This window comes from Flavobacterium sp. DW-iso2 (assembly GCF_058725285.1).
The window spans coordinates 288,357-330,867 of the sequence record NZ_JBZXDY010000001.1 but is presented as its reverse complement, the minus strand read 5'-3'; the positions used below and the strand labels follow the sequence as shown (position 1 = coordinate 330,867).

Sequence of the window (42,511 nt, the reverse complement as noted above, 5' to 3'; positions counted from 1 at the left end):
TGCTAAGAATCAAAAATAAAATAATAGTTCTATAATAACTTTAAAAAATTACTACAATTTTATTCTAAATTTAGCTACATTTGATTTTCATTAAATATGAATTATTACGTTCATTAAATTCAAGTTAATTAGCTGATAATTTTGCCCTTTATCCATGAAATTAATTAATTTTGTTCTTATGGCAATATCGTGGCACATCGCGTTACAAATTTAGACAAATGCAGCATAGATAAGGGTTCAGCCGACTAGGTTAGAATCCTACCATCCACACAAAACGCTGCAAGCAATTGCAGCGTTTTTTTTTATCCAATTATTACTATAGTTCAATACTAAATTTGCAAAATAAAAAAAGCTCCGCTTCTTAATAAAAAGAACGGAGCCATATCAAATCTGTAGTAACTAATTTTATTCTAATATAAAACTCACGCTTACATTTGCGGTTATCGTGATTTCTCCTTCAGCCAGCGTTTCTCTTGGCACTGTACTATCTTCCATAGCCATTGATTTCATTCTTGCATAAACGGGCTGTGGCTGATAAATTTGTGAGTTATCTGAGATAGTCATCGCTTTACCTACTTTTTGCCCTAAAACAGACACATAGTCTTCTGCTTTGAGTTTAGCATCCTTCATCGCTAATTTTCTTGCCTCTGATTGGTATTGCGCTAGTTTTGAAGACTGGAAAATCACATTATCAATTCTATTGATTCCCTGATTCACTAGTCCTTCCATTAACTCATCATATTGCGATAAATCTCTCAAAAGAATCTCAACGGTTTGGCTAGCATTATAGCTTGTCTTCTTTTTTTCATAATCATAAACCGGATTTAATGAAACACGCTGCGTTCTATAATCAGCCGGTGCCAGATTCATTTTTTTGATGATCTTCAAAACCGCTTCCATTTGTTGGTCATTTTGCTTTTTAACCTCCTTAGCATCATTCCCTTTTGTCTCCACTGTCGCAGTAATAGTGGCCTGATCTGGCACTACTTTAACTTTTCCTTCTCCTGCAACATTGATTTGCGGAATTTGTTTGATTTCTTGAGCATATGACAGGGTCATAAACATCATGGACAGTACCACTAGTGCTTTTTTCATTTTGATTTGTATTAATTAATATATGAACTATAAATCTTTCAAAAATTATGCCATTATAATTTTCCCATTTTTGCCATTACAAAAAGAATAATTATTGGAATAGTAAGTAATACCACCATAAAAGTATGATCAACCACTAAATGCGGATTAGAAATCAAAGTAATCAAATACCCCCCAATAGCGCCTCCAAAATGCGCTGTATGCCCTATATTATCGTTCTTAGCTCTCATTCCATAAATAGAATACAACAAATAAAGAATCCCAAAAAGATAAGCTGGCATTGGAATTATAAAAAAGATCCCTAACATCATATCTGGTTGCAATAATATCGCCGAATACAGAACACCCGTAACGGCTCCAGAAGCGCCTATTGCTCTATAATTATAATCGTCTTTATGGAACATGATGGTCAATAAACTTCCAAAAATTAAACTTCCAAAGTAAACAATCAAAAACGACAAACTACCCAAATGACCAATCACCACAGGAGCAAAAAAGTAAAGTGTAATCATATTGAATGCCAAATGCGCGATGTCTGCATGAAGAAAACCGGAGGATATCAGTCTGATTTGTTCCCCAGCGCGAACACTTCCCATATGGAATTCGTATTTTCTAAAAAAAGCTTGATCATCAAAACCTTTGAAACTAATAAGTACAGTTACAACAATTATTGCTATTAAAATGATATTCATAAAGTCTATTTATTGTGAATTACAAAGGTACTAATTCTGACAGACCCTATTAGTACCTCATCAAAATATATCTGGATATTCATTTTTGACTTATCTTTGCAAGAAAAAATACTGCATGCAATTCCTCGTTTTTATTATAGCTTACCCTTTTCTTTGGATGATTTCCATTCTTCCCTTTCAAATTTTTTATTGGTTGTCAGATGGAGTCTATTTTTTAGTGTATTACATTATCGGTTATCGCAAGAAAGTGGTTAGAGCAAACATTGCTTTGGCTCTGCCTCATCTTACCGATAAAGAAAGACTGTTAATCGAGAAAAAATCATACCATCACTTATGTGATATGTTTATGGAAATGATAAAAACCATGACCATATCGTCAGAAGAAATGAACAAAAGATTTGTAATTACAAATCTTGAGCTGATGACAGAATACGAACAAAAAGGAAAAAGCATTATGCTGATAGCTTCCCATTATGCCAGTTGGGAGTGGTTAATTACACTTAATCAAAAAATAAGCTATCATGGTGTAGGTGTCTATAAAAAATTAAGCAATAAATATTTTGATAAACTCATCAGAGACATTCGATCAAAATACAATACTGAACTAGTTACTACTAGCAGAACAATTCCATGTATCGCACACAATCAAAAAGAAAATATTCTTTCTGTATATGGCTTAGCTAGCGATCAATCGCCAAAAGCAGATCGTATCTTTCATTGGAAATCATTCATGGGAGTAGAAGTTCCTGTTCATACAGGCCCAGAAATGCTGGCAAAGAGATATGATCTTAATGTCATTTTTGCAAAAGTAAAAAAAGTTGGAAGAGGCTATTATGAATGCACACTGATTCCTATTAGTGACAATCCAAAGTCGGTTCCTGATTTTGAAATTACCGATGCTTTTATTCAGGAAGTTGAAAAACAAATCCATGAAGCTCCAGAATATTATTTCTGGACTCATAAAAGATGGAAACACAGACGATAAGAAGGCCGCTGTAATTTTAGTTTTAATTAACTGTCGGTGCAAAAATATTTGACTAATTTTGAGGCTAATGCAAAATAAAATGAAGTTAAAAATCAACAATAGATTTAGCACAGAATTACCCGCAGATCCTGACGAAACTAATGTTACGCGTCAGGTTAAAAATGCTTGTTTTTCTTTTGTGACACCCCAAATACCCTCGAATCCTAAATTAATCCATTTTTCAGAAGAAGCGGCAGCACTGCTTGGCATTTCTAATGAAGACGCGCAATCTTCTGAATTCACAAACGTATTTTCAGGGAAAGAACTGCTACCAGGTTCACGTCCGTATTCGATGAGCTACGCCGGACATCAGTTTGGTAATTGGGCTGGGCAATTAGGAGATGGTAGAGCCATTATTCTTGCTGAAGTAGAAAACAAGGAACAAGTTTATACCTTACAATTAAAAGGAGCCGGCATGACTCCTTACTCCCGTAGAGCAGATGGTCTAGCCGTATTGCGCTCTTCCATACGAGAGCATTTGTGTAGCGAAGCCATGTTTCACCTTGGTGTACCCACTACCCGATCGTTATCCTTGATGCTTACTGGAGACCAGGTATTGCGTGACGTCATGTATGACGGAAACCCCGCTTATGAAAAAGGCGCAGTGGTTTGCAGAGTAGCGCCTTCTTTTATTCGTTTTGGAAATTTCGAACTGTTCTCTTCTCAAAAAGATCTGAAAACATTAAAAGCAATCACTGATTTTACGATTAAATATCATTTTCCCGAAATCAAAGGAAATACGGCAGCCAATTATGTTCAACTTCTACAAGCCGTTGCAGACAAGACTCGCAAGATGATTATACACTGGCAGCGTGTCGGTTTTGTACACGGCGTGATGAACACAGATAATATGTCCATTTTAGGACTTACTATAGATTACGGCCCCTACGGATGGTTAGAGGATTACAACCCCAACTGGACCCCAAATACAACGGATCGTGAAAATCGTAGGTATCGTTTTGGCAATCAAGCCGAAATAGCACTATGGAATTTATATCAGTTGGCCAATGCTTTGTACCCCCTGATTCAGGAAGCAGCGCCCTTAGAATCGATATTAGAAGCCTTTCAATCGCAATATGAGAAAGAATATTTAAGTATGATGCGAAATAAATTAGGACTGTCCACTACAGAAGAAGAGGACAACCAACTTATTCATATCCTTACCGAAAATCTTCAACTCACGGAAACAGACATGACAATTTTCTTTAGAAAATTAAGCCACATTAAAAAAGAAGATTCCGTTGAAAATGCTTTCGAATTGATTAAGGAATCCTTCTACAAGATAGAAGAACTTGTAGACAAAACGTACGATGCTTGGATGTATTGGTTTACCCAATATTTAAATAGACTGCAACAGGAATCGATATCAGATGCAGACCGTAAAGTAGCAATGGATCAAGTAAATCCTAAATATGTATTGCGAAATTATATGTCGCAATTAGCTATTGAAGCGGCAGAAAAAGAGGATTACTCGCTAATTGAAGAACTACACCTTTTATTAAAAAATCCATATCAAGAACAAGACGAATACCAAAAATGGTTTGCTAAAAGACCGGATTGGGCCAGAGAAAAAATTGGAAGCTCGATGCTATCTTGCAGTTCTTAAAATGAATTAATGCCAACTAAAAAGCCCTTTAAGTATCTCTTAAAGGGCTTTTTTATATAAAAATAGATTTCTATTGGTTATAGTGAAAACCAGCTTTTAACCAATTCATCTTCTAACGGCTGTGCGTCCTTGTGGACAAACTCATTTGTATCTCTATTGTAGGTATAATCCATAGCCCATGTTTTATGGTTTTCGGCCAAAGCCTTAATGCTGTTACAAACAAATTCAATCTCGGCATTTGTTGTTGTAGGATGAATAGACATTCTAATCCAACCCGGTTTTCTAATTAAATCACCTAAGGTAATTTCGTCAATCAATTTATGAGACGTTTCCTGATCTACGTGCAATAAAAAATGTCCGTAGGTTCCAGCGCAACTACATCCTCCACGAGTTTGTATTCCGAATTTATCATTCAGTAATTTCACACCCAAATTAAAATGTAAATCATCAACATAAAATGAGATTACACCCAATCGATCTTGATGCTGTGCCGCCAAAATTTTAATATTCGAAACAGTTCCTAATTCAGAGAAGATATAATCTACAATTTCATGTTCTCTTTTCAGGATATTATCAATTCCCATCTGCTCTTTCAGTTGAATAACAAGCGCAGTCTTAATAACTTGTAGAAAACCAGGTGTTCCCCCGTCTTCCCTATCTTCAATATTATCGATATACTTATGTCCGCCCCAAGGATTAGTCCAAGAAACCGTCCCTCCTCCTGGATTATCAGGAACTAAGTTTTGATATAATTTTTTATTAAATACTAAAACACCACAGGTTCCAGGTCCTCCAAGAAATTTATGAGGTGAAAAGAAAATGGCGTCCAAAAAGCTTTCTGAATCTTTAGGATGCATGTCGATTTCTACATAAGGTCCCGAACAAGCAAAATCAACAAAACAAAGTCCGTTATGTTGATGCATTATTTTTGCCACCTCATGATAAGGTGTTCGTATCCCCGTTACATTAGAGCAGGAAGTAATTGACGCAATTTTAAAACTTCGGTCTTTGTATTTATCTAATAGTATTTCTAAATTTTCTACGCTAAATAATCCATCCTCCGTAGAAGGAATAACCTCAACTTCAGCAATAGTTTCTAACCAAGAAGTCTGATTTGAATGATGCTCCATGTGCGAAATAAAGACAACAGGTTTCTTATCAGCAGGTACATTTATAAAATCTTTCAGGTTCTCCGGTACTTTCAATCCCAGAATACGTTGAAATTTGTTGACTACCCCCGTCATACCCGTTCCGTCGGTAATTAGAACATCATCACTATTTGCATTAACATGCTTTTTGATAATGCTGCGAGAATGGTGGTAAGCTTTAGTCATCGCTGTACCAGACACCGTAGTCTCCGTATGCGTATTTGCAACAAAAGGCCCAAATTCATTCATCAATTTTTCCTCAATCGGACGGTATAAACGACCACTGGCGGTCCAATCCGTATAGATAATTTGTTGTTGCCCGTACGGAGAACGGAAGTCTTGATCGATTCCTATAATATTCTTGCGAAATTGTTGGAAATACTGTTCTAATTGGGTTGGATTCTCTTTGGTAGTCATTCTAATCATTATTTGGTCGTAAAGATAATTGAATTTTAGGGAATCTGCAATTGAGATCGACTGTCATTCGTACGAATGAAATCTACACTTTAGAATCAGAAAGAACTGTTTCCAATACATCACTCATTCGAAACAAAAACAAAACCCTTTCAAAGTACTACTCTGAAAGGGTTTATCATATTATAAAAATGTCATGACTTACAAATCAAATCCAACTGAAAATTGCCAAACTCGGTTCTGTGCTTTTCCTTCATCATACAAATCTCCAAGGCCTCGGTGGTAACGCACACCTAAACTGATTCCGGAATTAGTTTTAAAACCTGCTCCAAAGTTCATTCCCCAGTCAAAGTTATTAGGATCATATTCCTGAGAACTACTAAACAAACCATCGTATTCTTCCTTATGAGAAATAGCTAATCCTATTTGTGGTCCTGCCTCTAAGAAGAAATTTTTAGACGGATAGGCTTTTAGCATTAGCGGTAAATTGATATAATTCAGTTTTTGAGTAAAAGTACCATTAGCATCTTTGATTTCGTAGCCTTGTTGAGAATACATCAATTCCGGTTGGATAGAAAAGCTTTCGCTGATAAAGGATTCTCCATAAACCCCTATGTGAAACCCGTGGCGTTGTCCCGTTTCTCCGTCACCGTCAAAACTTACGGCAGCTAAATTATACCCTCCTTTTATTCCCGCATTTGACTGATGCGTTGCTGTATTCTGCGCGTTTACAGATGTCACTATTCCTACTAATAAAACTAGTGTCCTATATATATTTTTCATGTTTTCTTATTTATACTTATTTTTATTTCCCGCCGTTCGCTTTAAGATCTGCTAAACATTGGGCATCCAGTTTCGGGGCTGAACCTCCTGAAACCATATTGGCAACTCCACTTCCTGATTCTGCAGACCAATACATTAAACAACTTTCGACATTACAATGTTTTTCGTGTGCCGCATCTTCATGATTGCTTTGCAAGGGCGTGCCTAAATTAGTCAGTCCAAGAATATGCCCAAACTCATGCGTTATTACTGTTGTTTCAAATAAAGCCCTGTTAGGTTCAAAAGGACTATCGCTCAAACTTTGAACCGTCTTTTCATAGATGACAAAGGATGTATTTCTATAAGCAGTTCCTAAAACATAGCTATTTCCTGAGTCAGAAGCAGAAGCTCCATCTATAAAAAGAGCCCAAACTGCAATCTGATTTGCCGTGTTGTACTTCGTTCTATTGGCATCTTCGATAGCGACAATTTCTTGATTTGTAAAAGTGGCTTTCGCCGGTGACGCAATTGCTCTCTTTACAACTGTTATTCCCCCTGACTTATTAGTTCTGGCATTCAAAAAAGAAGTGAAATTACTAATTGCTGTCGCTGATGGTTCGTATCCTTGGACATAAACCAATTCGATTACCATACTTTTATAAGTATCACCAGATAATAAATCATGGGACGAACTTCCTGTTGCTTTCTTATTATTAGTGATTGAAAATCCGTCTACAGAGGCAGTATCTGTACTATCCTCTTTAGAACAGGAAACTAATAAGGCAAAGGCCATCGTTACTAATGCAATTCTTTTTTTCATATTATTCTTTTTTTTGAATCCCGTTTTAAAAAACAGCAACCATTTCCAGTTGCTGTCTAAAACTAATCCGATATTTTTAAACTAATAGCTCGAGTTATATTTGTGTCAACACTAAGCTTACGGCAGCATTTGTTGTACTTTGTAACGTTATTGTCGATGTAGTAAAACTTGCTACTTTCCATGTATTATTCAATAAGCTAAAAGAAGTACTTCCAGTGAAATTTAATTTCAGAAAAACATCTAACTCTGAACTTACGGCATAAGTCCCTGTAGCAGTCGTTGTCAAAGCAGTAACCGCTTTTACTTTCCAGTCGTTTGCAAAATCTACAGTAGTATCTTTATAATTGTTTGCTGAATCTACTCCAGCAGTTATAAACGATTGTACTTTAAACGGACCATTAACTAAAATCGTTTCTAGTTTTTTCGAATTCTGCTCTGCTTGCGTTATTGTTGCTTGCGTTGTAACAGAAGCATTAATATTTGATTGCAATTCAGCATCGCTATTAACTGTTGATTGTGTACCATCAATAAGTTTAACCGTTATTGGATACTTAACTGCAAACAATTCAGTACTGCTTACATTACTCATATACGCAAACAATTCCTTTTCGGATGTGATAACTACACTTCCTGTTTGTTGTAAACTCACATTATAAGTTAAAATTGTAATAGGAAAGTTAATATTTAATGAAGTAATGGCAGCTTGACCTGAACTTTCGGCTGAACTACATGCATTCAAAATTGCATTGTACTCCGTTTGATTGTTCACAGTAACCTCTGTATAGTTACTTGTTCTAACACGCAATGGAAATTGGAGTTCCACTGAATCCTGATCATTATTAAACTGCCCTAAAATAGAAATGACTTGTTGGTAATCCAATTGGCTTAAAATAGAAACCTGAATCCCGTTTACTTTTGCGGTAGCGGGCAATAAAATAGACGAACAAGAAGCTCCATCTATAAAATCATCAAATGAACCATCATACATAGAAGTACGTTTCAGGTTGTTTGCAGTTGTTGAACTAGCAGCATTTGTATTTGGATTCTCTCCTTGCACTTCATTTACTTCACTTTGGCATGATGTTAAACCAAATATAGCCATCAATGCAATTCCGGTAATACTTTTTAATCTTTTCATAATTTACAAATTTAATGTTTTTCTAATGTTATAGAGCGATGATTGATTCGCCTTTCTGTTAGTAAGACAATCAACATTATTTTTACCCTACCCCCTTTTTTAATTAAAAAATAAACAAATATCTAAATCGCTTTAAATCAATATTTTACAATCCTAAAAAAGACAAAAAAAAATTTCAGTTTAATCCTCTTGTCCCGTTGTTTAAAAAATAATTTACATTTACAACCCATACAACCAACCTACTATATATGAATAACGGAGATAAAAACCTTTGTGAGGAGCAACATTTTAGCGACTTTTATATAAAGAATGTACAATCAGCAACTAACTTTGCGTACTATAAATGTGGCGACAGTGATGCTGCCTTGGATCTTGTTCAAGATGCTTTTGCCAAAATTTGGGAGAATTGTTCCCAGATTGATTTTAGTAAAGTCAAAACCTATTTACTTACTACAGTAAATAATTTATTTCTGAATACTATTAAACACAATAAGGTAGTTATGGCTTTCGCCAAAGAGACGCCTAATTTAGACACTACAAATCAAAGTCCGGAATATTTATTCGAAGAAGAAGAGTTCAAAGTAAAACTGCAGAATGCAATTACCTCTTTAAGTGAAGCACAGCGCGAAGTCTTTCTAATGAATCGCATTGACGGAAAAAAATACCGCGAAATCGCAGAATTGCTTGATATTTCGCAGAAAGCCGTTGAAAAAAGAATGTCGGCGGCACTTAAAATTTTGAAAACACAAATAGAAAACATATAATTATTTGATTTATAGTAGGGTAAATCGAATTGAAGTTGTCTTATACATATAGAGTTGAAAATGAAAAACGAAAACGAAATAATAAAATGGCTTAACGGCGAACTTTCAAGTCAAGAAATTGAGGATTTAAAACAATCTGAAGGTTTTGACACGCTTGAAAAAATAGCACATTATGCTTCACATTTGGAAACCCCAAAGGTAGATGCGCAAGCGGCTTTGGCAGCTTTCAAAACCAGATCCCTTTCGAAAAAAGAAACAAAAATACGAACGCTAAAATTTACAACCTTCTTTAAGGTGGCGGCCGCTTTATTGGTACTGCTTACTTCCTCTTATTTCCTGTTTTTTAACAATACCCAATCCTATGAAACCGGAATCGCACAAACAAAAACATTCCGATTACCAGATAACTCCGAAGTTTTATTGAATGCCGCTTCAAAAATCACATTCAATGAAAAAAAATGGGAAAACAACCGTGATTTAACCCTTGATGGAGAAGCTTATTTTCAGGTGCAAAAAGGAGAAACCTTCAGCGTACAAACTACAGATGGTGTTGTAAAAGTACTGGGAACACATTTTAATGTAAAACAACGCAACAATTATTATGAAGTAAGTTGCTACGAAGGACTAGTAAGTGTAACCTATAATAATGAAACCGTTAAGTTACCTCCTGGTAAAACGTTTAGAGTTGTCAATAAGCAAATTGAAGCCGTCGATGATTCTACTGCTGAAAACCCATCGTGGATGCAAAAAGAATCCAGTTTTACTCGAATTCCTCTGAATCAAGTAATAGCAGAATTAGAGCGTCAGTACGATATTAAAATTAAAGTGGATGGTGTTGATACAACTAAGCTATTTACAGGAAGTTTTACCCATACCAATCAAAAAATCGCGCTGGAAGCTGTGACTATTCCCTTAAAATTGAGTTACAAAATAGATGGCAAAACTATCGTATTCTATAACTATGAATAAATGGATTCTTTATTTATTGTTGTGCATAACCACCATTGGTCGGGGACAAACAGCTGCCAACAAAACTCCTTTAACAACGATTATAGGTACTATTGAGCAGCAATTCAATGTGAAGTTCTCCTATGCGGTTGAAGATGTGGCCAATATAGCTCTTGAAAAACCAGCTCTTGAACTAACCCTTGAGCAAACTATAGCGTACCTCAACTCAAAAGTACTTTTGAACTTTAAAGCGCTAGACAATCGCTATGTAACAGTTTCTGTACTAAACAAAACATTCCCAGTTTGTGGCATCGTAATCGCTCAGGATTCAAAGACTTCTTTACCGGGAGCATCTATACGGATTGATAATAGCTCAAATGGAACCATTACTGCAAAAAACGGCACTTTTATCTTAGAAAAGGTAGCACTTGACGCCAAAATCACCATTTCGTACATAGGCTACGAATCCAAACAATTTACTGCAAATGAATTATTTTCTACGGAAGGTAATTGCAAGAAAATATTCTTGAACCCTTCCAAGGAAGAACTCAATCAAGTATTGATAAATGTTTACCTAACACCTGGATTACAGAAATACATTGACGGAAGCACGGTTTTAAACACTAAAAAATTTGGAATTCTTCCCGGACTAGTCGATCCTGATGTATTACAGTCCATACAAGCTTTGCCAGGAGTGGAAAGCACGAATGAAAGTATTGCTAATATCAATGTACGTGGTGGTACAAATGACCAGAATTTAATGCTTTGGGACAATATAAAGATGTACCATTCTGGGCACTTTTTTGGTTTGATTTCAGCTTACAATCCTAATGTAACTAATAAAGTCATCGTAAGTAAAAACGGAACTAGCGCTGCCTATAGTGATGGGGTTTCGAGTACCATCAACATGAGTACAAATGATAAGATAGGAACTACGATTTCAGGAGGCGGCGGTGTCAATTTAATCAGTGCCGATGCGTTTGTAGAAATTCCGTTGGCAAAAAATCTCGAGTTGGATATCTCTGCACGTCGCTCCGTAACTGATGTAATTACCACACCCACTTTTTCCAACTATTACCAGAGAAGTTTTCAAGACACAGAGATTAATGCTGACAATACGGATAAAAGCACTAAATCCGATTTCTATTTTTATGACTTTACTGCTAAATTACTATTCGACTTAAACGACAAACATAGCTTTAGAGCCAATATAATAGGGATCAATAACGCATTGAATTATGCTGAATATTCTAATGAAAATCAAAGCACATCTAAAATTAGCCAGCTTTCGCAAAAGAATATGGGATACGGAGGAAGTTGGAAAGGCCAATGGACGGATGCCTTTAGTACTGAGGTAGTCACTTATTTTTCTAGATACAATATTGATGCAACCGATTATCGCGTACCAACAGACCAGCTTCTGACCGAATCCAATGAAGTACTTGAAACAGGAACCAAGCTGAATGCACATTACAAAGCAAACTCTAACCTTAGTTTATTATTAGGGTATCAGGTGAACGAAACCGGAATGCTCAACCAAACTACCGTGAGTGCTCCCTCCTATTCTAGCACTAAAAAAGACGTATTACTCAATCATGCCGTCTTTGCGGAAGCAGAGTACAATAAAAACAACACCTATTTAAGACTGGGAGCACGCTTGAATTATTTTCAAAAATTTGACAAATTACTCGTAGAACCTCGTATCAATATCCGCCAACAAGTATCGAAGCAGTTTGCGTTAAAACTAGAAGGGGAATTTAAAAATCAAACTGCAACGCAAATCATCGATTTTGAAGATGATTTCCTCGGTGTTGAAAAAAGACGCTGGGTACTGGTCAACAATGCGGACATTCCTATCGCAACCAGCAAACAAAGTTCTTTTGGAATAGAATTCAAAAAAAATAAATTGAATATTGAACTGACTGGGTTTTACAAAATTGTAGATGGGATTACGGCTTCTAACCAAGGGTTTTATAATAACTTTCAATATAAAAATGCGCATGGAAGTTATACGGCAAAAGGAATCGAATTTTTGGCCAATAAAACGGCGAGACGATTCAGTACTTGGATTAGTTACACGTATAGCACTAATGACTATGAGTTTGATTCCTTTACTCCTTCTACCTTTCCAAATAATGTAGACATTCGGCATTCTGCTTCACTCGGGTTTAATTATGATATTCTGGATAATCTAAAAGTTTCAGTGGGAGGAATTTGGCGAAATGGACAACCGTACACCAGCCCGATTGCAGGCAATGAAACTGTAAAAAGCGGTAATAATACTATGGTGAATTATGGCGCTCCTAACAGCGAGAATCTAGATGATTTTATGCGTTTGGATGCTTCTTTTAGTTACGGTTTCAATTTCAGTTCTGCCATTAAAGCTACACTACGTGGCGGGGTAATCAATATCACTGATGAAGACAATGTCATAAACCGCTATTACAAAGTAGATCCAAACGACGACAGTAAAACTGTTACCGTAAACAACAAATCTCTAGGTATGACTCCTAATGTAAGTTTTAGAGTTAATTTTTAACCTCGGATAAATCATCACCAATTTAGAAAAAAATCCCTTTCAAATTTCACTTTGAAAGGGATTTTTACATTGGACTATACGTAAATGCTATTATAAAAATATAACAGTCATTTATTTAGAAAGTATAACGTTATTTAGAACCAGAAATTCTCTATTTCTTTTTCTACTATTTATCAACACAATCCACAGCAGTGAATTTATATTTTACACGCTCAAAATCGATAGGCTCCCCTTTAACAAAATGAGAGGCTCCCAACGTAATTTGTATTTTCCCATCACCTAAAATCAGTTCGTCCCCACGCTTTAGAAATGCCATCGGATTTTTATATGTTTTCTCCGTATATCCACCCTGGGTAAACGTATAACTAGCAAATAGGGTATCACCATGAAATTCTCCTGCAATTTCACCAACTTTTTTCGGCATATTAGCAATCGCCATCTCCATATTACCCTTTATTTCCCCATTTTTGAAAGTATTAATTTTCAAATCAAGCGTATCTTCTTCATAAAGTGCTTTATAACACTGTACGCTTACGATCTCTACAGCTTCCTTAGCTTTAATGATTTTTTCACTTTTATTATTTTTACAACTTTGGAGTCCAATGCAAGTAAACAGCAAACATAAAAGGCCTAGATTTTTCATAATAGTATCTATTAGTTAATAATATTGGCAATAGCCATTGCTAATTTACAAATAAATAGCGTGAAATAATATAGATTTTATATAAAATTTGAAGAGAAATATCTTAATAAAATAGAAGCCTTACCGCTCCACTATACTGAAATACCATATATTTAAAAGAGCTGTCCCTAACATATATTACGGTTGTAATGCAATTACATTGTTTACAAAAAAGTTTAAAGACCCTCAGTGTACAGGATATTGAGTAGCAACGAAAGCTAGACCAAATGAGATTCGAACTTAAATAAAATAATCTATTTTTATTTTTTACCGTATTTAAAATTTACACTGTCAGGAAATAAGTTTTTAGACGTCTAATAAATTAAATACCTTTATAAAAAAACCACCATGCGCCTCTATATCTATTTTATGAGTTTCTTTTTTTCAATAATGTTATCTGCACAGAATAACATTCCGCAAGTATTGAAAAAACTGAATAAAGAAACGGTTCCCTATATCAAAGTGAATGAACTGAAAGAGAAAAAAAACTTAGTTTTTCTGGATGCCAGAGAACCTAAAGAATACAAAGTAAGTCACATTCAAGGGGCCCTTCCCGTAGGCTTCGATCATTTTAAGTCTAACAATGTTACCGCTAACATTACAGATAAGAATGCCACTATAATAGTCTATTGCTCTATTGGAGTTCGTAGCGAGCAGATAGGCGAAAAATTACAAAAATTGGGCTACAAAAATGTTTACAATTTGTACGGAGGTATTTTTGAATATAAAAACACAGGCGGAAAAGTGGTGAACAATCAAAATAAAGTAACAGACAGTGTACACGCTTACAATAAGGCATGGAGTGTTTATTTAACCAAAGGAATCAAGGTGTATGAAGACTGATGCTTTATTAATTTTTACTCGTAATGCCGAATTAGGCAAAGTAAAAACCAGACTCGCAAAAACTATCGGTAATGAAAAAGCATTAGTTGTGTACAAAGATTTACTTTTACATACCATGACTGAAACCCATTCAATCGACTGTGATAAATTTGTGTTTTATGATAGCGGCATTGTCGAGGATGACATTTGGTCTAGAGAATTTTATCAAAAAAAGTTACAAGTTAATGGTGATTTAGGACAACGGATGCACGATGCATTTGAAATTCTTTTTGAAATGGGATACCAAAATTGTATTATTGTAGGCAGTGACTTATTTGACTTAAAAGCAATCATTATTGAAACTGCTTTTAAAAAGCTTATGAACCATGATGTGGCAATCGGGCCTGCAGAAGATGGCGGTTATTATTTATTGGGACTAAAAAAAGGCCATCCAGCAATTTTCCAAAATAAAGACTGGGGAAAAGACTCTGTTTTTAAAGCTACAATGAAGGATTTAAAAGGCCAGAAAGTTTGTCTTTTGGATACTTTAAATGATATTGATACCTTTGCAGATTTAGAACAAAGCTCTTATGACATTGCTGTCTTAAATCTAACTTCAATAACTAAAAGAGATTAAAAAAAGCTGCTTAAACCTTAAAATACGAATTGCAAACAAATGGAAAAATACATTGACATACTACTGAATTCCTACAGCGGTTATTTTAACTACCTGAAGAACGAAATTCTATATTGGAATTGGGACAACTATTTTTATGGGTTGATTGCCATTTCCTTGGTAGTCTGGTTGCTTGAAATTGCGTTTCCTTGGCGAAAAGAACAAGCTATTTTTCGCAAAGATTTCTGGCTGGATCTATTTTATCTTTTTTTCAATTTTTTCTTACTCAATCTAATTCTTCTTATTGCATTATCTAATGTAGTGGAACAATTTATTAATGATATACTCCATTTTTTTGGGCTCGAATTAATGTCTATTCAGCTCTTTTCTATATCTGAGTTCCCTAAACCATTAGCTTTATTCGTGTTCTTCCTCATTAGTGATTTCATCCAATGGAATGTACATCGTTTATTACACATGATTCCTTTCTTATGGAAAATTCACAAAACCCACCACAGCGTAAAGGAAATGGGGTTTGCAGCCCATTTTAGATACAATTGGATGGAACCTCTTGTTTATAAATCTATACTTTATATCCCTATTATTCTTATTGGGGGTGTAAACCTTGAAGATGTTTTTATTGTACATTTCATCTCGATTGCCATAGGCCATTTGAACCATGCTAATGTGGGTTGGGACTACGGTTTTTTAAAATACATATTTAACAATCCTAAAATGCATATCTGGCATCACAGTAAAAAAATACCAAACAAATATGGTGTCAACTTTGGAATTTCACTAAGTTTATGGGATTACATATTTAAAACTAATTATATACCTGAAGACGGAAGAGATATCGAACTTGGGTTTGACGATGAGAATGAGTTTCCAAATGATTTTATTAAGCAAGAAATATATCCTTTAAAATAATCATTGATTTTTTCTGTCAGGACTGACTGATATGATTGTCTATACTTGTATAATTTTAAAAAAAACCAATGAAAAAATATTTCTTAACACTACTTCTATTACCACTGCTTTCTTGCGGTAAAAATAAAAATAATCTTGAAATTCCAACTAAAGCATACCAAACAACTACCACAGCAGATGCTGAGAGTATGAATCATGCTAGATGGAATGTACTATTGAAAAAAAATGTTTCTAAAAATGGAAATGTAAACTATAAAGGTTTTAAAAAAGACAGCAACCAATTACAAACGTATCTAAATGAGTTATCGGAAAATGTGCCTACAAAATCATGGTCTAGAAACGCTACACTTGCTTATTGGATCAATGCGTACAACGCCAATACAGTACAATTAATTTTAGACAATTATCCAACTAAAAGCATCAAGAACATTAATGATCCCTGGGGTAAAAAATTCTTTTCTTTAGGAAACAAAAAATACAGTTTAGAAGAAATCGAACATGAAATACTTCGCAAAATGGATGAACCAAGAATACATTTCGCCATCAATTGCGCTTCTTTTTCTTGTCCTAATTTACTTAATGAAGCCTATACTGCAGCCAAATTAGACCAGCAATTAGCTGCTGGTGCAAAGAGCTTCATTAATGATAAAACTAAGAATACCATAACAACAAACAAAATTGAAATCTCAAAAATATTTGATTGGTTCGCTGGTGATTTTAAGAAAAAAGGTTCCGTTATTGATTTTTTAAACCAATACAGTACTACTAAAATCAGTAGCAAGGCAAAAGTAAATTACAAAGACTACAACTGGAGTTTGAATGAATAAAATTTCAATAATAATTCCCGTTTTTAATGAGTTAAAAAGCATTACAAAGCTATTATTACATCTTGAAAATAAAGTGTTCCAGAAAGAAGCAATTGAAATAATAGTTGTTGATGGAGGAAGTACCGATGGTTCTCCTGATATATTGAAGGCTAATTCAAACGTAAAATTAATTCAAACAGAAAAAGGGAGAGCGATACAAATGAATCTGGGAGCCAAAAAGGCCACAGGAACCGTTCTTTATTTTTTACACTGTGATAGTTTTCCTCCAACCAATTTTGACCGCATTATTTATAATACTGTTCAAAAAGGAAAGCAGGCCGGCTGTTTCAGAATGAAATTTGATTATAAACATCCCGTTTTGATAGTTTCGCAGTGGTTCACTCGATTCAATCATATTTCCTGCCGCGGCGGCGATCAATCTTTATTTATAACTAAAAAATTATTCGAAGAAATAAACGGTTTTGATGAGCAATTTATCATCTATGAGGATAATGAAATCATTTCAAGGCTGTATGCCAAGAAACAGTTTGTCGTGCTTCCTGATTATATAATTACATCGGCCAGAAGGTACCGACAAAATGGGGTTTGGCGTTTGCAATACCATTTTAGTATCATTCATCTTAAACGTAGGTTAGGCCACTCTACTGAAAGTATGCTGGAGTATTATAAAAAAAACATCCTGTGAACTAATATTATCCTGCAAAAACAAACTACAATCTATTTAAAGAATTAAAAAAAATTAAAAAATTTTTTTTGTTTTTTTTATGACGCTAACTATATCAAAATCAGCATTATTTAAAATTTTTTCCTTTTTTTTCCTTTTTTTTAAAACCAACTATATTCATTTTACGTAAATCAGTCACGAACGTAAAACAATAAACCATTATGATTAAAAAACAATTACTATTTATTTTAGCAGTAACAACACTAGGATGTGTTAATACTGCTTTTTCGCAGAGTCCAATAAGTGGGTTTATGCAAGGAAAAGGAAAAGGAAATGTATCAATTTCTTACAGCTATGAAAAATATGACAAAGTATTTTTTATTCCTGAAGAAGTAGATGGAGTCCCCGTTTTTAATGAAACAAAAATCTCCAGTACTTCAATTTATGCAACTTATGGGATTACTGACCAAGTTGATGTGGTATTAGTATTGCCATATGTAACTGCAAAAGGTAATGCAACGCAAGAAGTACTAACAAATTTGAACTTAGAAAACGAAAGAAAAGGTTTTCAAGATGTATCTGTATTTGTTAAATACAGTCCTTTTAATTTTAATTTTGGTTCATCTTCATTACGCCTTATTGGTGCTTTAGGTTTAAAAACACCATTAAGTAATTATAAAGTTGAAGAAGGTTTTCAATCAATTATTGCAATTGGTAACAGAAGTACTACAGTTAGTACAACTGGAATGGCAATGTTCAGAATGGATTCTGGAGTATTTGCTTCAGCGCAGTTAGCAGGAAATTATGCATCTAATGATGTTCCTAATTCTTATGCAACAGAGCTTAAAGTAGGTTATGCTGCAAAATACTTTTATGGAGATGCTTTTATCGCTAATCAAAAATCTACAGGCGGTGTTGATATCTTCGGTGAAGGTTTCGCAGGTTATTTCCCAATTACAAAAGTAAATTACACAAAGATAGGTTTAAACCTATACACCCCCCTTACTGAGGCCTTTGGTGTTTCTGCGGGAGCAAGCACTTTAGTAGCCGGTAGAAACATTGGTAAATCGACTGGTTTTTACGGTGGATTAGTTTATAAATTTTAATTAAAAAAACGAACAAAATGAAAAATTTAAATATAAAAAGTGTCGTTTTAGCACTATCTTTAATTGCAACTCTTGTTTCTTGTGATTCAGAATATAAAGACGAAACTCCAAGTATAGCTGGTATTGCAGTTGCTAATCCAAATTTCAGTACACTTGAAGGCGCTGCAGTTCAAGGCGGCGTTGTAGGAGTTCTAAGTAATAGCAATCCTAATGATCCTTCAGGACATTATACTGTTTTTGCCCCTACAAACGATGCTTTTGCAAGATTAGGATTGGTAAACACTGGTAGCTTAGGCGGTTTACAAAATAGTTTCTTAACGAATACATTATTATATCATGTTTCTAATGGTGATTTACTAGCCAATCAAATCATGTCAGGAAGTACTTCTGCATCTGCATTAACAATTAATAGACGTTTTATAAGTAGAGGAAATGATTTATATATTAATGGATCAAAAATTATCCTAACAGATGTAAAAGCTAGTAATGGGACTGTTCATGCTATTGACAAAGTAATGATTGCTACAGGTGTTGACATTGTTGCATCGGCGATATTACTAAAAGAAGCTAAGGTTTTTAAAACACCAGAACTTACTTTCTTAGTACAAGCGGTTATTACTTCTGGTTTAGCTCCAACTTTAGCTGATCCAAATAATAATTTTACCATTTATGCCCCAACAGATGCTGCTTTTATAGCTGCAGGTTTTGCAACTGTACAAGATGTTGCTAATACGCCAGCTGCTGTGTTGCAACAAGTTTTATTAAATCACGCTATCGGAGGAGGAAAATTTACTTCAGAGCAAACAAGTACAACTGCTACAACAGCTGGAGGAGGAACATTATCGTATAGTCCTTTTTTAAACGGAGTCTTTACTGTTAAAAGTAGAGGAATCACAACGCCCGCAAATATGGTCATTCCAGATATTCAATGTAGTAATGGTGTAGTGCACGTTATAGATAAAGTTTTACTACCCTAATTACTTTATATTAGTCTAAATAACCGATAAATATTTTTTGATTAATTAAAATAACAGTTGCGAAACTAGTTTTGCAACTGTTAAATTTTAAAAGTTTTAATTTCAATACACAAAAGAAACCTTTGAGCAATTAAATAAAAACACTGTCTAAATGAATTTATTTACAAATTGAATAAAAGGTTTTATGAAAATCATAATTTGCTACTATCGCTAGAACGGATATTTCAAGGTTTCGCAAAAAGAAGATACTGAAAATTTAACGTTTTTTAAAAAGTGTCACTAGAACTAAAAACTATATTTGCTTTTAGCATAATGAAAAAAAAAAAAATAATGAAAAAAATTGCCTTTACATTAACAGCAGTCATTCTTACAGCGGTAGGATGTAAATCGAATGAAGAAAACTTAAAATTTACGGACAAAGTTGAAAATGCACACCATAAACAAGAGTTTTTAGCTAAAGAAGCGGTGCAATTTAATCTAAAATTAGAGTTTGGAGGAGAAGAAAGAATGGATGCCAAATTTACAATTCTTACCAACTCAACTAAAGGAGTTATAGAATATAAAAATGGAGCGAAAATCATTTTTGACAAGGATAAAGTGTTTTACTCTCCTACAATTCCAAATGAAAAATCCGTTCGGTTTGATACATTCACATGGAGTTACTTTTTCTTATTTCCAAATAAATTAAATGATCCAGGAACGATATGGAATGCGTATGATAATACAGAAAAAGATCATGAAAATTATGTGACAGAAAAGCTAACCTTTACATCAGGAACAGGCGAAGCACCAGATGATTGGTACGTAGTTTATGCTGATAAAACAACGTATTTAATCGAAAAAGCAGCTTATATCGTTAGTATAAATGGCGGTAAAGAAGCTGCAGAGAAAAATCCACATGCGATTCAATATTTAGAATACAAAGCCGTTGATGGTATTCCTATGGCAACAAAATGGATTTTCTGGGGATGGGAAGATGGAAAAGGTCTTACTGATGAATTAGGACATGCAATGCTAACAAATATCAAATTTGTTAAAGCAGATACTAACTATTTTACACCTGGTACTGACTTTAAATCGAAATAGAACCTTTGATTTTAAAGGCTTAACTTTAAATATCAAGGGATTAGCTTTATATTAAATACATAACGAACAAATTCATTTTTATGGAACATATTGTCATCATAGGTAACGGAATTGCGGGAATTACGCTCGCGCGTCACATTCGGAAAAAATCAGATTCAAAAATTACAATTGTATCTTCTGAAAACGAGTTTTTCTTTTCTCGAACCGCTTTGATGTACGTGTTCATGGGACACATGAAATTTGAGCACATGCAACCTTATGAAAATGATTTTTGGAAAAAAAATAAGATTGACCTAGTTCAAGGAATGGTTACTGCCGTAGTTCCTGATGCAAAAGAAATTGTATTATTGAACAATGAAAAGATAGGCTATGATAAATTAGTGCTGGCAACAGGGTCGAAACCCAATAAATACGGATGGCCAGGACAAGATTTAAAAGGGGTTACCGGTCTATATCACAAACAGGATTTAGAAGCTTTAGAGAACTGGGCTCCCACAACAAAGCGTGCTGTAATTGTAGGGGGAGGTTTAATTGGTATCGAATTAGCCGAAATGCTGCGTTCACGAGATATCCAAGTCACTTTCCTAGTTCGTGAAAAAAGTTTTTGGGATGGTGTTTTGCCTTTCGGCGAAAGCCAAATGATTAACCGTCATATTTTAGAACATCATATCGATTTGCGTTTGGAAACTAATTTGGTAGAAATTATTTCGGATGAAAAAGGACATGCCAAAGCAGTTGTTACAGATAAAGGAGAGACTATTGATTGTGAAATTGTTGGCTTAACAGCTGGCGTTTCCCCTAATATCGATTTCCTGAAAAATTCTGGAATAGCACTGGGAAAAGGAGTCAAAGTGAACCGTTTCTTAGAAACGAATATTAAAGATATTTATGCCATTGGAGACTGCGCTGAACAGCACGAAGCTATTGATTTACGCAGACCAATAGAGGCCGTTTGGTACACTGGGCGCATGATGGGCGAAGTATTAGCGCAAACACTAACTGGAACACCAACTACCTATAAACCGGGACATTGGTTCAATTCGGCTAAATTTTTAGATATTGAATATCAAACATACGGCTGGGTTTGGGCTACAGCCAAAGAAAATGAGGAACAGTTTTATTGGGAACACCATTCTGGTAAAAAAGCAATCCGAATTTCATTTGACAAAAATGACCGAACTTTTTTAGGCATCAATATTTTTGGAATACGCATGCGCCATGAGTTCTTTGACAAAGTGCTCACGAACAAAAAAACTATTGATTATGTCGTTGATAATCTGACAAAAGCCAACTTTGACCCAGAGTTTTATACTTCATACGAAACCGAAATACAAAAACAATTTAGTAGCCAATACGGTAGTGTAAAAACAATATAAATATGAGTAAATCAGTCAAAAATATTTCTATCGCCTCTCATGAAAACATGCAAATGGACGGAATCCAGAAACTAGGCATTGCACTTGGATTACTAGGTTTGTTCATTATGACACTAGCCTTATTAAATGTTTCCTTTCCTAACAAATCGATTTGGCTAGCAGGATCTATCATCTCCATTTTCACGGGAATTATAGTCTATGCTAACAGAACATATCTAAACCAGCCTGAAGGAATAAAAAACAACGGTATATGGCATACCAACTTTACCAATAAAGGAAGTTGGGCTTGGATGACGGGTATTATACTGACTGCATTTTATATTGTTTTGTACTGGTTTCCACAATACTTGGGACTGAATCAAGACGGTGGTGTCAATACAGGGATTGTTGGATTTTTTGATCCTTTAAGTTATATTTTGAATGGAAAAGCTTCTAGTCAGTGGTTTGTATACGGAACATTGTATACCGTCGCCATTCTAGGTTTGGGGTATAAATTTATTTTAAAGTACAGACACAATAAATACCAGTTAGTACGTACTGTTTCGGTAATGTTTTTTCAGCTGGGATTCGCTTTTTTAATTCCTGAAATACTCGAAAAATTAAACCCTGAGAAAGCTTATTTCGCCAAAGATTTAAAAAATATGTGGCCGCTAAATTATTATTTCTTTAATGATTGGCATTTAAAAAACATGCTTGAAGGAGGGAATTTAGGAATGTTCATGTTAGTATTTGGGATAGCGATGATTTTTATTATCTCCCCAATTCTAACCTATTTTTATGGAAAACGTTGGTATTGTTCATGGGTTTGCGGTTGCGGTGGTCTAGCAGAAACTGCTGGCGATAGCTTTAGACATCTATCAAGTAAATCAACCGTATCTTGGAAAATTGAGCGATGGATGATTCATAGCGTTCTTGTGTTTTCGTTTGTAATGACTATTGCGGTCATCTTTACTTTTTTGTCTAATAACCCTGAAATGAGTTTTATTACTAAAGGGCAATTCATCTGGGGTATCGTGATTTTTCTAGCTGTTTTCACTACGGCTTTATATGTTTTCAAAAGAAAAGATTTGGACACAGATGCTATTTATACTATGGTTTCGTTAGTAGTAATAATTATTATATCTTTGCTCCTCAATTATTTTTATGGAAATCAAAACATTCTGTTTTTAGATAGTAATACACTGAGAGAATGGTACGGCTTTGCAATAGGAGCTGCATTTAGTGGCGTTGTAGGTGTTGGGTTTTACCCAATTTTAGGAAACCGTGTGTGGTGCCGTTTTGGCTGCCCTATGGCGGCAATATTAGGGCTTCAACAACGCTTATTCTCAAGATTTAGAATTACTACTAATGGCGGACAATGTATTTCATGTGGAAACTGTTCAACATATTGCGAAATGGGGATTGATGTTCGTAGTTATGCTCAAAAAGGAGAAAACATCGTTCGTTCCTCCTGTGTAGGATGTGGAGTTTGTTCAGCAGTATGCCCACGTGGAGTGCTAAAATTAGAAAATGATACTCCTGCGGGAAGAATCAACTCTAACGAGATTTTACTAGGAAATGACGTTGATCTAATGGACTTAATAAATCAATAATAATTAAACAATTTCAAATGAAAAAAATTACTTTAACGCTATTCTTTTTGGGTTTCTCCCTTATTTCTCTTGGACAAACTCCTCAAATATTTTTTGAGCAAACTACAGAATTTTTAAAGAAAAATGTAACTGAAGAAGGTAAAGTTGATTATTTTACCATCAAAAAAAGCCCTGGAGAATTAATCTATATTTTAAGCAATATTGAAAAACTAGATACTAAATTTAGTGACAAAAAATTTGCTAAAGCATTCTGGATAAATGTTTATAACCTTGAAGTAATTAAAGCTGTTATAGAGCATTTTCCATTAGCATCTGTAGAAAAAGTACCTGGATTTTTTGATACAACGACTTTTACTGTTGGTAATCAACAATTAACACTCAATGATATTCAAAATGTAATTCTTAGAGATTTATTTTTTGATCCAGCGGTACATTTTACATTGGCAAGTGGTGCAAATGGTGGTGCGCCACTTTTAAACACTGCTTACTTACCTACTACAGTTGATGTACAAATCAAACAACGAGCTACTCTGGTTATTAATTCTAAAGAATATTTTTACATTAATAAAGACCTAAAAGTAATTGAACTACCTAAAATATTTGAGTGGTACAAAAAAGACTTTGCCGTAAACTATTTTAATGAAATCGATTTTAGAAATCTGTTTTTAGAAAAAAAGGTAGACAACAAACTAACGGTTAAAACCTATGACTTTGATTGGTCTTTAAACCAAAAATAACTCCTAGAAAAGAGTCTTTGCTTGACCATTACTAAACTTATACAAATGATTAAATCTGTTTTCATAATAATTTTACTTTATTTTTTGCCAGCTTCAGGGCAAAAAATATACTTTAAAAATTATTATGAAAACGGAAATATGAAGTCAGAAGGATGGCTTTATGAGAATCAAAAAGTAGATTACTGGTTTTATTATTATGAAAATGGCACTAAAAAAGAAGAAGGTCACTTTGAGGATAATAAAAAAATTAAATGGTGGATCTTTTATGATATTAAGGAAAGCATTCAAAAAAAAACTGAATTTAAAAATAATGTACAAGAAGGACTTTGTATAATTTATAAAAACGGATCTATTATTAAAGCAGAACAATATACAAACGGAGTAAAAAGCAAAGAATGGAATTCTCTTTTAAAATACAAAAGAGATAATCCCTGATAAAAAGATTGATGAATAAAATTAACGTAATTATTCCTGCTTACAACGAAGAAAAAGCGATTGCAAATGTCATTCATGATATTCCAAATTGCGTTTCTGAAATAATTGTAATCAGCAATAATTCTACAGACAACACAATTCAAGTAGCTAAGGATGCGGGGGCAACTGTACTCGCTGAAAGCAGAAAAGGATATGGTTATGCCTGTTTAAAAGGACTGGAGTATATTGCCCAACTGGAAACAAAACCAGATATTATCGTTTTCCTGGATGGAGACTATTCTGACTATCCAGAAGAACTAACTAATCTAATTGCTCCTATTGTAAATGATGACATCGATTTTGTTGTTGGTGCTAGAGTTGTCTCTTTAAGAGAAAAACATTCGATGACGCCACAGCAGGTTTTTGGAAATTGGTTAGCAACAACTTTAATGAAAAACTTCTTCAATGCGACATTTACAGATTTGGGGCCATTTAGAGCCATTAAATATGAAAAATTAGTCGCTTTGAATATGGAAGATAAAACATACGGATGGACGGTAGAAATGCAACTTAAAGTTCTAAAACAAAAAATGTCCTACGTAGAAATTCCTGTTCGTTATAAAAATAGAATTGGAGTTTCAAAAGTGTCAGGAACCGTAAAAGGGAGCATTATGGCAGGAGTAAAAATAATAGGATGGATTTTCAAATACACCTTTAAATAATAGCATGCTACTACTTTCTTATATCATTGTAATTTTATACAGCATTTCGATTTTGCTTTTATTTTTCTACAGTCTAGCTCACTTTAATTTACTGCTAAACTATCTAAAAAGTAAAACGAGTATCGATCAGTCTATACAATTTGACTTGTCAAACGCAAATGAAATTCCCTCCGTAACCATACAACTACCTATATACAATGAGAAGTATGTAGTGGAACGCTTACTAACTACCATTGCACAAATGGACTATCCAAAAGACCGATTGGAAATTCAAGTTCTCGATGATAGCACTGATGATAGCGTACTGGAAACGGAAGTGATAATAAAAAAAATTATACAGTCAGGACTAGATATCAAACACATTAGACGCACCAATAGAACGGGTTATAAAGCCGGGGCATTGAAGGAAGGTATGCTTAGCGCCAAAGGAGAATTTATCGCTATTTTTGACGCTGATTTTGTCCCTCAAAAAGATTGGCTCTATAAAACGATTCCCTATTTTAAAAATCCAAAAATTGGGGTGGTCCAAACCCGCTGGGGACATCTGAACCGAAATTACTCTGTATTGACAAAAATTCAGGCTTTTGCCTTAGATGCCCATTTCACTTTAGAACAGGTAGGGCGAAATTCAAAATTGCATTTCATTAATTTTAATGGAACCGCCGGAGTATGGAGAAAGCAATGTATCCTAGATGCGGGCAACTGGGAAAGTGATACTCTTACTGAGGACTTGGACTTGAGTTACCGTGCTCAGTTAAAAAAATGGGAATTCAAATATCTAGAAAATGTGGTTACTCCTGCTGAATTGCCTGCTATTATAAGTGCTACACGTTCCCAACAATTTAGATGGAATAAAGGAGGCGCCGAAAATTTCAGCAAAAATGCTACTCGAGTATTACAATCAAAATCTATTGGATTTAAGACGAAAGCACATGGAATATTGCATTTATTGAATAGTTCTATGTTTTTAGCTATTTTTACAATGGCAATCTTAAGTGTTCCAATGCTCTACATAAAAAATGAATTCGCCGTATTTGAAAAAGTATTTGACTTGTTAATCTTTTTTATCATTACTTCTATCCTCTTTTTTATCAGTTATTGGGCAACATACAAAAGTATTCATGGAGGAGGTTTCATGAACTTTTTAAAATATATTACTTTATTCATCACATTCTACACTATTGCAATGGGATTTTCATTTCACAATACCATCGCAGTGCTGGAGGGTTTGTGGGGCAAGAAAAGTGAATTTGTACGCACTCCAAAATTGAATATAGAAACACTTAAAGAAAAATGGAGACAAAATAGCTATATTTCCGATACTATTTCAAAAAACACTATTGTTGAAGGAATATTAATTCTTTACTTTATTTTTGCAATGTATAGTGCTTTTCTATTGAATGACTACAGCTTGATTGCCTTGCATTTAATGCTTTTCCTAGGATTTAGTTTTGTATTTATCAAATCGATCCAAATTAATAAGTGAGTTTTAATGCTTCAAATAATAGGAAGTCCTATGGCTTTTTTACACTAAGCCTACTTATCTATGCCTATATAGCTTATGTTTTAAATCGAGCCGATTTTCTATATTTAGTGATTTCTTATAGTTTTTTGTTTGTCTCATTTTATCAAATTATAAAGCTACAAAAAAACAATCTTTCTTTTTTAATTGGGTCAGCACTGTTATTTCGATTGGTTTTTCTATTTGCGTTACCCCGATTATCTCAAGATTATTTTAGGTTTATATGGGATGGGAACCTTATCCTTGAAAATATAAATCCCTATTTGCAGTTGCCAAAAGATCTAATCAATCAAAGCAAATTTGCTATTCCGAATGCCTATGATTTGTATAAAGGAATGGGAAGTTTGAGCGCTGGGCATTACTCCAACTATCCACCTGTAAACCAATTCTTATTTGCCATTGCAGCCTTTTTTAGTACGCAATCTATACTAGGAGCAGCAATAGGGATGAGACTACTAATTATTGCGGCAGATTTTGGAACATTATATTTCGGCAGTAAATTACTTGTCAGTTTAGGAATGGAGAAACACCGCATTTTCTGGTATGTACTCAATCCATTAGTTCTTATTGAGCTTACTGGAAATTTACATTTTGAAGGAATCATGCTCTTCTTTTTTGTTTGGGCAATGTACCTCTTAGAACAAAATAAATGGAAATTAGCCGCCTTAATTTTGGCATTGTCTATTTCCGTCAAATTATTACCATTATTATTATTACCGCTATTCTTAAAAAAATTAGGTTGGAAAAAGGCTATTTCATTTTATACTATTGTTATTGGTGTAAATGTGCTGCTCTTCCTCCCCTTTCTTTCGAAGGAATTAATTCAGAATTATAGCGAAACCATAGGCCTGTGGTTCACTAATTTTGAATTCAATGCCAGTATTTATTACGTCATCCGTCAGATTGGATTTTGGATTACCGGATACAACATCATTCATATCACCGGAAAAATTATTCCCGTTTTTATGATTTTTTATATTGCTTTTCAAGGTTTAAAGGAAAAAAACAAAAGCAGTATCGCACTTTTCAACAGTATATTATTGGTATTGACTGTGTATTTTTTTACTGCTACGACAGTACATCCTTGGTACGTAATTAATCTTATTTTGATTGCTGTTTTTGCATCCTACAAATACCCTTTTATATGGAGTTACACTATAATTTTAAGCTATAGCGCCTACTCTCACATAGAGTTTGCTGAAAATTATTGGTTAATTGCAATCGAATATTTAACGGTTATCCTTTTTCTTTTTTATGAAAAAAGGAAGATTTTAAGGTCTGGAAAAAGAGTATATTTGAATTTTTAAAATAAAAAAGGCAAAATTCATGGACCTGATTAAAGAAAATTCAAAATCCATTTTAGAGCAATGGGTCAATCAATTTAGTGATGAACTCTATTCTTGGGCATTTTTTAAAACTTCCTCCAAAGAAGTTGCCGAAGATCTAGTACAAGACACTTTTTTGGCTGCATTTCATAAAATAGATAGTTTTCAAGGCAAAAGCCAACCTAAGACCTGGTTGTTTTCAATACTCAATAATAAAGTGATTGATTATTACCGATTGAGTGCCCGAACGACTAAGAAAAACTTCAGTTTGACCGAAACTAGTGGCTATGAACTTTCTGATGGACTTTTTAATAGTTATGGATGCTGGAAAACTAATGATATCAATGCCGTTTGGGATCAAGAGCAGGAATTACTAGACAATCCTGATTTTAATACGATCATGGAAAAATGTATGGATGACCTGCCACAAAAATGGAAATTAGCCGTAACATCCAAATACTTAAGTAAGAAAAAAACAGAAACCATTTGTCAGGAATTAGAAATTACTACGTCTAATTATTGGCAGATTGTTCATAGATCCAAGCTGCTTTTAAAAAAATGTCTGGAATTAAAATGGGTTTAATCAAACTTTAATATTCGAAGAAAATGAATACAGTAATGAGAATATTGTTGAGACCCTGTAAAAAGACAACAGAGTTAATCGACAAACAAATGTTTACTCCTTTAACGATAAAAGAAAAGATACAATTACAGGCTCACAAAGCCCTATGTCAAACTTGTAATACCTATGAAACCCAATCTAAATTAATTGATGCACTCATAGGAAAATGGTTTGCCGCTGACTCTAACAAAAAAACTTCTAAATTAGACGAAGAGAAAAAAAATAAAATTATTGAAGAGATTAAAAAGATCTAGTCTGATATAATTTGTCAGGAAACAGTAATAAATGTGTCTATACCAGTAATACAAACCAGTGTATAAAAACATGAAAATGATTGCTGCCTTACTTTCCAAAAAGAATCCGCTTATGCTGGGTTTTTTAATCAGTTTAATGGGTGCATTACCTTTAGGATACATCAACATTATCAGCTTACAAATTTTATTAGAACAAGGAAACTGGGCATCACTTTCATTTATTCTAGGAATTATTTCAGTCCAATATTTTGTACTACAATCAGTAAATAAAATTTCAGGATGGCTCGTTAATCAAGAAAAGTTGCTTCTACTAATTGACCTTTTCACAATTCTATTCCTTTTGGCAATTGGACTATACTTCATGAGCAATAAACCTACCCATGAAAACAGTAGTTTATCTTATTTTAAACTGGCACAATATCCCTTTCTATTAGCCCTATTTCTCAATGGTTTAAATTTTATCCAATGGCCGTATTGGTCGGGGATTTATATCTATCTTTTCAGAACGGCTAAATTAGATCCCAAGAAAAAAACCAACACTATATTCATTCTAGGAGCTGTGCTGGGAACTAGTTTGGGAATGTTTGTTTTTGCCCATTTTGGACAATTTTTAATTGTATCAAATCAAATAAAAATGACTACTTACCTTAACACGATTTTTATGGCTCTGTTCTTATTTTTAGCGTTGGTCCAAACGGTGAAATTTATTTTAAAAAATAACTTATTACGCACCGTAAAAAATAGAATACGACTGTAAAGTAAATCCTTATCCTTAAGCTAGAAGAATCAACCAAAAAGTTATTGTACAACACAAAAAGAAAATTTTAACTAAAAAAGTGAAACAAGTATTGCGTTTTGCTATCAAAATATTTAGTTAAAAAAAGCTAACACAAGCAAATAAAATCTTAAATTACTAGTACTTAACTTCAAATTTTAAATAAAATATGGCTGAAGCACTCTATTTTATGCCAGATATAAGTGGCTTTTCGGATTTTGTAAATGAGACAGAAATAGAGCACAGCATCCATATAATAGCTGAATTGCTAGAACTTTTACTTGATAACAATACGCTTAACCTCCAACTCGTAGAAATCGAAGGTGATGCCCTGTTCATGTTTAGCACAAAGATTCCTAGTTATGAAGAGTTGATGCAACAAACAGAAACAATGCTGGAAGAATTTCATAGACACACAAAAGAGTATGATACTAAACGAATTTGTACGTGCGGTTCCTGTAAGACTACCATCGATTTAGACCTTAAATTTTTAGTCCATTATGGCGACCTAACGATGATAAAAGTCAAAAATATCATTAAACCTTATGGAAGAGAAGTCATTCAAATCCATCGATTACTAAAAAATCAAGTACCCGTTCAAGAATATGTTTTATTTACTGAGAACATCTATACACTCTATCAGAATAATATGATAGAAAGTTGGACAAAAAAAACGGAGATATACGATTTGCAAAATTTAAATTATTTCTACAAAATTTTGGATAATATCAAGCTCAAAGTGGAAGAAGAATCGCAGAAAGAAGCGCAAAAAAATGAGGATTTTACCATTCCTGATGCTATAATAAATAGAACGTTTAATGCCAACATTGAAAAGATTCACCGCTACTTAAGTGAACTAAAATACCGCCATATCTGGGATAAAGAAGTTATGAGAGTTGAATTTGATGAAAATGAAGTCAACCGAGTGGGCACCGAACACAATTGTGTTTTAAAACTAGGGACTTTAAAATTTGAGACTATTAGCAGACCATCAAAAGACAGCTTGATTTATGGTGAAAAAACCGAGAGTATCATTTTTCTAAAAAAATTCTATTACCTCGTAAATTTACATGCGCTAGATTTAAACGCCACTGAAATAAGTCTGAACTTGTATCTAGAATATACATTCCTGGGGAGTTTTATGAAAAAAAGCATCTTAAAGCGCATTACAAAAATGTGGCAAAATAAATTAGAATCCTTACATCAAGTTACAAAGAGTGAACTTTTTCCATAAATTATCTTAGGTCCTAGCTGACGGAAGTAAAAAATATTGTCACCTCTTCAAAACCTGAAAAATATCTTAAATTATCCCTAGAAATTAGCATCTCCTTTTTTAATAAGTAACTTTACTGTTATGAAGAAAACTTTTTTTATACTCATTGCATTTCTACTAATAATTGCTAGCGGATATTCTTTTTATCATTTCAAAACCTATACTGATATGCCTGCTTTGGCTAAATTAGAATATAAAGGAATGAACTTGGTAGCACCTATTAAAGAATTAAAAAACGCCACTTTTGATGAATTGAAATCGTATAATATCAATTCGATATCTCTAATTCCGTACGCTTTTGTTGATGTAGAAGATGCCTCTGTACATTATAATAACAAAAGACAATGGTGGGGCGAAAGAACAGAAGGAATTATCGCCAGCAATCAACTTGCCCATGATTATAAAATGACGGTAATGCTAAAACCGCATCTTTGGGTAAACCATAATTTTTACACCGGTAATTTGGATTTTTCAACTGATACCGAGTGGAAAAAATGGGAAACCGATTATGAGAAATACATCCTTGATTTTGCGCAACTAGCCCAAAAAGAAAATATAGAGCTTTTTTGTTTCGGAACTGAATTAGGAAATGCCGTTGCAAAAAGACCTGAATATTGGTTTCAATTAATCCATAAAATCAAAAAAATATATACCGGAAAACTAACTTACGCTGCAAACTGGGATGATTTTGATAAAGTCCCTTTTTGGAATCAGTTGGATTACATTGGGATTGATGCCTATTTTCCTTTATCAGATGCTACGACACCCGCAGTAGCCGACCTTAACAAAGCATGGCAGCAACACATCCTAAAAATGGAAAAACTGCAAGCCAAAACAAAAAAGAAAATAATCTTTACAGAGTTTGGCTACCGTAACTCAGATCAAGCAGCCAAAGAACCTTGGACAGAAAATCAAAATAGCATTAATAATTTGGCCCAAGCCAACGCCTATGAATCCTTATTTCAATCTTTAACTAAAAAAGACTGGTTTGCGGGAGGATTTGCCTGGAAATGGTATGCCGATAATTACCATAAAGAGGAAAAAAACAGTATTGATTACACACCGCAGGATAAACCTGCACTTGAAACCATTAGAAAATGGTACCAATAATTTAAAATTAAAAAAATGACTCCATACAAAAATAAACCCGTACTTGTCTTTGATGTAAATGAAACCTTACTGGACATGACGCCTTTAAAAATATCAGTTAATGCATTACTTGGTAATGAGCAGGGCTTCCGAATATGGTTTGGTATGTTATTGCACTACTCCACTGTATCGAATAGTATCAATGAATATTATGACTTTAGTACTATTGCCGCAGCTACATTAGGAATGGCAGCTACCTCAATGAATAAAAAAATAGACGAAGATGAAATAAAAGAAGCACTTTCTACAATTAAAACATTAGAAGCATATCCAGATGTTAAGAACGGTTTAAAGCTCTTAAAGGATAATGGTTTTAGATTGGCTACATTGACTAATTCTCCACCTCATGCGCTAAAGCAACAGTTAATCAATTCAAAATTGACCGATTATTTTGAACAGACATTGAGCATTGATAGTCTTAAAAAATACAAACCTGAAGCAGCAACCTATTTATGGGCGGCAAAAGAACTAGCTGTACAACCTGAAGAAATTCTTATGATTGCAGCACATGGTTGGGACATAGCAGGTGCATCTCACGCTGGTTTAGCGACCTGCTTTATTGCTCGTGAAGGGCAATCTATATATACTTTATCTAATAAACCTGATTATGTAGCTGATGATATTCTAGCGATCGCTGAGCAACTAGTTGCGGCTTATAAATAATAGCTAATAGTACGTTTCTAATTTCACTATTTTACATAAAGCAACAAGAATATTTTGGGCGTGACCCTATAACCCCTGATAGTAATCGGGGGTTTATAGGGTCGGGCTATTCGTTGCAAGTCCTCAACAAGTTTCGCTATCGCTACACTTGTTTGTGGGCTTTTCACTGCTATCCCTCACGCGAGTAATGTGGAATTAAATGCTTTAAGGAGGTATTTTGGATTATTAAAAGAAGGAAAATACTTTAATCTAAATCAATAAAAGATACATAAACTTTTGTATATATACTAGTTATAGGTAATTTTGAAAAAAAAAAAAAGAAACGACAACATAAATTATAATGGAATATAAACAAACAGAAATGAAATTGAAATAATTATTATAAGAATTAAAGCAAAAGAGAGTAAAATTTATTGCAGCATATTTATGTATAAAGACAAATAATTAAAAAACAAAGTGGACGAAATAAATATACCATATCATTTAGCAATACCGACAATTTTTAATCTCATTGGACTTGCAATGATTTTATTTTATCGAAAAAGACTGTTCTCTAAAAATAAATTACTTTGGATAAGTATTACATTATTTTTAGTTCTTTACTTAGTAATTGTTGGAAATGCTACACTTGATACTATTTTTTATCATTGGGACTTAAATCGATACGACCTTGACAAAAATGGAATGTTTTCTGGAATAGAAATTACAGAAGAACAGAATCAAGCAATGAAAAAGTTGACAAATGATACTGGAAGAAATTTTTCTTTCATTACAGGTTTTATTTTTGCTTCAATTATTGCAACCGTGGTTTATTTTTCGGGAAGACTAATTTTAAAACACAGAAATTGAAAATAATAACTTGGAATTGTAACGGAGCGTTTAGAAAAAAATTTGAACAGATTTCAGCATTAAATGCTGACATTTATATTATTCAAGAATGTGAAAACCCGATCGCGCGGATATATACAGAATTGTATTCTGTGCCCGCAAAGATTACAGCTGCTGCTATTTAAATTATAATGTAAAAAATTTAAGTTAAAAATACTTTGCGTGATTGCCGCGCTACGCTCGCAATGACTTGGTTTCTACTAATACTTATTCATCTCAATAGAGGAAGTAGAAACCCGATCGCACGGATATACACACAATAGTTAGTGAAGAATTGCATTCTGTGCCCGCAGAGATTAGCGCTGCTGCTATTTAAATTATAATGCAAAAAGTTTAAGTTAAAAATACTTTGTGTGATTGCTTCGTTCCTCGCAGTGACGTGGTTTGTACTAATACTTATTCATCTGTATTGAGGAAGTAGAGTTCGTAGAGATTCTTTCAGAATGACAAACGGAGTGGTGTTTGATTGCGAATTCTTTTTTGCATCCCAATCCCTCGGATTTATCTTCAATCTGGTGCTCCCTTACAACGACAACTTAATTTTTAAAAAAAAACGTAGCATTTGTAATGCGGTTCAAATAGCCATATAATCAACTTTGTTTGAATATAGTAATGCGATTGCCACGAGATGCTCGCAATGACTAACTTTGCGAAAATTATTTGAAGTTAGCAACTTAAGTTTGCTGATTACAAACATTATAGATTTTTAGTTTGCACAATAACTGATTATGTAGCCAATGTTACTCAATAAAATGCATAGAAAATAGTGGTGACTTATAAATATTAATGAACTGAAAGGGAATGGATAAACTAGAAAAAGGGGAGTTTTACGGAACACATTACCAGAAGTCAGCTTTTGACAACATAATTATTACAGATACTGAATACACCCATAGTAAAGTCGACTGGCATTATCACGAAAACCCTTATTTTACTTATCTTCTAGAAGGTAAATTATTTGAATCTAACAAAAAGGAATCTTCTTATTTAGAACCCGGTAGTCTATTGTTTCATAATTGGCAAGATGCGCATTATAATATAAAACCGACTGATTATACTAGAGGTTTTCATATCGAACTTAACGAAAACTGGTTTTCAAATTTTGATATAAAGACATTAGACATGCAAGGCAGTATTAATTTGAGAAACCCTTTAATTAAAAACTTGATCAACAAAGTATTTATCGAAACTAAAATTAATGATCAATATTCACATTTAAGTATCGAAGCGTCATTGATTGAACTATTTAATACCATAACTGAACCCGCAGAAAAGATCTACAAAAAACCATTATGGGTAAAAAAACTACAAGAGCTTCTATGGGAAGAAGAAATAGATTATTCTTTAAATAATTTAAGCTCCATTTTAGAAATACACCCAATTCACTTATCAAGAGAGTTTAATCGCTATTTTGGGACAAGTCTAGGAAATTACATAAGATTACTCAAACTCAATAAAGCGTTTTACCTTATTACTTCAAACAAACTATCCATGACAGAAATTTGTTATCAATGCGGTTTTTACGATCAAAGTCATTTTATTACCAATTTTAAAAAAATCTATAATACCACTCCAAAAAAATTATTAGGAAAAATTTGCTGATGTTAATTTTATACAATTTTAGATCGTTTAAAAAATTTATTTTTACAGCTCAATCAAAATCAATCAAAAAATGAGATTTCAAAACAGCGTATTATTTTTTTTCCTCCTTTTTATTCTTTCTGTTAATGCACAGCAAATGGAAGAATACGCACATCCTTGGGAAGGAAAGCTAGAAAATTCTAAAACATTCCATTTTACAGTAACAATAGAAAACTTAGGGTTTGAAGATGCAACATTCAAAATTTCAAACGATCACAGCATTATTAATTATCCGTTTAAAAAAGCAAATATCACACAGATAAATATTCCATTTGCAGAAAATTTATTTTTCGAAGGTACTATTGCTCCAAATGGCAAAGAAATAAATGGATTTATCAAATCTGGATTACTGCTGTATCACTTAAAGTTAACTAAACGAAAAAACAATTCTTTTGTAGGGATTTGGAATGTATTAATGGTGAATGAACTGAAGTCCCAAAAGTTCTTTTTAAGTATCGAAAACGGCTCTGACAATGATTACCAGGCCTATCCTATTTTTGGAGACAATCGCTTTACAGGCACTTGGTGTACTAATTTTCAAAAAGAAAACAATAAAATAACATTTAACGATTTTAAGACGGGATTACAATTTAAAGGAACTTTATTAACTAATGAAATTCAGTTGGAAATATTCTTAGGAAACCACCTAATCACCCAAGTAAATTTGATTAAATCCACAACCGATTGGAAAATTGGTGGTTTCAGTACTAATAATAAAAAGTCAAAGCTTTCACTTGTTGAAATGGAAAACCTTATATCAAAGGATTCGTTACCCAATACACATTCCGTTTTAATTTCGAGAAATGGCAAACTTATTTATGAGAATTATTTTGATGGTTATGATGCAAATGTCCCACACGACATGCGTTCGTCATCAAAAAGTATTTCTTCTGCAATTGTAGGCATCGCACAAGACCAATCATTATTCAAAAGTGTGGAGCAATCTATTTTTGATTTTTTACCTGCAAAATATCAAATTCAAAAGGACCGTCTAAAAGAGAAAATAAACATTCAAAGTCTTTTGACAATGAGTTCAGGATTAGATGCCATTGATTACGGTATTAATGCCAATCCAAAATCTCCTGCAGTGGAAGATAATTTTCAAATGGCAAACGATTGGACAGCGGCAGTACTAAGTGCTCCAATGATAAATAATCCGAATACAAAAGCAAATTATGGCTCTGCAAATCCCTATTTACTAGGCATTGCCATGGATTCTTTAATTTCAGAACCTTTGGAGTTGTTTATGGATCAGAATTTATTTCAAAAACTAGCTATTTCAAACTATATTATACAAACTGATTTGAATGGAGACCCCTATTTTGGAGGCGGAATGTATCTCACTCCAAAGGACATGTTGAAATTTGGAGAACTATACCTAAACAAAGGAAAATGGAACTCAAAACGCATAATCTCTGAAAAATGGATCGAGAGCTCATTTAAGAATTATCGCGTTTTAGAAAACACAAAAGATAAAAATGGATACGGCTATTTGTGGTGGCACAATATCTACCAGATAAACGGCAAGAATATTGAATCAATCGAAGCTCGAGGCGCTGGAGGACAATATATTTTTGTTGTTCCTTCTTTAAAGACTGTAGTCATTATAACATCTGGAAATTATAGAAATGGAAAAACGCAACAACCCGAAACCATTTTTGAAACATATATTCTACCTTATCTTGAAAACTAAAGCTAGTTTGCAACCACATTTCTAAATAATGTCTAGGTTAGGTTTTGGTTCTACGCCACTACTTATAGCTGTAAAGCATTTAGTGATACAAAACTCAAAAGGCAGTTAGTTCCAAATGGAACAAACTGCCTTTTTTCGAACAAACAATTAACCACTATTTATTTTGATTCCTGAAATAACATCGCTGCAGAATTCATGCAGTACCTCAATCCAGTAGGATTAGGACCATCATCAAATAGATGTCCTAAATGCCCTTCACAACGGGCACAAACAATTTCGCCACGCACCATTCCCAGACTTTTATCTACCACTTCTTTTACTCTATTTTGATTAATTACATCATAAAAACTTGGCCATCCAGTACCTGAGTTAAATTTTGTTTTAGATGAAAACAAAGGCAATTTACAAGCGGCACAAAAATAGTTTCCTTTTTTATGGTTGTCATTAAATTCATTTTGATAAGGACGCTCTGTTCCTTTTTTACGCAAAACGTAATATTGATTAGGAGTCAAAACTTTTTTCCATTCTACATCCGTTTTAACTACTTTCTTCAACGAGGTATCTGTCAATGACAAAACTGGTTGCTGTTGCATTGTAGTTTCTGTTGATGCAGCAATTACTTTTTCACTTTTATTTGCTTGCATACATGCCATAAAGCCAAAGGCTATAATAGGTAGTACTAAGAGTTGTTGGTATCGTTTCATAATTTTAATGATTAGGTTTTAACTTTCCTTTATATGTTTTTTTGAACTTGTTATACCTTGGTATTGAAACACCTCTCACATAAGGCTGATTGGGATTTAGTTTCACATAATCTTGGTGGTAATCCTCCGCTTCATAAAAGTCCATAACGGGTTTTACCTCAGTAACAATCGGATTGGCGAAAACTTTATTGGCGGTAAGCTCCTTAATTTTGTCTTCGATTATCTTTTTCTCAGCTGCATTTTTATAAAAGGCAATCGAACGATAGGACGAACCTTTGTCAGGTCCTTGTTGATTGGGTGTTGTAGGATCTTGTGAGGCAAAAAAAACAGCCACTAACTCTTTGTAAGAAACCACCTTTGGATCATAATACACTGCTACAGACTCAGCGTGCCCAGTCCTTTCAGAACTCACTTGCTCATAGGAAGGATTTTTGGTTGTTCCTCCAGAATATCCAGATATTGCTTCGTCTACTCCTACCACAGCTTCAAAAACGTGTTCACTGCACCAGAAACAACCCTCGGCAAAAACAGCAATTGCTTTTCCTTTTTTTGGTTCTAAAGACAATTTCTTCGTCTGTGCATTACAACTTAAAATTGTAAACAACACAACTACGTAACTTGCTAATTTAATTTTCATTTGCTCGCATTTATTTGTTTTATCGAATCTATTTAACGCAGTCACCATTATGGATCTTTAAATCTACAATAACCTTGTTTATTTTATAATTCAATCTATTTAAATATACGGTTGATTTCTAGATTTGGTTTTGAAACAACTCCTAAAGTTTTGTTAGTTTTTTACACTTAACGTTTCTAATATCTTTTCTTCAAAACCTTGTAACGCTCTGATCGCATAATCTACCTTCTTTTTGGATTTATATTTATACGATACTTCTAGGAAGTTTTTAAAGGGAACATTTGGTTGTACTTGCAACGCATCATTCTTTCTATAATTTACTTTAATGGGAATATCTTTGTAATAGGTGAAATATTCAGGATGCGTTATCACTCCTAAAGTCGAACAATCAAAAGGAATAAATCCTCTAACGCCAAAAAACTTCTCATTCTTCTCCATCCAAGGCTGAACTACGTCAAACAACCATTTATCAGCTTCATTGTTCATGTCTAAACTAGCCAAATCAACATTACCAATAAACGTGTAAGAACTGGGTTCATAGCCCGCAAAAACAAGCGGAATAGACGAATTCAAAACCACATCCATCGATTTATAGTCAAACTCGTAATTGTAGTCAAACACATTCAATTTTCCGTTTCCAGGATTAAAAGGCAGTCCAGGAGTTCTTGCTGCGCAAATTGAAATTTTCTCGATTTGCGGAATAATATCGGGGTGATTCTGAATCAATGACGCAATATTAGTCATTGGCCCCAAAGCTAAAATAGTCAACTTTTCTTTCTTCAAAGCTTGATATAACGCTCTCGTTCCCTCATTTTCCACTCCTAAATCATCCGCTTTTGGCGATCCTTTGTAAACCGGAATTGAAGCGCCTCTATTATGCCATTTTAGGATTTTATTAATCACATCATAGCTATAATCAACATAAGTAATCGAGCTGATTCCTACAATTTCGATTTGAGGTTGCTTCAAAGCCATTATCAAGGTGATTCCATCATCTACCTCACGTGGCGTTTTATCAGGCATCCCAATCATAAGATCCGTATCAAACCATACTTTAGTTTGTGCTTGCAATGATGCTGTGAGCAATAATGCAAAAAGTAGTATTTTATTCTTCATAATATTTTATTTTAAAATTAAATCCCGAGCAAACGTTAATAAAGTTGCTTTCGTTTTCAATTCCATTTTCAAAGGCAATTGTGCTAATCCTATTAACCTACGCATGATTTCAGCACCTATAAAACCATTTAAAATGGTCGTGTTTAATTCCTCAAAAGAGTAGTAGTTTTCTTTTATATAAGCGATAGTAGATTCCTTTTGCTGGGTCAAATACATATGCGCTAAAAAAACTCCGAGATCAAATTCGCGTAAGCCATAAAAGCAAAACTCAGGGTCGATCACCTTAATTCCTTCCGCCGTTTTTAACCAGCTCCCTGGATAATAATCGCCTTGTAATAAGTATTTCCCTTTTGACAGATACAAAGACCCCAGTCGCTCAATTTTTTGCTTCAATTCGGAGTCTTTTTTATAAGACATCGCCACGGCTTGCAAACCCTCTTGAACCGCATCTAAATCAAAACCATTTTCTTCTCTAAAAGGATATTCAAAAATATGTTCATAGTTTAGCTTTCGCATTTCTGTGTTTTCCAGCTCATCATCAACAACCGTTTTCTGAAAACTTTGGTGCAAACCATTCAAATAGTTTACCAACTGACGTAACTCTTCTTCTTCTATTTTTTGTTTTAAATCATACAAAACAGTGAAATCATTTGACTTGCCTAAATCCTCTAAAGCAATTAAATTATTCATCGCATCAATCCCTAAAAGTTTGGGCATAATTTCCTGCACTTCTTGAACAGCTGCTATTTTTTCATAAAAAGCACCTTCCGTAAGTACCCGATTTGCAGGTGCCAGAACCTGTGGATATTTCTCCACATAACCTCTGGATTGCTTGATAATAAATGAGCGCGTTGCCATTTCTATTCGCAATACACAATTCATATTTCCATCGCCTGGCTTTGATATAGCAACAACCGTCTCGTCCTCTTTTAACCATTTTTGTTGGTGTAAATAAGCAGCCAATTCCTTTGGCTCATTTGCATTTAGTATAAACATATTTCTTATTTTATTTGGGCGTTACCACAAGGGTCGGGCTATCCGTTATATTCCCGCTAAATAAAAACTACGGCTAAAAAGCCTTGTTTTTATAAATCGGGAGATACCACTTCTATCCCTAACGCAAATTAAAAACATCCTGCAAAGCCATACTAACTCGCAGGATATTGATTATTATTAGAATAAATAACGCACTCCAAACTGGAACTGTCTTGGTGGCGAAGCGTTTCTTTGTGTAAATAATCCGCTGGCGCTAGAACCCCCTTGAATCTGGTTACTTTGAGTCGCATTATTACTATATCCACTTAAGTTTTCGGCATTCAATACATTAAATATATCAGCACGTAATTCTATTTTATTATTTCCAGCAATCGTGATTTGGTGTTGCACTCCTAAGTCAAAAGTAGTACTCCATGGCAAGCGATCATTGTTTCTGCTCTCTCCCGGAAAACGGTCACTATTCCCTGTGTAAGCATCAGAAAAACTGGCACCATCTCCATTCAAATCTGTAGTTCCAAAACCAAGTGGAATTCTATTAATAGGTTGGCCACTTTGTAATAAACCAGCTAATGTAACCGTGGTTCCTTTAAAAGGATAATAGCTATAAATTCCGTTAATATTATGTGTTCTATCATTTACAGATGGCCCCCATTCATTCGCATAATTATTCCCATCGGATGCTCTAAAATTGATTCCGTCCGTATCATTTTTACTTGATGATAATGTATAGTTCAATCGGTACGAATACTCATCAGTACCTCTTGTTTTTTGGTAATTAAAACTCATGGCATAATACCTAGATTTCCCTTCGTTTTCACTTACAATAACGCTTCTAGCAATTCCTGTAACCCGCTGTCCGTTGATGGTAGCACCTCCATTTATAATAGGAATTGGTCGAGATGCATCCGCTTGCGCCTGAGTTCTTATTACTACGTTATTAGGATCAATAGGATATTCCGCAGCTGCATTCAGGTTGCGTAAACGCGTTAAGTTCTCTCCTCTATTGTGAACCACATCTACAAAAAACAGTCGCTCGTCTGTTAATTGCAATTGGTATCCTAACGCCAATTCATGAGTATAGGCATTCTTATATCCATTCGGATTCAGAATTCTGCGTTCATTCGAAAATATATTCTCTCTTTGTCCTTGTAAATCTGTAGCTGAAGGGCCTTGTAAATAATTTACGCCAGAAACTGTAGCTGCTAAATTTCCGTTATAGGTAATTCGGTCAATATTAGTATTCGCTGGTAAAAGTCCCAATCTTTTTAGCTCTTCCAATTCTAACTTATAGCTTTGAGAAGTCGTGTTTTGCTGCAAAGCATCACTATAAACAGCATAATTTACTTTGTCGTATGAAATTCCGTATCCACCACGTAAACTGCTTGAATTATCTAATTTATAATTGAAATTAAAACGGGGCGCCAAGTTGTTGTAATCGCCTTTATCGCTTCCTCCTTTTGATAAATTATCGTAGTCATAACGCAACCCTAAAGTAAGATTCAATCGATTAGTAACCGACCATAAGTCCTCAATATAAGCCGAATAAATATCTTGCTTTTTTCCAAAAGAAGCTGGTCGTAATTCTACATTATAATTTAAAACTTGAACATCTTGCGGAATATCATTTACATTTAAATCTCCTCCTACACCACTATTTTTGATAACATCAATTTGGTTTTGATTCAATTTCACTCGGTAATTCCCTACTGGATTTCCACCTCCAAATAATTGGTGATCGCCTCTAATAAAATT

At 34.0% G+C, this 42,511-nt stretch carries 42 protein-coding genes (1 of these 42 running past the window's edge); 30 read left to right on the top strand and 12 right to left on the bottom strand.

Annotation, left to right across the window (positions count from 1 at the left end):
• Positions 1–405: 405 nt before the first annotated feature.
• Together AC4PRO_RS01425 and AC4PRO_RS01420 are read right to left on the bottom strand one after the other, a co-directional pair.
• Positions 406–1,095 carry an SIMPL domain-containing protein gene (locus AC4PRO_RS01425; RefSeq protein ID WP_074724432.1) on the bottom strand — a complete coding sequence of 230 codons (690 nt, stop codon included), beginning with the start codon at positions 1,093–1,095 and terminating at the stop codon, positions 406–408.
• Positions 1,096–1,148: 53 nt separating this feature from the next.
• The gene (locus tag AC4PRO_RS01420; protein WP_074724433.1) at positions 1,149–1,787 is read right to left on the bottom strand and encodes a rhomboid family intramembrane serine protease; all 639 of its coding nucleotides are present in this window, start codon (positions 1,785–1,787) and stop codon (positions 1,149–1,151) included.
• 115 nt (positions 1,788–1,902) lie between these two features.
• On the opposite strand from AC4PRO_RS01420, the gene AC4PRO_RS01415 reads away from it, so the two are divergent.
• Positions 1,903–2,772 (top strand): lysophospholipid acyltransferase family protein, encoded by an 870-nt coding sequence (locus AC4PRO_RS01415; protein ID WP_492116022.1) that lies wholly within the window; start codon positions 1,903–1,905, stop codon positions 2,770–2,772.
• A gap of 79 nt (positions 2,773–2,851) precedes the next feature.
• Positions 2,852–4,417: a protein adenylyltransferase SelO gene (locus AC4PRO_RS01410; protein WP_492116021.1), complete on the top strand. Its 1,566-nt coding sequence runs from the start codon at positions 2,852–2,854 to the stop codon at positions 4,415–4,417.
• A 77-nt stretch (positions 4,418–4,494) separates the two neighbouring features.
• Here AC4PRO_RS01410 and AC4PRO_RS01405 read toward each other — a convergent pair whose 3' ends face one another.
• The 4 genes from AC4PRO_RS01405 to AC4PRO_RS01390 all read right to left on the bottom strand — a co-directional run bounded on the left by AC4PRO_RS01405 (position 4,495) and on the right by AC4PRO_RS01390 (position 8,699).
• Positions 4,495–5,982: an aminotransferase class V-fold PLP-dependent enzyme gene (locus AC4PRO_RS01405; RefSeq protein WP_492116020.1), complete on the bottom strand. Its 1,488-nt coding sequence runs from the start codon at positions 5,980–5,982 to the stop codon at positions 4,495–4,497.
• 198 nt (positions 5,983–6,180) lie between these two features.
• Positions 6,181–6,762: a porin family protein gene (locus tag AC4PRO_RS01400; RefSeq protein WP_492116019.1), complete on the bottom strand. Its 582-nt coding sequence runs from the start codon at positions 6,760–6,762 to the stop codon at positions 6,181–6,183.
• Positions 6,763–6,784: 22 nt separating this feature from the next.
• A complete protein-coding gene (locus tag AC4PRO_RS01395; protein ID WP_492116018.1) occupies positions 6,785–7,561 on the bottom strand; it encodes a zinc metalloprotease in 777 nt (258 codons plus the stop codon).
• 94 nt (positions 7,562–7,655) lie between these two features.
• Positions 7,656–8,699 (bottom strand): hypothetical protein, encoded by a 1,044-nt coding sequence (locus tag AC4PRO_RS01390; RefSeq protein ID WP_492116017.1) that lies wholly within the window; start codon positions 8,697–8,699, stop codon positions 7,656–7,658.
• A gap of 248 nt (positions 8,700–8,947) precedes the next feature.
• On the opposite strand from AC4PRO_RS01390, the gene AC4PRO_RS01385 reads away from it, so the two are divergent.
• Genes AC4PRO_RS01385 through AC4PRO_RS01375 form a run of 3 tightly spaced genes read left to right on the top strand, consistent with a single transcriptional unit; the run spans position 8,948 to position 12,950 of the window.
• Positions 8,948–9,463, top strand: a complete 516-nt coding sequence (locus AC4PRO_RS01385; RefSeq protein WP_492116016.1) for an RNA polymerase sigma factor — start codon at positions 8,948–8,950, stop codon at positions 9,461–9,463.
• A 60-nt stretch (positions 9,464–9,523) separates the two neighbouring features.
• The gene (locus AC4PRO_RS01380; protein WP_492116015.1) at positions 9,524–10,432 is read left to right on the top strand and encodes a FecR family protein; all 909 of its coding nucleotides are present in this window, start codon (positions 9,524–9,526) and stop codon (positions 10,430–10,432) included.
• Positions 10,398–12,950 carry a TonB-dependent receptor plug domain-containing protein gene (locus AC4PRO_RS01375; protein WP_492116014.1) on the top strand — a complete coding sequence of 851 codons (2,553 nt, stop codon included), beginning with the start codon at positions 10,398–10,400 and terminating at the stop codon, positions 12,948–12,950. The genes AC4PRO_RS01380 and AC4PRO_RS01375 overlap by 35 nt, the downstream gene beginning before the upstream one ends.
• Before the next feature lie 166 nt (positions 12,951–13,116).
• Here the strand turns inward: AC4PRO_RS01375 and AC4PRO_RS01370 are convergent, their stop codons facing one another.
• Positions 13,117–13,593, bottom strand: a complete 477-nt coding sequence (locus tag AC4PRO_RS01370) for a hypothetical protein (protein WP_074724443.1) — start codon at positions 13,591–13,593, stop codon at positions 13,117–13,119.
• Positions 13,594–14,001: 408 nt separating this feature from the next.
• Between AC4PRO_RS01370 and AC4PRO_RS01365 the strand changes: the two genes are divergently transcribed.
• The 25 genes from AC4PRO_RS01365 to AC4PRO_RS01245 all read left to right on the top strand — a co-directional run bounded on the left by AC4PRO_RS01365 (position 14,002) and on the right by AC4PRO_RS01245 (position 37,306).
• Entirely contained in the window at positions 14,002–14,475 is a 474-nt protein-coding gene (locus tag AC4PRO_RS01365) for a rhodanese-like domain-containing protein (RefSeq protein WP_245744995.1), read from the top strand.
• Positions 14,465–15,091 carry a TIGR04282 family arsenosugar biosynthesis glycosyltransferase gene (locus tag AC4PRO_RS01360; RefSeq protein ID WP_492116013.1) on the top strand — a complete coding sequence of 209 codons (627 nt, stop codon included), beginning with the start codon at positions 14,465–14,467 and terminating at the stop codon, positions 15,089–15,091. Before AC4PRO_RS01365 ends, AC4PRO_RS01360 begins: the two co-directional genes overlap by 11 nt.
• A gap of 39 nt (positions 15,092–15,130) precedes the next feature.
• Positions 15,131–16,000 carry a sterol desaturase family protein gene (locus tag AC4PRO_RS01355; protein WP_074724446.1) on the top strand — a complete coding sequence of 290 codons (870 nt, stop codon included), beginning with the start codon at positions 15,131–15,133 and terminating at the stop codon, positions 15,998–16,000.
• A 68-nt stretch (positions 16,001–16,068) separates the two neighbouring features.
• Entirely contained in the window at positions 16,069–16,827 is a 759-nt protein-coding gene (locus AC4PRO_RS01350) for a DUF547 domain-containing protein (RefSeq protein ID WP_492116012.1), read from the top strand.
• Positions 16,820–17,512 (top strand): TIGR04283 family arsenosugar biosynthesis glycosyltransferase, encoded by a 693-nt coding sequence (locus tag AC4PRO_RS01345; RefSeq protein ID WP_492116011.1) that lies wholly within the window; start codon positions 16,820–16,822, stop codon positions 17,510–17,512. Before AC4PRO_RS01350 ends, AC4PRO_RS01345 begins: the two co-directional genes overlap by 8 nt.
• Positions 17,513–17,712: 200 nt before the next feature.
• Positions 17,713–18,597, top strand: a complete 885-nt coding sequence (locus AC4PRO_RS01340) for a hypothetical protein (protein WP_492116010.1) — start codon at positions 17,713–17,715, stop codon at positions 18,595–18,597.
• A 17-nt stretch (positions 18,598–18,614) separates the two neighbouring features.
• Positions 18,615–19,574: a fasciclin domain-containing protein gene (locus AC4PRO_RS01335; protein ID WP_492116009.1), complete on the top strand. Its 960-nt coding sequence runs from the start codon at positions 18,615–18,617 to the stop codon at positions 19,572–19,574.
• Between the two features lie 330 nt (positions 19,575–19,904).
• Positions 19,905–20,660, top strand: coding sequence for a DUF6503 family protein (locus AC4PRO_RS01330; RefSeq protein ID WP_492116008.1), 756 nt, complete (start codon positions 19,905–19,907; stop codon positions 20,658–20,660).
• 80 nt (positions 20,661–20,740) lie between these two features.
• Positions 20,741–22,036 (top strand): NAD(P)/FAD-dependent oxidoreductase, encoded by a 1,296-nt coding sequence (locus tag AC4PRO_RS01325; RefSeq protein ID WP_492116007.1) that lies wholly within the window; start codon positions 20,741–20,743, stop codon positions 22,034–22,036.
• Between the two features lie 2 nt (positions 22,037–22,038).
• Positions 22,039–23,628 carry a 4Fe-4S binding protein gene (locus AC4PRO_RS01320; RefSeq protein ID WP_492116006.1) on the top strand — a complete coding sequence of 530 codons (1,590 nt, stop codon included), beginning with the start codon at positions 22,039–22,041 and terminating at the stop codon, positions 23,626–23,628.
• A 17-nt stretch (positions 23,629–23,645) separates the two neighbouring features.
• Positions 23,646–24,365 (top strand): DUF547 domain-containing protein, encoded by a 720-nt coding sequence (locus AC4PRO_RS01315; RefSeq protein ID WP_492116005.1) that lies wholly within the window; start codon positions 23,646–23,648, stop codon positions 24,363–24,365.
• Between the two features lie 45 nt (positions 24,366–24,410).
• Positions 24,411–24,800, top strand: coding sequence for a toxin-antitoxin system YwqK family antitoxin (locus AC4PRO_RS01310; protein WP_074724453.1), 390 nt, complete (start codon positions 24,411–24,413; stop codon positions 24,798–24,800).
• 11 nt (positions 24,801–24,811) lie between these two features.
• Complete coding sequence (locus AC4PRO_RS01305; protein ID WP_492116004.1) at positions 24,812–25,501, top strand: glycosyltransferase family 2 protein; 690 nt, start codon at positions 24,812–24,814, stop codon at positions 25,499–25,501.
• Positions 25,502–25,505: 4 nt separating this feature from the next.
• On the top strand, positions 25,506–26,987 hold the full coding sequence (locus AC4PRO_RS01300; RefSeq protein ID WP_492116003.1) for a cellulose synthase family protein: 1,482 nt from the start codon (positions 25,506–25,508) through the stop codon (positions 26,985–26,987).
• Positions 26,984–28,330: an MptA/MptB family glycosyltransferase gene (locus AC4PRO_RS01295; RefSeq protein WP_492116002.1), complete on the top strand. Its 1,347-nt coding sequence runs from the start codon at positions 26,984–26,986 to the stop codon at positions 28,328–28,330. The genes AC4PRO_RS01300 and AC4PRO_RS01295 overlap by 4 nt, the downstream gene beginning before the upstream one ends.
• 19 nt (positions 28,331–28,349) lie before the next feature.
• On the top strand, positions 28,350–28,931 hold the full coding sequence (locus AC4PRO_RS01290; protein WP_492116001.1) for a sigma-70 family RNA polymerase sigma factor: 582 nt from the start codon (positions 28,350–28,352) through the stop codon (positions 28,929–28,931).
• A 23-nt stretch (positions 28,932–28,954) separates the two neighbouring features.
• Positions 28,955–29,224, top strand: a complete 270-nt coding sequence (locus AC4PRO_RS01285) for a hypothetical protein (RefSeq protein WP_074724458.1) — start codon at positions 28,955–28,957, stop codon at positions 29,222–29,224.
• A gap of 70 nt (positions 29,225–29,294) precedes the next feature.
• Positions 29,295–29,981, top strand: a complete 687-nt coding sequence (locus tag AC4PRO_RS01280; protein WP_492116000.1) for a hypothetical protein — start codon at positions 29,295–29,297, stop codon at positions 29,979–29,981.
• Between the two features lie 187 nt (positions 29,982–30,168).
• The gene (locus AC4PRO_RS01275; RefSeq protein ID WP_492115999.1) at positions 30,169–31,233 is read left to right on the top strand and encodes a DUF2652 domain-containing protein; all 1,065 of its coding nucleotides are present in this window, start codon (positions 30,169–30,171) and stop codon (positions 31,231–31,233) included.
• A 120-nt stretch (positions 31,234–31,353) separates the two neighbouring features.
• Complete coding sequence (locus AC4PRO_RS01270) at positions 31,354–32,382, top strand: glycoside hydrolase family 113 (protein ID WP_492115998.1); 1,029 nt, start codon at positions 31,354–31,356, stop codon at positions 32,380–32,382.
• Between the two features lie 15 nt (positions 32,383–32,397).
• Positions 32,398–33,084 carry a haloacid dehalogenase type II gene (locus AC4PRO_RS01265; protein ID WP_492115997.1) on the top strand — a complete coding sequence of 229 codons (687 nt, stop codon included), beginning with the start codon at positions 32,398–32,400 and terminating at the stop codon, positions 33,082–33,084.
• Between the two features lie 456 nt (positions 33,085–33,540).
• On the top strand, positions 33,541–33,933 hold the full coding sequence (locus AC4PRO_RS01260) for a hypothetical protein (RefSeq protein ID WP_492115996.1): 393 nt from the start codon (positions 33,541–33,543) through the stop codon (positions 33,931–33,933).
• Positions 33,930–34,097, top strand: a complete 168-nt coding sequence (locus AC4PRO_RS01255; protein ID WP_492115995.1) for a hypothetical protein — start codon at positions 33,930–33,932, stop codon at positions 34,095–34,097. Before AC4PRO_RS01260 ends, AC4PRO_RS01255 begins: the two co-directional genes overlap by 4 nt.
• A 676-nt stretch (positions 34,098–34,773) precedes the next feature.
• A complete protein-coding gene (locus tag AC4PRO_RS01250; RefSeq protein ID WP_492115994.1) occupies positions 34,774–35,574 on the top strand; it encodes a helix-turn-helix domain-containing protein in 801 nt (266 codons plus the stop codon).
• 70 nt (positions 35,575–35,644) lie between these two features.
• On the top strand, positions 35,645–37,306 hold the full coding sequence (locus AC4PRO_RS01245) for a serine hydrolase domain-containing protein (RefSeq protein ID WP_492115993.1): 1,662 nt from the start codon (positions 35,645–35,647) through the stop codon (positions 37,304–37,306).
• A gap of 158 nt (positions 37,307–37,464) precedes the next feature.
• On the opposite strand, the gene msrB is transcribed toward AC4PRO_RS01245, so the two are convergent.
• From msrB to AC4PRO_RS01220, 5 genes are all read right to left on the bottom strand, one after another.
• On the bottom strand, positions 37,465–38,010 hold the full coding sequence (gene msrB, locus AC4PRO_RS01240; RefSeq protein WP_492115992.1) for a peptide-methionine (R)-S-oxide reductase MsrB: 546 nt from the start codon (positions 38,008–38,010) through the stop codon (positions 37,465–37,467).
• 4 nt (positions 38,011–38,014) lie between these two features.
• A complete protein-coding gene (gene msrA / locus AC4PRO_RS01235) occupies positions 38,015–38,647 on the bottom strand; it encodes a peptide-methionine (S)-S-oxide reductase MsrA (RefSeq protein ID WP_492115991.1) in 633 nt (210 codons plus the stop codon).
• Between the two features lie 153 nt (positions 38,648–38,800).
• Positions 38,801–39,763 (bottom strand): nucleoside hydrolase, encoded by a 963-nt coding sequence (locus AC4PRO_RS01230; protein WP_074724469.1) that lies wholly within the window; start codon positions 39,761–39,763, stop codon positions 38,801–38,803.
• Positions 39,764–39,769: 6 nt separating this feature from the next.
• Positions 39,770–40,759 carry a phosphotransferase gene (locus AC4PRO_RS01225; protein ID WP_492115990.1) on the bottom strand — a complete coding sequence of 330 codons (990 nt, stop codon included), beginning with the start codon at positions 40,757–40,759 and terminating at the stop codon, positions 39,770–39,772.
• Positions 40,760–40,936: 177 nt separating this feature from the next.
• Positions 40,937–42,511 carry the 3' portion of a TonB-dependent receptor domain-containing protein gene (locus AC4PRO_RS01220; protein WP_492115989.1) on the bottom strand. The gene runs 1,401 nt beyond the window's last position, so 1,575 of the gene's 2,976 nt are visible here — the last part of the coding sequence; the start codon falls outside the window, past its right edge — the gene reads right to left on this strand; its stop codon occupies positions 40,937–40,939.

Bases quoted from the DNA above. Each gene is read 5' to 3' on its own strand.
- AC4PRO_RS01350 (WP_492116012.1), top strand. From the start codon at position 16,069: ATGAAAAAATATTTCTTAACACTACTTCTATTACCACTGCTTTCTTGC.
- AC4PRO_RS01305 (WP_492116004.1), top strand. From the start codon at position 24,812: ATGAATAAAATTAACGTAATTATTCCTGCTTACAACGAAGAAAAAGCG.
- AC4PRO_RS01265 (WP_492115997.1), top strand. From the start codon at position 32,398: ATGACTCCATACAAAAATAAACCCGTACTTGTCTTTGATGTAAATGAA.
- AC4PRO_RS01345 (WP_492116011.1), top strand. From the start codon at position 16,820: ATGAATAAAATTTCAATAATAATTCCCGTTTTTAATGAGTTAAAAAGC.
- AC4PRO_RS01380 (WP_492116015.1), top strand. From the start codon at position 9,524: ATGAAAAACGAAAACGAAATAATAAAATGGCTTAACGGCGAACTTTCA.
- AC4PRO_RS01355 (WP_074724446.1), top strand. From the start codon at position 15,131: ATGGAAAAATACATTGACATACTACTGAATTCCTACAGCGGTTATTTT.
- AC4PRO_RS01290 (WP_492116001.1), top strand. From the start codon at position 28,350: ATGGACCTGATTAAAGAAAATTCAAAATCCATTTTAGAGCAATGGGTC.
- AC4PRO_RS01330 (WP_492116008.1), top strand. From the start codon at position 19,905: ATGAAAAAAATTGCCTTTACATTAACAGCAGTCATTCTTACAGCGGTA.
- AC4PRO_RS01415 (WP_492116022.1), top strand. From the start codon at position 1,903: ATGCAATTCCTCGTTTTTATTATAGCTTACCCTTTTCTTTGGATGATT.
- msrA (WP_492115991.1), bottom strand. From the start codon at position 38,647: ATGAAAATTAAATTAGCAAGTTACGTAGTTGTGTTGTTTACAATTTTA.
- AC4PRO_RS01245 (WP_492115993.1), top strand. From the start codon at position 35,645: ATGAGATTTCAAAACAGCGTATTATTTTTTTTCCTCCTTTTTATTCTT.
- AC4PRO_RS01425 (WP_074724432.1), bottom strand. From the start codon at position 1,095: ATGAAAAAAGCACTAGTGGTACTGTCCATGATGTTTATGACCCTGTCA.
- AC4PRO_RS01385 (WP_492116016.1), top strand. From the start codon at position 8,948: ATGAATAACGGAGATAAAAACCTTTGTGAGGAGCAACATTTTAGCGAC.
- AC4PRO_RS01325 (WP_492116007.1), top strand. From the start codon at position 20,741: ATGGAACATATTGTCATCATAGGTAACGGAATTGCGGGAATTACGCTC.
- AC4PRO_RS01270 (WP_492115998.1), top strand. From the start codon at position 31,354: ATGAAGAAAACTTTTTTTATACTCATTGCATTTCTACTAATAATTGCT.
- AC4PRO_RS01275 (WP_492115999.1), top strand. From the start codon at position 30,169: ATGGCTGAAGCACTCTATTTTATGCCAGATATAAGTGGCTTTTCGGAT.
- AC4PRO_RS01375 (WP_492116014.1), top strand. From the start codon at position 10,398: ATGGCAAAACTATCGTATTCTATAACTATGAATAAATGGATTCTTTAT.
- AC4PRO_RS01420 (WP_074724433.1), bottom strand. From the start codon at position 1,787: ATGAATATCATTTTAATAGCAATAATTGTTGTAACTGTACTTATTAGT.
- AC4PRO_RS01340 (WP_492116010.1), top strand. From the start codon at position 17,713: ATGATTAAAAAACAATTACTATTTATTTTAGCAGTAACAACACTAGGA.
- AC4PRO_RS01280 (WP_492116000.1), top strand. From the start codon at position 29,295: ATGAAAATGATTGCTGCCTTACTTTCCAAAAAGAATCCGCTTATGCTG.
- AC4PRO_RS01285 (WP_074724458.1), top strand. From the start codon at position 28,955: ATGAATACAGTAATGAGAATATTGTTGAGACCCTGTAAAAAGACAACA.
- AC4PRO_RS01400 (WP_492116019.1), bottom strand. From the start codon at position 6,762: ATGAAAAATATATATAGGACACTAGTTTTATTAGTAGGAATAGTGACA.
- AC4PRO_RS01370 (WP_074724443.1), bottom strand. From the start codon at position 13,593: ATGAAAAATCTAGGCCTTTTATGTTTGCTGTTTACTTGCATTGGACTC.
- AC4PRO_RS01250 (WP_492115994.1), top strand. From the start codon at position 34,774: ATGGATAAACTAGAAAAAGGGGAGTTTTACGGAACACATTACCAGAAG.
- AC4PRO_RS01410 (WP_492116021.1), top strand. From the start codon at position 2,852: ATGAAGTTAAAAATCAACAATAGATTTAGCACAGAATTACCCGCAGAT.
- AC4PRO_RS01230 (WP_074724469.1), bottom strand. From the start codon at position 39,763: ATGAAGAATAAAATACTACTTTTTGCATTATTGCTCACAGCATCATTG.
- AC4PRO_RS01225 (WP_492115990.1), bottom strand. From the start codon at position 40,759: ATGTTTATACTAAATGCAAATGAGCCAAAGGAATTGGCTGCTTATTTA.
- AC4PRO_RS01335 (WP_492116009.1), top strand. From the start codon at position 18,615: ATGAAAAATTTAAATATAAAAAGTGTCGTTTTAGCACTATCTTTAATT.
- AC4PRO_RS01395 (WP_492116018.1), bottom strand. From the start codon at position 7,561: ATGAAAAAAAGAATTGCATTAGTAACGATGGCCTTTGCCTTATTAGTT.
- AC4PRO_RS01390 (WP_492116017.1), bottom strand. From the start codon at position 8,699: ATGAAAAGATTAAAAAGTATTACCGGAATTGCATTGATGGCTATATTT.
- AC4PRO_RS01315 (WP_492116005.1), top strand. From the start codon at position 23,646: ATGAAAAAAATTACTTTAACGCTATTCTTTTTGGGTTTCTCCCTTATT.
- AC4PRO_RS01300 (WP_492116003.1), top strand. From the start codon at position 25,506: ATGCTACTACTTTCTTATATCATTGTAATTTTATACAGCATTTCGATT.
- AC4PRO_RS01405 (WP_492116020.1), bottom strand. From the start codon at position 5,982: ATGACTACCAAAGAGAATCCAACCCAATTAGAACAGTATTTCCAACAA.
- msrB (WP_492115992.1), bottom strand. From the start codon at position 38,010: ATGAAACGATACCAACAACTCTTAGTACTACCTATTATAGCCTTTGGC.
- AC4PRO_RS01310 (WP_074724453.1), top strand. From the start codon at position 24,411: ATGATTAAATCTGTTTTCATAATAATTTTACTTTATTTTTTGCCAGCT.
- AC4PRO_RS01360 (WP_492116013.1), top strand. From the start codon at position 14,465: ATGAAGACTGATGCTTTATTAATTTTTACTCGTAATGCCGAATTAGGC.
- AC4PRO_RS01320 (WP_492116006.1), top strand. From the start codon at position 22,039: ATGAGTAAATCAGTCAAAAATATTTCTATCGCCTCTCATGAAAACATG.
- AC4PRO_RS01365 (WP_245744995.1), top strand. From the start codon at position 14,002: ATGAGTTTCTTTTTTTCAATAATGTTATCTGCACAGAATAACATTCCG.